Source organism: Photobacterium halotolerans DSM 18316, from assembly GCF_000425165.1.
In the GTDB taxonomy this organism is placed as follows: domain Bacteria; phylum Pseudomonadota; class Gammaproteobacteria; order Enterobacterales; family Vibrionaceae; genus Photobacterium; species Photobacterium halotolerans.
The window spans coordinates 115,343-170,317 of record NZ_AULG01000012.1; the positions used below are offsets into that span (position 1 = coordinate 115,343).

The window sequence follows — 54,975 nt, forward strand, 5'->3', positions numbered from 1 at the left end:
AATGAAGCGTCGGGGGTTAACCAAGAAGATGCTCTGCGAGCGAACGGGGTTTGATCATAAAACGGTAAATAAGGTATTTGCTGGCGATCCTGGTGTAGCTATAGGTACTTACTTGAAAATTATGGCTGTGCTGGGAATGGAGAATAACTTTTCTGAAATGGCTGCCCATGACGAACTAGGCATTAAGTTGCAAAACATCAAACTACTGGAAGGTTCAAAATGAGCCGTGAATTGGTAGAGGTTTATGCGAATTGGCACCCCATTGATCAGCCATTATTAATTGGCCATTTGGCTTACAGTGACTCAAGTCGTGGTGGTGTGTTTAGCTTTGCTTATGACAAGGCATTCCTAAAATCATCGTATCGTTTGCAAATTGATCCTATGCTGACACTGCATGCGGGTGAATTATACAATGACGAAGCGGATAAAAACTTCCGTGCTTTTTTAGATTCATCCCCAGATCGTTGGGGACGTATTTTGATGCAGCGCCGGGCAGCGATCGAATATCGAAAGGGTATTAGGTCGAGTAGTCGACTTACTGAACTTGATTATTTGCTTGGTGTACATGACTCCTACCGAATGGGTGGTATTCGTTTTAAGCGATCCGGCTTAGCTGATTTTCTTGACCGTGATTTTTTAGACAATAATGCTGAATTTGCAGCTCCTCCCATGGCATCGCTGCGTGAGTTAGAGCATGCCGCCATCCAAATTGAAAAAGACGACAACATCGACAGTGACGAATATTATCGCTGGTTGAAAATGTTGATTTCACCTGGTTCATCATTAGGTGGTGCAAGGCCAAAGGCCTGTGTTACTGATGAGTCTAACCACTTGTGGATAGCTAAGTTTCCCAATTTAAATGACACCTATGATGTCGGTGCATGGGAGATGGTGTGTTATGAGCTGGCTTTAGCGGCGGGTGTTGACATGTTTCCGAGTGAAATCCGAAAATTCTCGACACAGCACCATACCTTTTTAACCAAGCGCTTTGACCGAGAGGGAAACAAACGTCTGCATTTTTCATCGGCAATGACGCAGCTCCAGTACTATGATGGTGAGCATTCGCACGGTGCCAGTTACCTGGAGATTGCCGAATTTCTCTCGAATCAGGGGGCACAAACTAAAGCCGATCTGGCGCAGTTATGGCGACGGATCGTGTTTAATATCGCTGTGTCTAACACCGACGATCACCTGAGAAACCACGGTTTCCTGCTAACCAATAAAGGTTGGAAATTATCACCGGCTTATGACTTAAACCCGATTGTTGGCAAGCATGGGCTTCATCTGAATATTACCGACACAGACAACGCGCTCAACTACCAACTGGCTTTTGACGTGAAAGATTTTTTCAGGCTCTCGCAGAGCGAGGCAACGCAAATTTATGATGAAGTGCTAAACGCAGTTAAGCAGTGGCAACAAGTTGCGCAGCGATTGGGGATCAGCCGAGCAGAGCAAGCCGTAAAGCAAGTAGCGTTTAATGTTTAAGCCACGGGTCAATGCCGTCTCTTATTTTTTATGAGACAGGTTGAAAACGTTCTGGCGTCCGCAAGGGACATTAAATGGAAACTGCCCACCACTTTGCCCATCACTTAATCAGCAACTGGCAACGGACAACTGCAAACCTGTGAGGACGGGAAAAATAAAAAAGCCCTGTATTTACAATGCTCTTAACAAGGGAATACAGGGCTTCTGAGACGTGCTTGGATGGGTGAAGAACTTACTCTATATTCTGGATCTGTTCGCGCATCTGCTCAATCAGCACTTTGAGTTCGACAGCAGCAGCGGTGATCTCTGTGTTGATGGATTTGGAGGCGAGGGTGTTCGATTCGCGGTTAAATTCCTGCATCATGAAGTCCAGACGTCGGCCACAGGCGCCGCCTTTTTTCAGGATTTTGTGGGTTTCTTTAACGTGGGAATCCAGGCGATCCAGCTCTTCGGCGACATCACTTTTCTGCGCCAGCATGATCAGTTCCTGCTCGATGCGGTTGGCATCCAGCTCGACTTTGGCTTCTTCCAGGCGATTGAGAATGCGATCGCGTTGCCATTGCATGACTTCAGGCATCAGGGCGCGCACCTTGCCGGCTTCTTCTGAGATAGCGGCCAGGCGCTGATCAATCAGATCTTTCATATTGGCCCCTTCGCTGGCGCGTGCCGCCAGGAAGTCGTCCACCGCGCCGTCAAATGCCGTCAGCAGTTCCTGGTTGATGGTGTCCATGTCCTGCTCAGGCGTTTCCATCACGCCGGGCCAGTTCAGTACCTGAAACGGGCCGATATTGCCTTCACCTGCGGCTTCTTTTACCCAGCTTGCTGCCTTGATCACCTGCTTGGCCAGCTGCTCGTTGATACGCAGTTCGCTGCTGGAAGCAGGATTGGCTTCAAAGCGCAGGCTGCACTCGACTTTGCCCCGGGCCAGACGTTGGCGGAAGCGCTCGCGCAGGACAGGTTCCAGGCTGCGGAACTGTTCTGGCAGGCGCAGGTAAGTTTCCAGGTATCGCTGGTTTACCGAGCGGATTTCCCAAACGGCGCTGCCCCAGTCGCCTTTTACTTCGCGACGGGCATAGGCGGTCATACTGTGAATCATTGGCTATCGGCCCTTAAGAAATGATGGCTTGATTATACGCGCCGGTACGAATAATGGAAATCTCTCCTGGGCGGGAGCATGCGGACAGGCGTGCACTGCGACGCAGATCTGGCTATAATCGCCGGTTAATGTCTGCCGGCCGTACAGCGGCTTTGTTTTCAGCACTCAATATCAGCCAAGGTGAAACCCGATGCGTCCAAGTGGAAGAAGTGCCAGTCAAGTTCGTCCTATTACTATCACCCGTCATTTCACCGCCCATGCCGAAGGGTCGGTATTGGTTGAGTTTGGCGATACCAAGGTCATATGTACCGCCAGTGTTGAAGAAAACGTGCCGCGCTGGCTGAAAGGCAAAGGCCAGGGCTGGGTGACGGCGGAATACGGCATGCTGCCACGCGCGACCCATTCCCGTAACCGTCGTGAGGCGGCTAACGGTAAGCAGGGCGGCCGGACACTGGAAATTCAGCGCCTGATTGCCCGCAGCCTGCGCGCGGCGGTGGATCTGGAAGTGCTGGGCGAGCAGATGATCACGGTCGACTGTGATGTGATTCAGGCCGACGGCGGTACGCGCACCGCCTCTATCACAGGGGCCATGGTGGCGCTGACTGATGCGATCAATCTGATGATGGAAAAAGGCCAGCTGAAGAAAAACCCGCTGAAAACCACTATCGCTGCCGTGTCTGTGGGCATCTATCAGGGGACGCCAGTGTGCGATCTGGATTACGCGGAAGACTCTAATGCCGAGACCGATATGAATGTCATCATGAACAGTGACGGCAAGATTATTGAGATTCAGGGGACGGCTGAAGGGGATGCCTTCAGTACGGAAGAATTAATGGAGATGCTGTCGTTAGCCAAAGACGGCATTGCCGAGATCATCACTATCCAGCAGGCGTCGCTGGAAAGTTAATGTTTTTGGAGCGGTTCCTGTGGAGCCGCTTTTTTTTGCCCGCGGCACGGTAAGGCTGCGGGGATTGACCGGCCAGCGCTCGTGTCTGGCTGAAGCATGCGACCAATCGCTCGAGGAGAAACAATGAAAGCATATCAGCGTCAGTTCATCGAATTTGCTTTGGAAAAAGGCGTATTGAAGTTTGGTGAGTTCACCCTGAAGTCTGGCCGTCAGAGCCCGTATTTCTTTAATGCCGGCCTGTTTAATACCGGTCGCGATCTGGCGCGTCTGGGCCGCTTTTATGCCGCGGCACTGGCAGATTCCGGCATTGAATTTGATGTACTGTTTGGTCCTGCTTACAAAGGCATTCCGATCGCCACTACGACTGCGGTCGCACTGGCCGATCACCATGATGTGGACACGCCTTACTGCTTTAACCGCAAAGAAGCCAAAAACCACGGTGAAGGCGGCAATCTGGTGGGCAGCCCGCTGGAAGGCCGCATTATGCTGGTTGATGATGTGATTACGGCCGGCACGGCAATCCGCGAGTCGATGGCAATCATCCAGGCCAACGGGGCAGATCTGGCCGGTGTGCTGGTGGCGATTGACCGTCAGGAAAAAGGCAAAGGCGAACTCTCCGCGATTCAGGAAGTGGAGCGCGACTTCGGTTGTGCGGTGATTTCTATTGTCTCGCTGGGCGATGTGGTGAGCTATCTGGAAGAGCAGGATGGCATGGACGCGCACCTGGAAGCGGTGAAAGCGTATCGCGCTCAGTACGGTATCTGATTCTGCTTGTTGCAGGGCAGAACATGGAATGAAAAAGAAAAAGGGTTGGCAATGTGCCAACCCTTTTTTGTGTTCTGAATATCACTGTGTTCTCGATACTGATGTGTGCTGAGCCCGATACAAGAAGGGATGAAAAAGGTTAGCTCAGCTGACCGGTCAGCAGTTCCCAGTAAGCATCGAAATTGTCATTCGGCTTGTGACGGAAGCTGGAGCGCACAAAGCGGTTATAACTGCCTTCTACCTGGCCCAGCAGCTGGGCGGATAACAGGTTTTCATCAATGGGGAAACCACGGCCTTCGCGCAGTTTGCGCTCACGCAGGATCTGACGCAGCTGGGTTTCAATGCGCTCGAACAGCTGGTTGATACGCGACTGTAACCTGTCTTGCTCAAACATCAGGGCATGGCCTGTCATGATGCGGGTGAGCCCGGGATTGCGCTCGGCAAAGACCAGCAATAACTGCAGCACCATACGCAGGCGGGTCATGGTGTCTTTTTCGTCATCCAGGATACGGTTAATACGTGTAGTGATCGAGTCTTCAATAAATTCGATCAAGCCTTCAAACATACGGGCTTTGCTGGGAAAGTGGCGATACAGTGCCGCTTCGGAAACGCCCACCTGGGCAGCCAGTTTAGCGGTAGTAATGCGCTGGCTCCCCTGGTTGGATTCCAGCATTTCAGCCAGCGCTTGTAAGATTTCTTCGCGGCGGTTGTTTTTTTTATTGCCAGCCATGAATAACCGTTCCTTTTCGATATAAGACTGTGTCCGGACAGAAAAAGCCTGACTATCTTAGCCATGCGCACAGGGCATGGAAAGTGTCTGGATCAGGCAGTGTTATCTGTATCGACAGCCAGAGTGTAAGCTTGAGAGCTGGCTGCCAAAAATGAATGAACCGCTGAGTATTTTGCCTGTTTCGCTGAGAGTTCAACGAAATAGGCTTAGTCTTGTGCTTTGTAGCGGTCGATGATCTCAGTAATTAATTGTCGCCCCAGTGATGCTTTGTCTGTCAGGGGCAGTGCCTTGTCACCGTTCTTCCAATACAGGTGGAGGGCATTGGTATCACTGTTAAATCCTTGTCCCTGCTGCGCGACATCATTGGCACAAATCAGGTCGAGGTTTTTACGCTGCAGCTTGTCCTGCGCATAGCGCGCGACATCTTGTGTTTCGGCGGCAAAGCCTACAGTAAACGGACGTTGGTCAGTCAGGGCGGCGACGCTGGCGATAATATCCGGATTTTTCACCAGTTTCAGTACCAGCTCGTCCTGTCCTTGCTGCTTTTTCATTTTTTGTGACGCCATTTCCGCCGGGCGGAAATCAGCCACTGCCGCGCAGCCAATAAAAATATCATGCGCCTTTGCCTGCTCAGTGGCGGCCTGGTGCATGTCTACAGCACTTTCTACGTCGATACGGTTAACGCCGGCCGGGGTAGCAAGGTTGACCGGGCCACTGATCAGCGTGACGCTGGCACCGCGTTGTGCTGCTGCCTGCGCAATGGCGAAGCCCATTTTGCCTGAGCTGTGATTGGTGAGGTAGCGCACCGGATCCAGGGCTTCCCGGGTCGGGCCGGCAGTAATGGCAATACGGACACCGGTCAGATCTTGTGGCTGGCATGCGTTTTCTATCTTATTCACCAGTGCCATAGGTTCCAGCATCCGGCCCGGACCGACATCGCCACAGGCTTGCTCGCCGCTGGCAGGGCCCCAGATTTTATGTCCCCAGCTTGCCAGCACCGACAAGTTGTCCTGGGTGGCAGGCTGGCGATACATTTGCTGGTTCATGGCGGGCGCGACAGCAATCGGCGCGCTGGTGGCCAGACATAAGGTCGTCAGCAGGTCGTTGCCCATACCGGCACGGAGGCGGGCAATCAGATCGGCGGAGGCGGGTGCCAGCAGCACTAAATCTGCCCATTTTGCCAGTTCAATATGGCCCATGGAGGCTTCGGCGGCGGGGTCGAGCAGGCTGTCGGCCACCGGATGACCGGAAACGGTCTGCATGGTGAGCGGGGTAATGAATTCCTTGGCGGCCGGGGTCATGACGACGCGAATCTCTGCGCCTCGTTCAATCAGACGCCGTGTCAGCTCCGCGCATTTGTATGCTGCGATGCCGCCGCTGATCCCCAGAAGTATTTTCTTTCCTGCCAGTGTTTTCATTCGCTTGCCTGTGTCGTGAAAAAACTGGCAACAAGATATCACCAAAGCGATGAGGTTTCATCGCTTTAGTCGTGAGAAAAATGCCGTCGGGCTGTGATGGAGGGCAGAGACCGGGTCACCGCTCGACACAGTAAGGCCGGCATGCTGTAACAAGACACCAGAGCTGCGTCAGCCGCCGCATTTTCAAGTATCGGGCTTTGTATCGGGCGCAACATGTGCGTTTCTTTGCCACAGACACAGTAAAAGGGTTGAAGCGCCATGGTATTGAAACATCTGCCTGCGGAATCGCGTCCCAGGGAAAAATTGCTGCAGCGCGGGGCCAATGCGCTGTCAGATGCAGAGCTGCTGGCCATCTTTTTACGCACTGGCCTGCCGGGCATGAATGTGATTGAGCTGGCCGGCCAGTTGCTGGAAGAATTCGGTTCTCTGCGCGCGTTACTGGCGGCTGACTGCAAATCGTTTTGTCAGCACAAAGGGTTGGGACCGGCTAAATATGTTCAGCTGCAGGCGGTGCTGGAGATGAGCCTGCGTTATTTATCAGAGAAACTGGCGAAAGGCGATGCCCTCAGCAGCCCGGAATATACGCGGCAATATTTAAGCCAGATGCTGCGTGATCGCCATCGCGAGGCCTTTTATGTGTTGTTTCTGGATAACCAGCACAGGGTGATTAGCGGTGAGGTGATGTTTGAAGGAACGATCGATGCTGCCAGCGTTTATCCGCGAGAAGTGGTAAAAAGATCGCTGGAACTTAATGCAGCGGCGTTGATTTTAGCGCATAATCACCCCTCAGGCGTGGCGGAGCCAAGTCAGGCCGATCGGCGAATTACTCAGAGGATCAGCGATGCGCTGGCCTTGGTAGATATTCGGATCCTCGATCATTTTGTCGTCGGAGACGGGGAAGTGATTTCTTTTGCTGAAAGAGGATGGCTGTAACTATCAAGCTGATTATTGTGCAGCTTGATGTCACACTAGGCCGAAATTGATCAAAAAGACGAGAAAGGATCTGCTCGGGACTTGAGCAACTGGTTTTGACTTAGTATAATGCGCGACCTTTGATAGCTTCGGTTAGGTGGAATGCTTTTTGCGTTCGGTTAATCGCGGTTGATATCGAGCTGAAACGATTTGGAGAAGACAGTAATGTCCCGAGTATGCCAAGTAACTGGTAAACGTCCTGTAACGGGTAACAACCGTTCACACGCACGTAATGCCACCAAGCGTCGTTTTCTGCCGAACCTGCAAACTCATCGTTTCTGGGTAGAAAGCGAAAAACGCTTCGTTAAACTACGTCTTTCTGCGAAAGGCATGCGTATCATTGACAAGAAAGGTATTGATACCGTTCTGTCTGAAATGCGTGCTCGCGGCGAGAACGTTTAAGAGGATTTGAAGAATGGCTAAAGGCATTCGTGAGAAGATCCGTCTGGTATCATCTGCCGGCACTGGACACTTCTACACTACCGACAAAAACAAACGTAACATGCCAGGCAAATTTGAGATCAAGAAATTTGATCCAGTTGTTCGCCAGCACGTTTTGTACAAAGAAGCAAAAATCAAGTAATTGGTTTCTTCTGCTTTTTGATAAAAACCCAGCCAAGGCTGGGTTTTTTTATGGCTGTCGGTCAGGAAGCGGATTATGATCACTGACTCATACTTAGTGCTGGAGAGACGATGAAACTGTCGCGTAAGGGATGGAACAACATCATCATCATTGGGGTGTTGCTGTTTTTAGCTATGATTCAGCTACCGGAATTGATTCAGCAGCGGATGATGCAGGCCACCCCGGCCGAGCAAGCGTCCGCCGGACTAGTGCGCTTACTTCCTGCTGACGGCAGCATTGAAAAGCTGGTGCTGCCCAATATTATTTTCAGCCGCCATCAGCAAGACTGGCAGTCCGAGCCCGTTATAGCCGGCGATCCCTCGGCCATAGTGGCAAACTGGCAGGATGTCGCCGGTACTAAAATCGACTCAGAAACCTTGGCCCAGCTCAATGATAAGCTGGCCTCGCCACGTAGCGTGGAAGTGTGGCTGGACAATCATGAAGAACCTTACCGCCTGACTGTGTATCAGCTTCCCCAGTTCTGGCTATTGCAAAACTGGCAGGGAGAATGGCTGGCGATTACTGTCGAGGCCAGCTACCTGTTCCCTGAAATCTGATATCCTTCGCTCACCTGTTACTAAAGATTAGCCAGAGAGAAGATGCCTGAATTACCTGAAGTTGAAGTCAGCCGCATGGGGATCACGCCTCATGTGGTGGGTCAGACCGTCATCAGTGTGACGGTTCGCAATGCCAGCCTGCGTTGGCCCGTCCCCGGTGAATTACAGCTATTGCAGGGGCAGACCATTCGTGGTGTGACGCGCAGAGCCAAATACCTGCTGCTGGAAACCGATGCCGGCTTTGCCATTATTCACTTGGGGATGTCAGGCAGCTTGCGTATTTTGCCCGCCGAAGTGCCGCCGGTGAAACACGATCATGTTGATGTGCTGCTCGCCAGCGGTGAAGTGCTGCGCTATAACGACCCCCGCCGGTTCGGTGCCTGGCTGTGGCAGGAACGTGACAGCGAACATCCTGTGCTGAGTAAGCTCGGACCGGAGCCTTTGGCTGAGGGCTTTGATGCCAAGTACCTGGCGGAAAGGGCCAAAGGTAAGCGCACTGTGATTAAACAGTTCATCATGGATAACCAGGTGGTTGTCGGGGTGGGGAACATTTATGCTAACGAATCCCTGTTTGCGGCGCGAATCCATCCGCAGACCCCGGCAGGGCAACTGACGGCGGAGCGGCTGGCTGCTCTGGTGGATGAAATCAAGCGGGTGCTGAGTAAGGCGATTGCCCAGGGCGGCACAACACTGAAAGATTTCAGGCAAAGTGACGGTAAGCCGGGCTATTTTGCCCAAGAGTTGCAAGTGTACGGAAAAGCGGGGAAACCCTGTCCGAACTGCGGACATATCCTGAATGAGGTCAAAATCGGCCAGCGTGCTACAGTCTATTGTAGTGAGTGCCAACGATAATAAGTTTGTCAGAGAGATAGGCCCTCATATCTGTCTTTAGGGAAGAGAAGGAGGGCAGCAACACGCCTTCTTCGGGGGTGTGCATGCGCTTTTTGGTAACAGGAGTGGCCGGTTTCATTGGCAGTGCAGTGGCTCAGCGTTTGTGCCATATGGGCCATCAAGTGGTGGGCATTGATAACTTCAACAGCTACTACGATGTGAAGCTGAAGCAGGCCAGAGTCAGGCATATTGCCCACCCGGCGCTCTTGGTGCTGGATGGCGATATCGCAGACAGGGAAACCATTGCCCGTCTGTTTCTCACCCACAGATTTGAGAGAGTGATTCATCTGGCCGCGCAGGCCGGGGTTCGCTATTCGCTGGATAACCCTATGACCTACGCCGACAGTAACCTGACTGGCCATCTGACCATTCTGGAAGGCTGCCGCCGCCATCAGGTCGAGCATCTGGTGTACGCCTCTTCCAGCTCGGTGTACGGCCTCAATCGCAAGCAGCCTTTCTCGACATCTGACAGCGTCGATCACCCGGTATCTCTGTATGCCGCGACCAAAAAAGCCAATGAACTGATGGCACACACTTATTCCCATCTCTATGGCCTGCCTACCACGGGTTTGCGCTTTTTTACTGTCTACGGACCGTGGGGCAGACCCGACATGGCATTATTTCGTTTTGCCGAGGCGATCATGGCCGGTCAGCCTATCGAGGTCTATAACCACGGCGATATGCGGCGCGATTTCACCTACATTGATGATATTGTCGAAGGCGTGGTCAGAATTCAGGATATTGTTCCTGCCTCTCAGCCCGACTGGAGCACCGAAGAGGGCTCGGCGGCCAGCAGTTCAGCGCCGTACCGTGTGTACAATATCGGCCATGGCCAGCCGGTTAAGCTGATGGACTTTATTGCCGCGCTGGAAAAGGCACTGGGCAGAGAAGCCCGCAAAGACTACCTGCCGATGCAGCCGGGCGACGTATACGCCACCTTTGCCGATACCGACGATTTATTTGAGGCCACGGGGTTCAGACCACAGGTGGGTATTGAACAGGGGGTGCAGCAATTTGTGGACTGGTATCTGGGGTATTACGGGCAACCAGCGCAGGCAAACACAGCGGCACGCTGAATGGCGAGCCGCGGTATCTGTGTATTTGGATTTGCGTGTTATTTGGCCAGCTTGGCCTTCAGTGCCTGTGCCACAGTCGGGTGCACAAACTGATCTACCTGCCCTTTGTGCAGCGCCACTTCTTTGACTATGGTGGAGGAGATAAAGGAGTTTTCCTCGGCCGGGGTCAGGAAAACCGTTTCCAGCTCCGGCATCAGGCGGCGGTTCATGTTCGCCAGCTGAAACTCATATTCAAAGTCTGACACCGCGCGCAGGCCACGAACCAGAATCGTTGCTTGCTGCTCACGGGCAAAATCGACCAGCAGACCAGAAAACCCCACCACTTCAACATTACTGAGATGACTGGTGATGGCTTTGGCGAGATTCACCCGCTCCTGCAGGTCAAACAACGGTTTTTTGCTCGGGCTGAAAGCGATACCGACCACCACCTGATCGAACATGGCGGCAGCGCGCTCAATCAAATCCTGATGGCCGTTGGTGATAGGGTCAAAAGTGCCGGGGTAAATGACTCGGGTTGTCATGATTTTTCATCCAGAAATTTATCAATGCCGTTTTCGCAACGTGTCAGCTTCTGACGGACGGTATTTTCCAGTATCTCATCGTTTTTGGCTAATGATGCTCTTGAGCTCTCATCATGGTAAAGATGGTAACCTACACCGGCAAATTTGAGATACAGCCTTTTTTTACCACTATTGAGCATGCGGTGAACAAATTCACTGTCTTCACGGCCCCAGCCGACAAAGTCTTCATTAAAGCCGTTGACCTCGATCAGATCGTCTCGCCAGAAAGCCATATTACAGCCGCGCGTTGAGGCATCGTTATTGCGCTCGTACGAGCACAATTTGCTGAGCCAGGTGCTGCTGATGCAGTTGTGGCGGTTTTTAATGCCCGGCGAAAACAGGGTGGGTACCACATGCTGATGCATGATCTGCTGGCTGATGTTATCGTTCGCCAGCACGCGTCCCCCCTGAACGAAATAACCGATCTTTGCCGCCCGCTTATGAGAACGAATAAAATCCGGAGACATGACAATATCGCCATCAATCATAATGATATAGTCCGCCTGCGATTTAGCCATAGCACGGTTACGGCTCATGGCGAGCTGGAAACCGTCATCGGGTTGCCAGGAATGTATCAGGGGGCAGGGGAACTGTGTTTGGTAGGATTGAATCAGTTCAGCGGTATCTGCTCGGGAGCCATCATCAGCAATGATCACTTCATCAGGTAACTCAGATTGGCGCTTCACGCTGTCCAATACAGCCTGTAAGGCTTCTTTCCAGTTGTAAGTCGTAATAATGAGAGCGACTTTCATTGATTTCTCTCTTTTTGATAATCCCGTAGCCAGAGATCAATATATTTTACGAAGGTCGAGTGCATGCTGAGCCACGCCAGAATAAAACCATGTCGGCCATCAAGAAAACCGAGCTTGAGAATGTACATTTTCAGAAAACTGGCAAGGGCATGCAGCAGAGCGGTACCCAGTCCGGCTTTTTTCCGGCCTTCCCGTTCATCCGTCCAGGCTTTGAGGTATTGGGTGGTTTTGCCTATGTAATGGTGCAGGTTGTCATAGGTAAAATGCAGTAACCGGCCTTTCAGAGCCCGGATCTCCAGGCCGTCAGTCAGCACTTTTTCATGTACCAGCGCATCGTTATAGTGGGTTTCGTCGCGGCGGTAAAGCCGTATCACCCAATCCGGTGACCAGCCAGAATGGTGAATGGTTTTGCCAAAGGCGTCGCTCAGCCGGTTTATCTTAAAGGCAACGCCGGTCGGGTTGCCGGTTAGCGCAGACTGTATGGCCGCTTTCAGCTCAGGAGTGACCCTTTCATCGGCATCCAGTACCAAGACCCAATTTGTGGTTGCATGTTGCTGGGCGCGCTGGCGCTGCGGGCCAAAGCCGGGCCAGTCGTCATAGCGGAAGAATTTATCTGTGTAGCGACGGGCAATGTGTTCTGAATCATCTGTACTGCCTGAGTCAATAATCACGATTTCGTCGACCCAGTCTTTCACGGTATCCAGGCAGGCAGCCAGATGGTTGGCTTCGTTCTTGATGATCATCAGCACACCCAAAGTGGTGTGGCAGGTGTTAGGCGCCATTAGGTGTCCAGTTTTCAGGTAGATGAGTAGTGACTGTCAATGCAGTGATATGCCAACGATTATGCCGACCGGGGTGGTGAATGTAAAACCCCGGCCTTGATTCAGGGATCAATCTATCGCTTTCATTTCGTTTGAAATGCATACGATCACAGTTCAGAGGTGATTTTGTCGAACATCGTGATGACGCGCTCTGCCGTGATGCGTTTCATTGCCTCGTCATCTTTAACCCGACTGCGCCAGGGCAGCTGTTCAGGGGCCTTGCCCGTTTCAGCCGCAATGCATTCATCATATACACTCACCACATACTGCTGTGACAGGTAAGGGCCGGTACGTTTGGGGTTATGGTGGGCATACAAGCCAAGCACCGGGGTACCGACAGCCACTGCCATGTGGGCCGGGCCGGTATCCGGCGCACACACCAGTGCCGCCTTCTGTAGCAGGGCCAGCAGTTGTTTCAGGCTGCTCTGGCCAATCAGGTTGGTGATCGGGAAATTGAGCTTTTCTTCAATGGCATTACCCAGATCAACCTCAATTTTTGCCGGACTGCCGGCCAGAATGATCTCATAGCCCTGTCGGTGGGCATGGCGGGCTAGCTCGGCATACCCTTCCGGCGTCCAGTTTTTATAGCCTTTACTGGCCGCGGGTGTGATGACCAATGTCGCGTCCTGATGGATTTGCTGATCGGCCCAGCGGTGGTCATCTTCGGATAAAGGGATGTCCCACTCAGGCGTCAGATCGCTGACACCCAGAGTGGCGGCAAACTGCATGAAGCCATCCAATACATGCGGGGAATCGGGCGACGGGACTTTCACATTGGTGAACAGCTGCTGAAGGTCGCTGCTGCGGGCGGCATCAAATCCCAGCTTGTATCTGGCTTTGATGCCGAGACTGACGATACTGGCACGAATGGCGGTTTGCATATGCAAAAGCGCATCAAAACGTTCACCTCTGAGGGCCTGCCAGACGGCTTTGTAACCCTGCCAGCCCTGCTTTTTATCGAAGATGATCACCCGGATGCCCGGTAAATCTTTCAGCAGCCGGGCCTCTGCTTTGCCGCAGATCCAGGTCAGGCGTGTTTGAGGCCATTGCCGCTGGATAGCCTGTGCCATGGCAATACTGTTGCAGACATCACCAATCGCCGACAGGCGCAGGATGCACAAAGACTGGGGAGCGGAGTGGAATAATGTCATGACACCTGCTTTCAACGGAATAGATGTGATTGTGTGTTGGCAATTATATACATATAGCATGCCGGAATCAGCGTGATTGCGCGAACACTGTGCAAAGATTCTGTCTATGCCATGACGGGCACGGACAAACCTGTATAAAATAGATCTTTTCAGTAGTTTGGGATACCGCGCGATGGAAATACGGGAGCAAGATAACTGTCAGGTCATGTTTGACCCTGCTTTGCTGGCAGAAGATCCCTGGCAGTGCTTTGAGCCGGATTTCTGGCAGCGTCAGCAGGCTGTGCTGGGCAGTGCCAAAGGGCGGGGAACCACCTGGTTTGTGCGCGGCGAACGGATCGAGATGGCATTGCGGCATTACTTCCGTGGCGGGCTGTTCGGTAAGCTGGTGAAAGATCAGTATTGGTTCAACACCTGGTCAGCTTGCCGCAGCATGGCTGAGTTTTCCCTGCTGCAACATCTGGTCGAGCAGGGTGTCAGGGTACCGAGACCAGTGGCGGCACGGGTTTGCAAATCCGGGCCTTACTATCGGGCTGATCTGCTGACGGAAAAAGTGCCGCAGGCCACTGATCTGGTGGCGCGTTTGCAGCAGGGTGCGTTGTCGTCAGAACAATGGCAGGCGGTGGGTGAGATGATTCGCCGTATGCATGACTGCCGGGTCAATCACACAGATCTGAATGCGCACAATATTTTGCTGGATGACCAGGAGCAGATCTGGCTGATCGATTTTGACAAATGCAGTATTCATCGTGGCGATGATGGCTGGCAGGAGGACAATTTGTCCCGGCTGCACCGCTCTTTTGTCAAAGAAGTCGATAAAGCCGGTATTCACTGGCAGGAAAGCGACTGGCAGCAACTGTTGTCGGGTTACCGCCGATCGCCTTCCGATTAATCGAGGCTGGCAGAGAGTGCGTGCAAGGTGCGCGCAATGGCCCCCTGATTGGCTTTTACCACGGCAAGGGCGGCCTGACCCGTCTTGGTCTGCACTGTGTTATCTGCCATCAGGCGTGATACGGCGCGCGCTAATTCCTCGCTGTTGCCGACGATTTCTGCGCCACCCGCGTTTAACAGCTGAGTGGTGATGTCGGTAAAGTTGTAATAGCTCGGGCCACTCAGAACAGGTTTTGCCAGTGCGGCGGGCTCAAGTAAGTTGTGACCGCCGACTTTGTCGCCCAGCAGGCTGCCGCCGACAAATGCGAGATCGCAGGCGCCGAGCAGCAGCATCATTTCACCCATGGTGTCGGCCAGATAGACCTGTTTACCGGCCAGCGGCTCACTGGCCTGAGTGCGGCGGGCGGCGGCAAAGCCCTGTTGCACAATCAGTGTGTAGACAGCGTCGAATCGCTCCGGGTGTCTGGGCACCAGAATCAGCAGCGCGTCAGGATGGCGGCGCAATACTTGCCTGTGTGCTTCAAGCACCTGCTCATCTTCGCCCTGATGGGTGCTGGCGGCAATCCACACCGGACGCTGGCTGCCCAGCTCATCTCTCAGTATCTCGCTGGCCTGTTCCAGTCCTTCGGGTAACGCAAGGTCAAACTTGACAGAGCCGGTGATCTGCACCGCTTCCGGCGCAACCCCTAAGCGGATGAAGCGCTCGGCATCATCCTGGTGCTGGCACAAGACCAGATCCAGATTATGCGCCAGCAGGTTAAACAGGGGTTGTACTTTGGCATAGCGCTGGCAGGAGCGCTCAGATAAGCGGGCGTTAAAAATGGTGACCGGCAGGCCGGCACGTTTGGCTTCGGCCAGCGTATTGGGCCAGAGCTCGGTCTCCATGATGCAAAGCGCACGTGGTTGCTGCGTGCGGATGAAGCGGCGCAGTGCCCAGGGAAAATCGAGCGGCATATAGCGGTGTTCAACCAGTGCTCCGAGGCGTGCGGCCTGCTCTGCTCCCGTGGCTGTCGTGGTCGTCAGCAGTATCGCTAAATCGGGATATTGGGCTTTCAGCGCTTTGATCAGCGGTGTGACAGCCAGGGTCTCTCCGACGGACACGGCATGTATCCATAGCGGGCGCTGGCCCTTCACCTGAGGACTGATCCCGAAATGCTCTTTCCAGCGCTGACCAACAGGCGGGACACCCGGCCGCTTTTTATAGAGTGACACCAGCAGCAACGGGGCCGCCACAGCGAGCAGGCAGGTGTAGAGAAAGCGCAGCATCAGTTATTGGCTTCCTGCTGCCATTGGCCGGACAGTTCGAAATATTTCTTCAGTACCAGCAGACCTATCAGCTTCTCCTGCCGCGGATGACAGAACTGTTGGACGTGTTCATGGGCATTGGCAATGATAGCTTCAGCCGCTTCAGGGTGCTGGCTGTAGTAGCGGATTTTTTCTTCAATATCAGAAAAGTCATCCTGCAGTTCGACATAATGGACACCGGCTTTGAGCGTGCCTTCCATAAACCATGTCTCGTATTTAGGCTTGGGCATCATACACAGAGAGTTCGATGACATCGCCCACTTAAGGTTAGTGGCGACATCGTTGCCTTCGATACAGAGAATGAATTTATAACCGAGCTGATCAGCAATCGACATGAAGCCTTTATCCCACGGCTGCGGGGTATCGCTGGGATTGGTCTGGCCGATATCGCAAAGGGGATGGTTGTAGTATTGCCTGACGAAGCTGGCACGATGGGGCTGGTAGGCAGCTCCGCGCCAGACGGCCTTGTCTGTTTTCTCACGAAAGCTCAGCGAATCTTCAATGAAATTGAAGTGGCGGACTTTATTGAGCTTAAATAAAACGGCGTTGGCATTATCACCGGCAATAGGCCGGGCTTTGACCAGGAACGGGTAAGGCTCCAGGTGGGTGTCATCGCCAAAGCGGTAGGTCACTTTGAAGTGACGATCAAAGTAGTGCAGGTACTCTTTCAGATCGTAATAGTAGGCACTCTGGCCTTTCTTGCGATAACGCTTAATGGATACGGCTTTATCGTCGGGCAACGTAAACGCGTCATTGTGCCTGAGGTAATAATTGACCCTGGAGGCAATGTAATGCCTGTCGTATTTATCCAGTGTATTGAGGAGATACTGTAATCTGCGATGGTAGATTACCTTGGGCGTCAGAGAGCGCAGTATGTTACGACTGTAGAAAGCGACTTTGTTATTTTTATGTCGATGTATCAATGTCATCATAGATCTGTTTTGGGAATCGTTAGGCCGTCAATGGCTTGAATGACACGCTCTGCCGGTAAATCTTTCAGGCACTTAAGGTGCCCGTACGGGCATTCTCGTTTAAAGCACGGACGGCACTCAATATCTGTATATACGATGGCGACCTGTTCTGCCAGCGGCGGGGTATAGTCTGGTGACGTCGAGCCATAAATGGCGACCACTTTACAGCCAACCGCCGCGGAGACGTGCATCAGACCCGAATCGTTACTGACAACCGTATGACAGGCAGCGAGCAGGTCAACCGCTTCAATCAGGCTGGTTTGCCCGGCTAAATCGTGGCAGAAAGCTTGTAAATCAGCGGGAAGCGCTTGTCTGATGGCGGTGGTGACAGGCTGATCTTTTACTGAGCCGAACAGCCAGACTTGCTTACCCTGCTCAATCATTCTCTGCGCAACCTGAGCAAAATAGGCGTCTGGCCAGCGTTTGGCCGGACCAAATTCTGCCCCAGGACAAAGGCCAATCACAGGGCGATCATGATTGAGCGCCAGGCGCTTCATCGCACTGGCCTGATTATGACTGTCAACTGTCAGTGCCGGTTTGGGCAATGATGGCAGCGCTGCACTGCCGGTCATGTCCGCTTTGGGATAAGCCAGTGCGCAGTAGCGCTCTATCATCAGACCGAAATCACGCTTGTTGCCACGCAGATCAGTGAGCAGACCGTAGCGGCTTTCCCCTTTCCAGCCGGTACGGACCGGAATGCGGGCAAAAAACGGGATCAGCGCAGATTTCGCTGAATTGGGCAGGATATACGCCTGATCATAACCATGCTCACGCAGAGTGCGTCCAATCCGGTAGCGACCTTTGAGGTTAAATTCACCGTGGCCGATTGGCATCTCAAGCGCACGGTGTACCTCGGGCATACGCTCCAGAATAGGCCGGCACCAGGCCGGTGCCAGTACATCAATCTCAGCCTGCGGATACTGCTGCTTCAGACTGGTATACAGGCATTGCGACATCACCATATCGCCAACCCAGGAAGGACCGATAATAAGAATTTTCATATGACGCTGCTCACTCACTTCTGTAGGGGTTGCTGCCATCAGGACGTGTTTTCAGCAACTGCAGATTCCACATGTACTGCTCAGGATAGGGGGCGACCATTTTTTCCAGTGCGTTTGCCAGCAGGTCAGCATCATGTTGGGCATCCGGCCCCGGAAGCGGCTTCAGTGCCGGTGAGATATGAATCTCAAATTTACCGTTTGTGGTATTGTAAACAGGGATCATAGGGACAACGGAGGCACCTGTCAGCCTGGCAATTTTGCCCAGACCGGAAAATGTCGCTTTTTGGGTCGCAAAGAAATCAGTGAACTGACTCTGTTCTGGTCCGAAATCCTCATCAGGCAGGTAATAACCCAAAAAGCCCGCCTTGATAGCGCGAATATATGGCTTTAACCCACCTTCCCGCGCATAACAAACTCCGCCGTATTGTAGTCGCTGGCAACTGATTAACCAGTCAAACACAGGTTGACGATGCTGGGGCTGCATCAACGCAGCAACAGGCAGACCCAGTGATGCCCAGTAGATGGCCGGAAAGTCAATGGCCCAGCAGTGAGGGACTAAAATAATAACAGGATTGCCTGCTTCAACTTCTTTATCAATATGCTCCTGACCAAAAACCTCAGTGCGTTGCTGGAGATGCTGCCGGCTTCTGAACAACAATTCGCCCATGGCCAGAACCACTTTGGCGGCGATTGTGAACATGGCGTCGATTTTCTCTTCGCGTGCTTGAGCTGTCAGTTCCGGGAAGCACAGTGTTAAGTTAACTCTGGCACGGTGTCGTGCTTTCTTGACTTTTCGGCCTATATGCAATCCCAGGAAACCGGCGATGGGGTCGCGGATTTTCCAGGGCAGCAATGCCAGCAGGCTTAACAGCAGAATACTGATCCAGGTTCCCCAGTGGCGGGGATGTAAAAAAGACCACTGGAAGGACGGACGATAGCCTGGTGCCAGTTCATCCTGTGATACGGAGGTTCGGACTGTAGTCAAAAGATGCTCTCTCTTTTAGCTGTAAACTCTAATCAACCGGTTGGCAACAGGTCCGGTAGGATTAGGTACGGAAAAAATACTTCTGCCAGACATAAAATTTCCCCATTAGCCCCATGTGCTTGGATTTTAAAAACACCAGCCCTTTCGATTTTTTCCAGCTGTGCTGGAACCAGTGTGTCAGATAAGCATTGGCGGGCTTTTCAAAATGCAAGGGTTCACCCTGATAGTTATAAAAATAGGCTGCCGGGTAAAGTTGGCAGTTTTCAGTGCTGCTGAGCGCTTTGTCTATCAGGAAGTGAGTCATGATCTCTGGACCCATATAAAGCGGGGACTGATAAATGTCATTCTCATAAAAACGAATGAGTTGATTCAGAATCGTCGAGTGTGGCTCTGCATAGATAGCAGCCGTTCCCAGCATATCTTCTGTTTCGTAACCTGCTGAAAAAAGACAATTATCAAATAACGGGAAAGGATCCTGTTGGACAGTGACATCCACATCCAGATACAGGCCACCTTCATGTTGCAGAATTTTCAAGCGCAGGTAGTCAGTGACGAAGGCCAGCAGGCCTTTGTCGTAGCACTCTTTTGCAAACCGGCATTCGCTGATCCATTGCTGAATCAGTGGATTGTTTTCCGTCCAAAGGGTGTAATCAAAACCTTGTTTCTTCCAGTCATCAATACAGACGAAGGCTAATGGTGGCATTTTATTGCCAAGCCAGATGGCGTGGATTCTTTTAATCATGAGCTCGCTTGTTCTGAAGGCGATAAACGGTTCAGTTTATACGTGAGGTAGAAGGTATAACAACTGCCTAACATCACGTTATGGATCCACTGACCATTATTGGAAAAGAAGAATGATTCGAACAGGTTTACCGTCAGCCAGTAGACAGTAAAGAGTAAAGAAATCAGCAGAACCTCGTTGATACCGCGTTTTTCAGGGGCAAATTTGGTACTTCTAATGACCCATCCGAAGACAAAGTACATCAACACCAGGCCAATGATACCGTAAGAAGCCAACAGCTCAATGTGCGAATTGTGCAGGTGGTTGAAATATTTATGGATATTGGGCGGAAAATGCGTTGCCTGTTTAATGACCGTCTCACGGGTGTTGTAGCCGCTGCCCAGCAGTGGCCTTTCTTTAATCCATTTGATGGATTCGTACCACAAATGCAGACGTGTACCGGCACTGTTGAACGGTATTTTAGACATGTCACCATTGGTCACTATGCTGGTGGCAGTTCCCATTTCTTTTTGGACTCTGTCATGGATTAAAGGCATGCTGGCGTAGGTATAGAAGGCAAAGCCCAACAGAGACAATGAACCGGCCAGAATGATCTTGTTCAGTTTTTCTTTATGCAATATGGCATAAAGCACTGTGCTTATTACATAGGCTGCCAGCAAGCCCACCCAAACCTGACGGGACTGGGTAGTGATTACCACGAAAACAAAAGCGGTAAACAGCAGCAGTGCAGAGAGGAAAAGGGCAATGTATTGAGCCTTTCTGGTCCGGATACTGAGGCACAGGTATTTCACCAGGAAGAAGGAGGAGAGCAGAAAGCCAACTCCGCTGTACATAGCCGGATACTGGGCATTAATGATATTGAAATCGATGCGAACACCCTGGAGGCCCAGTTGCACCTGCTGAACAATGTCGGAATGGCTGTAAAAAGCCAGCAGAAAACCCAGGCACATAGCCCACCAAGTCAGGTACACATTGTTAAGTGAGCCTTTCAGCCAATACGCAACAAAAATAAAGACAAACAGATCGGCTAATACACCAACATGCGGGCTGGAATAGGCGAGATCCGGTATGTCTATCAGGGAGTTGATCCAACTGAGTACCTGAACGACGACAGCAAACAAAAGCGCCCATAACATTTTATCTTTGGCAAACTGCTTTCTGTCGACAAACAACGCTGCCACGGACGCCAGCAAAAAGACGGACTGAAAGATATCGCCTATTTCGCGGTAAGATCGTTTGAACAGTGCATAGCCAATGATGCAGCACAGCATGGCAAGACAGACACTGTTGTTGTTTAGGAGTCGCTTTAATTTTGCTTCAAAGTGCATTACGAAGTGCTCGGTAAATATTGAGATAATTTCAGGCAAACATTAGCTTGGTGCTGACAGCTTACGCATCACAGACTCATACGCTCTGTAGCCTTCGATATACATTTTTTGGCTAAAACTGACTGGCTGCTTTTGCTTTCGAGTTGAGCCAATCGTTGTTGCTAATTGTGATCGCTCTATCACGGAAGGATAAATATGGTACACAGTTACGCCATGCCGCCATGTCTTTTCGATATAGTCGTCTACAGGTTCAATAAAGATCGTGGCGTTCTTCAGCAACTTATGAGCCGCTTTTGGCGAAACAATATACGCCGTGGTGCCGCAAGTGCCTTTGCGGTAAACCCCAATCGAGTGTGACTCAGAAATGACTGTCTTGGCTTTGTACCGGTTAGGATGAGTGGCTGAAAGTTTGATGAATTGATATTTATCAATGTAGTCAGCTAACGTATCCAAGATGCTGTGAAGGTCCGAACAAAATTCAATGTTGTCTTCCAGAATAAGGATTGGCACATTTAATGCCACGCATTTTTCCCACAAGGCATAGTGACTGGCGAAGCAGGCGATTTCTGCTGGAACAAGATGATAACCTTTCCGTTTGAAAGTCAGTTTAGGTGCTGCTTTGTCGCTGTGTAAGAATTGCTCTGAGGCAGTGCCATCAATAGCATCAAAGAACTCAAACGGGATCCCGGCATGCTGCAGAAGGGACTGCATATGCTCACGGCGCTCATTTGAGCGTGCTAAGCTGACAACGAAAGTTGGTATAGTCATCAAATCAATCTTTTTATACAAGTCAGCGACACCCTGAGCGAATCAGGGTGTCGCTGAAAGGTTTATTAGTATTAATCGTTTAGAATCGCCATATACTCAGCAACGCCTTCGGCAACGGTTTTAAACGCTTCGTGATAACCGGCGGCGCGGACTTTGGTCAGATCTGCCTGAGTATAGGCCTGATAACGCCCTTTCAGGTGCTCAGGAAACGGGACAGATTCTACCTGACCTTTGCCGTGATACTTAATAACCGCATCGGCTACGGCCTGGAAACTTTCTGCCCGGCCAGTGCCGCAGTTGAAAATACCGGAGACGCCATTTTGCCAGAACCACAGGTTCACTTTGCAGACATCACCTACATAGATGAAGTCGCGTTTAAAGGTATCAGAGCCTTCGAACAATTTAGGGTTGTCACCTTTGGATAACTGTTCATTCAGGTGGAACGCCACCGAGGCCATGCTGCCTTTGTGCTGCTCGCGCGGGCCGTAGACGTTGAAATAACGGAAACCGGTAATTTGCGACAGCGTTTCGCCGTGCGCTTCGGCATCTTGCCACAGGCGGCGGACGTAGTTGTCAAACAGCTGCTTGGAGTAACCGTAAACGTTGAGTGCACCTTCGTAGGCTTTTTCTTCAATGAAATCACGGTCACGGCCGCCGTAGGTCGCGGCGGAAGAGGCATACAGGAACGGGATCTCGCGCTCCAGGCAGAAGTGCAGCAACTCTTTGGAATACTCGTAATTATTGAGCATCATATATTTGCCGTCCCACTCTGTGGTAGCCGAGCAGGCACCTTCGTGGAAGACGGCTTCAATCGGACCAAAGTCATCTCCCGCCATGATTTGGGTGATGAAATCTTCTTTGTCCATATAATCGGCGATATCTAAATCGACCAGATTAGCGAACTTGGTACCGTCTTTGAGGTTGTCGACGACCAGAATGTCGCTATAACCTTGTTCATTGAGCGCTTTTACAATGTTGCTGCCGATCATGCCGGCGCCACCAGTCACTATAATCATGGCACTTCCAGTTTTGTCAGATGGACCCGGTGGTAAGAGGCCTGAAGCGTAGCAGAAGAACTGCACCACCGCGTCAAAATTTAGTCAGTAGTTATGATAACATCATCAGGGTTTGTTGATCTTGGTTTTGACCCACATAAGATAACAAACCGAGACTGCCCAGGGCGACGCAAGTGAGAGGCTTATGAAAACCCGCGATAAAATCATCCATGCTGCATTGGAGTTGTTTAATGACGGAGGGGAACCCAACGTCACCACTAACCATATTGCAGCACATATGGGCATCAGCCCAGGCAACCTGTATTACCATTTTCGTAATAAAGAAGAGATTATACACAGTATTTTTGATGAATACGCTCAGGATTTGCGGGTTCGCTTCCAGCCGCGGGAAGAGGCGGTGTTGTCGGCTGACAGCCTGCTGCAATACCTGGATGCGGTCTTTATGCTGATGTGGCGCTACCGGTTTTTTTACGCCAATCTGCCCGACATTCTCAGCCGGGATCCGGTGTTACAGCATAAGTATCTGGAAGCACAGGAAAACCTCCATCAGGATATCATGGTGGTGATGCGTCATTTCCGTACCTTAGGGCTGGTCACCCTGAACGATGACGATTTGCTCAGCCTGGCAACCACGCTCAAGCTGGTGGCAACCAGCTGGATCAGCTATCAGACGGCGCAGGCACCCAAGGCGAAAATTACCAAAGCCGTCATCTATCAGGGGGTGTTGCAGATGCTCTCTGTGATAAGACCTCTGACCAGTACGGAGGGGCGGGATGTCGTTCTTCAACTTGAATCACATTATTGTGATCAAGTGGAGCGGGATGTTTCATAGTTGTCGACTGAGTAGAGTTTAGCTCTTAGAATCCGGCAAACTTTGTAACATTGTGGCGAATGATTGCTAATTTAATAGTAGGTTGTTCGCTAAAAGTGGCAAATACGCCTTTACATGTTTGGAGAGCAAGATGTCAGCTGCCTTTTATCAACAGATCGCCGATCAGATTCAGGAAGTGAAAGCAGAAGGATTATACAAAAGTGAGCGTGTAATCACTTCAGCTCAGGAAGCCAATATTGCGATTGCCAGTGGCGATCAGGTATTGAATTTCTGTGCCAACAACTACCTGGGTCTGGCTAACCACCCGGCGTTGATTGAGGCTGCCAAACAAGGCATGGATGAGCACGGTTTTGGTATGGCTTCAGTGCGTTTTATCTGCGGTACGCAGGACGCACATAAAGAGCTGGAGAGTAAGCTGTCGGCCTTCTTAGGCATGGAAGACACTATCCTTTACTCTTCGTGTTTTGATGCAAATGCAGGTCTGTTTGAGACCATTCTTGGCCCTGAAGATGCCATTATTTCAGATGCGCTGAACCACGCTTCGATCATCGACGGTGTGCGTCTGTGTAAGGCAAAACGCTTCCGCTACGCCAACAATGATATGGCTGAGCTGGAGCAGCAGCTGATCGCCGCCAATGACGCCGGTGCGCGTCACAAGCTGATTGTGACCGACGGTGTCTTCTCAATGGATGGCGTGGTGGCAAACCTGCCGGCTATCTGTGATCTGGCGGACAAGTATGATGCGCTGGTAATGGTTGATGATTCCCACGCTGTTGGCTTTATGGGTGACAATGGCCGTGGTACCCATGAATACCACGACGTGATTGATCGTATCGATATCATCACAGGTACGCTGGGTAAAGCCCTGGGCGGCGCGTCAGGCGGTTATACCGCAGGTAAGAAAGAAGTGATCGACTGGCTGCGTCAGCGCTCTCGTCCGTACCTGTTCTCTAACTCGCTGGCCCCGGCGATCGTCTCTGCCTCTATCCGCGTGCTGGATCTGCTGGCAGAAAGCAGCGATCTGCGTGCTACGCTGTGGAAAAATGCTGAGCAGTTCCGCACCCGTATGTCTGAGGCCGGTTTCACGCTGGCAGGTGCTGATCATGCCATCATCCCGATTATGCTGGGTGATGCCAAAGTCGCCGCCGAGTTTGCTGAGCGTGCACTGAAAGAAGGCATTTACGTGGTGGGCTTCTCTTACCCTGTGGTGCCGAAAGGCCAGGCACGTATCCGTACTCAGATGTCTGCCGCGCACAGCGCAGAACAGCTGGATAATACTATCGATGCGTTTATTCGCATTGGTAAAGAGATGGGCATCATCTGATAATCACCGACTTTGCTGCAGGAGCGGTGTGATACCGCTTCTGAGCCACTTGTGGAAAGCATCATGAAAATTAAAGCATTAGCAAAACTGAAACCGGAAGAAGGCATCTGGATGACAGAGGTCGACAAGCCGGAACTGGGCCATAACGACCTGCTGATCAAGATTAAGAAAACCGCTATCTGCGGTACTGACGTCCATATCTATAACTGGGACGAATGGTCACAAAATACGATTCCAGTCCCTATGGTGGTGGGTCACGAATACGTGGGTGAAGTGGTCGCGATTGGTCAGGAAGTCCGTGGTTTTGACATTGGTGACCGTGTTTCCGGTGAAGGCCATATCACTTGTGGTCACTGCCGCAACTGCCGTGGCGGCCGCACCCATCTGTGCCGCAACACTATCGGTGTGGGTGTTAACCGCGAAGGGGCCTTTGCTGAGTATCTGGTGATCCCGGCGTTCAACGCCTTCAAGATCCCGGACAACATTTCTGACGATCTGGCGTCGATTTTCGACCCGTTCGGCAATGCTGTGCACACTGCGCTGTCTTTCGACCTGGTGGGCGAAGATGTGCTGATCACCGGTGCCGGCCCTATCGGTATCATGGCGGCGGCGGTTGCCAAGCACGTAGGTGCCCGTCATGTCGTGATTACTGACGTGAACGAATACCGTCTGGATCTGGCCCGCAAGATGGGCGTGACCCGCGCGGTTAACGTGGCAGAGCAAAAGCTGGAAGACGTGATGGCGGAGCTGGGCATGACAGAAGGCTTTGATGTCGGTCTGGAAATGTCGGGTGTGCCTGCTGCGTTTAACAGCATGCTGTCGAGCATGAACCACGGCGGTAAGGTGGCTATGCTGGGCATTCCGCCATCGAGCATGGGTATCGACTGGACTCAGGTGATTTTCAAAGGCCTGGTGATCAAAGGTATCTATGGCCGTGAAATGTTCGAAACCTGGTACAAGATGGCGAGCCTGATTCAGTCTGGTCTGGATCTGAGCCCAATCATTACCCACCACTATAATGTGGACGACTTCCAGCAGGGTTTTGATGTGATGCGCTCCGGCCAGTCCGGTAAAGTCATTTTGAGCTGGGACTGATTTCCCCCTCAGATGCAAGCAAACGGAACGGTGTGCCTCGGCACACCGTTTTTTTTTGGTCAGCTGCCGGCGGGAAACAGCTCAGACAGACGCACCAGGGTGACTTGCTGCTGAATCTCGGGCAGCATGGCAGTGAGTGTTGACAGTGTGATTGGATGCGGGTGGCCTATCGCGATCACAGTGCCTTGTTTTTTCGCCTGCAAGACGGCCTGTTTCAGCTGGCGGCGGATGAAGGTTTCGGTCGGGACATGATCCAGGAAAACATGGCGGCGCAGGGCGGGAATGTGTGCCGCCTGAGCTTGCGACTGCGCGACGGATCTGGCGGTGGTGCGACTGTCGAGAAAGGCCAGATGCTCTTGTTTGAGCACTTCCATCACCCAGCCCATAGCGGTCGGATTCTGGGTCAGGGCGCTGCCCATATGATTATTGACCGCCACCGCGCCCGGCACGCGTGTCAGCGCAAAGCGGAGCTTGCTCTGAAGCTCTTCCTTGCTCATGGCCTCGGTCAGGGTGGTCATTTCAAGCGGTGCCGTCCTGCTCGGCTGCATCGGCATGTGGAGCAGTACGTCTCTGAATTCCTGCCGGGCCTGGTGGGCGGTCAGCTGGTCATAAGGGGTCTCGGGCAGGATTGAGACACTGATTTGCGGCGGAAGTGCTGATAACGGGGAGGGCATATGCTGATAACCCAGATCATCAATCACAATCGCCAGTCTGGCCGCTTGTGCCGGCGATGCCAAGAGCCACAGCCAGACCAGACCTACACTGAATAACCCCTTCATTCGAACCATCCTTGTTCTGCTACCGGGTGCTGCGTGTCATAAAATGTGGTTAACGGGTCAGCCAGGGCTGAGGGTTGGTTGGTGTGCCTTTACGGCGGATTTCAAAATACAGTCCCGGCGATTCTTGTCCGCCGCTGTCGCCAACCAAGGCAATGGCTTCGTTACGCTGTACGGTATCGCCCACTTTTTTCAGCACAGTCTGGTTATAACCGTAGAACGTCATATCGCCCTGGCCGTGATCCACAGCGACCATCAGGCCGTAGCCGCGCAACCAGTCGGCAAAGACCACTTTTCCGCCATGCACAGCTTTCACTTCACTGCCCACGGCCTGACTGATCACCATGCCTTTCCAGCGTAACTCACCCTGAAGCGGACTACCGTAGGCGTGGCGGATACGGCCCGAGACCGGCCAGGGCAATTTGCCTTTGTATTTGCCCAGTCCATCCATATTGACTATGGCCTGACGCGCCGCGTCCTCAGCGGCTTTGCGGGCTTTGGCAATTTCGGCGATCAGGCGTGATTCATTGCTTTTCAGTTCGGTTAAGTAGCGTTTATCCGCGTTCAGCTGGCCCTGTAATTTTCTGACCGTGCTTTGACGCGCCTGCTGGCTGCCCAGCAGTAACGCCCGGTCTTTTTTCAGCTGGCTAAGCAGGCTTTGCTGCTCGTTACGCTGCTCGCTTAACTGATGTTTTTTGAGCTGCAGTTCGGTATCCGTGGCGGCCAGCTCATCCAGCGCATGGCTGCGTGCCTGGCTGAGGTGCGAGGCGTAGATGGCCATTCGGTCTAACCGGGCAGGATCGCTTTCGCCCAGCAAGTTGGCAAGCGGTGAGGATTTGCCCATTTTGTACTGGCTGGTGAGCAGTTCTTTCAGCAGCTCACGCTGGCCAATCTGGCGTTGTAGCAGTGCCTGCTGTTCTTTTTCCAGCTGGCTGATAGAAAGTGTCAGGGTGTCGACTTTTTGCTCGGCGGCGTGAATATTACCGGCCGCCCTGGCGATAGCCAGCTCCTGTTGTTTCAGGGTTTTCTGGACATCGTTGAGCTGCTGTTTTTTATCGCTCAGCTGTTTTTGCTGCCGTGCGATTTCCTGCTTCATGCCATCAAGCTGATTCTGGCCGTCAGCATACACGGGCGCACCGAACGCCAGACATAACAAAGCGCCAGTGCCTAAGGCACTGGCGCGGAGTGTACAGATTGCACTATAAAATAATTCCCGCATGTCCGGGATTATTTCAGATCGTACAGCACCTGACCAGTCATCTCTGACGGGATTTCGAGCCCGGTCAATGACAGCATGGTTGGCGCCAGATCAGACAGCTTACCGCCGTCTTTCAGGCTGATCTGCTTGTCGCCGACATAAATCAGCGGCACAGGCAGGTTAGTGTGTGCGGTATGAATGCCCCCGGTTTCCGGGTTCACCATCATTTCAGCGTTACCGTGGTCGGCGGTGATCAGCAGCTGTCCGCCCGCTTCTTTGATGGCTTCAACCACGCGGCCGATACTTTCATCAATCGCTTCACAGGCTTTCACCGCAGCATCGTACACACCGGTGTGGCCGACCATGTCGCCGTTCGGGTAGTTACAGATGATCATATCGAACTCGCCGCCTTTGATGGCCGCGACCAGTTTGTCGGTCAGCTCAGGGGCGCTCATTTCAGGCTGCAGATCATAAGTGGCGACCTTAGGTGATGCCACCAGCGCGCGGGACTCGCCTTCAAACTCGGTTTCGACACCGCCGTTGAAGAAGAAGGTCACGTGAGCATATTTCTCGGTTTCAGAAATGCGCAGCTGGGTCTTGCCTTGTTTAGACAGCCATTCGCCTAAGGTGTTGGTCAGGCTTTCCGGCGGGAACGCGGATGGCAAATCGATATCGGCGGCGTATTGCGTCAGGGTCACAAAGTGCAATGCCGGGAACTGCTTGCGTTCGAAGCCGCTGAAATCAGGCAGGAAAGCGCGTGAAATCTGACGGGCCCGATCGGCACGGAAGTTCATGAAGATAACCGCATCACCGTCCTGCATGGCGGCATCAGGCTGACCGTCGGCACGCAGCACTGTGGCTTTGACGAATTCGTCGTTTTCTTCGCGGGCATACGCAGCCTGCAGGCCTTCAACGGCAGAAGCCGCGGTGAAATCCCCTTTGCCAGCGGTCAGCAGATCATAGGCAGACTCGACACGCTCCCAGTTGTTATCTCTGTCCATGGCGTAGTAACGGCCAACCAGAGAGGCGGTGCGGCCTTTGCCCAGCTGGGCAAACAGCGCATCGAAACGTTCCAGGGAGGTTTGCGCGCTGCGCGGTGGCGTGTCGCGGCCATCCAGGAAACAGTGCAGGTAAATATGCTCGGCACCGCGTTCTGCCGCCATTTTCACGGCCGCTTCAATGTGATCTTCGTGGCTGTGAACACCGCCCGGTGACATCAGGCCCATGATGTGAACGGCTTTCCCTGCTGAGATAGCGCTGTCCATGGCTTTCACCAGCGTAGGGTTATGCTGGAATTCACCGTCGGAGATGGATTTGGCAATGCGGGTCAGATCCTGATACACCACGCGGCCGGCACCGATATTGGTATGGCCCACTTCTGAGTTACCCATCTGGCCATCAGGCAGGCCCACGTCCAGACCGGAGGCCTGGATCAGGGTGTTGGCTTCATTTGCCATCAGGTTATCCAGTACCGGGGTGTTGGCGTTGGCAATCGCGTTATTTGCGGTATCTTCGCGGTATCCCCAACCGTCCAGAATTACCAGAGCCAGTGGTTTCTTAGCAGACATAAGCTGTCCTCTCCATAAATGTGAACAATCTGAAAATGTAGACCAATTACCTCAACATCCGGCGCTAAAGTCGCTTCAAGGCGCTCAGGTAAGTAGTCAGGTCGGTAATTTTACTACAAAACTACCGCTGCTTTGTAGTTCAGATCAAACATTGCTGTAAATGGTTTGTTATCTTTACACCCTAGAATATATTCATTTCCACTGTGTAACGTAAGATCTGAGAATGCGTTTTTTTCTATTGTAGTTATAGGCGGCGCCTTGTGATATGTGGTTTATTGCTCGGAAAGCAGTGAGCCGTGACGCGTAAATGTGGCGGGTGGCTGTACATCATTCCGGCCACAGGTATACTCAGTTTCCTTAATTTTGGTTGAATCTTACCCCTGTGCGGGAATCCGGCAGGCAGTAAAGGTTAATAGAGCGAAAATCATGCAGCAATTCATAGAGTTTGTTACGAGTAATCCCATTTTGTCACTGGTCTGGGTTGGCCTGGTTCTGGCCCTGATAGCTTCCATGGTGAAGCAAAAAACCGCGGGTTATGCCGTTGTCACCCCTAATCAGGCGACAATACTGGTCAATCGTGAAGACGGCGTTTTTGTTGATATTCGCAGCAAAGATGAGTTCCAGCGTGGCCACATTGCAGGCGCACTTCACATTTTACCAAGCGAAATTAAAGCCGAGAACTTTGGACTGCTTGAAAAGTATAAGTCAGCCCCCATCATTGTGGTATGCAAAACAGGTCAGACGGCGCAGGAAAGTGCCAGCCTGCTGCACAAAGCGGGTTACGCGAAAGTTAGCCTGCTGAAGGACGGATTGATTTCCTGGAATGAGGCCAATTTGCCTCTGGTGCAGGGAAAGAAATAAGTTCTTGAACTCTCAGGTGGCTGACAGCGTCAGCTGCCCTTTATTTCAGGCCGGAAGCTTCCGGTAAAAATGACAGATTTCGTAACGGAATCATCAAAAAAGGACAATAACATGGCTGAAGCAGCGACCAACGAAGCGCAACAGAACTTCCAAATCCAACGCATTTTCCTGAAAGACGTGTCTTTCGAGGCGCCAAGTTCGCCGGAAATGTTCCAGAAAGAGTGGAACCCGGAAGTGAAATTGGATCTGGATACGCAGAGTCGTGAGCTGGCGGAAGGCGTATACGAAGTCGTACTGCGTCTGACAGTCACAGTGAACAATGCGTCAGAAGCGGCGTTCCTGTGTGAAGTTCAGCAGGGTGGTATTTTCTCTGTAGCCGGTATGGAAGCGCCACAACTGGCCCATTGCCTGGGTGCATTCTGCCCGAACATCTTGTTCCCGTACGCACGTGAAACTATCTCCAGCCTGGTTGTCAAAGGTACTTTCCCGCAACTGAACCTGGCGCCGGTTAATTTTGACGCCCTGTTCATGAACTACCTGCAAAGTCAGGCGGAAGGTAACCAGGAAAGCACTCAAGCCTGATTGGCGACACAGCATGACCTCAATCACTGATAACGCAATAACGATGACAGTGCTGGGTGCCGGTTCTTACGGCACCTCGCTGGCCATCTCGCTGGCCCGTAATGGCGCTAATGTCATTTTATGGGGCCATAATCCTGCGCATATGGCGCAGTTGGAAACAGATCGGGCCAACGAGGCATTTCTGCCTGGCGTGGCCTTTCCGGACTCGCTGATCCTGAGTGTGGATCTGGAAGCCGCGGTCAAAGCCAGCCGGGATCTACTGCTGGTGGTGCCCAGCCATGCTTTTGCCGATGTGCTGAAACAGATGAAACCTTTCCTGCGTGATGATTCGCGGATCTGCTGGGCCACCAAAGGGCTGGAGCCGGAAACCGGACGTCTGTTGCAGGATGTCGCTCATGAAATCCTGGGTGAGGAGGTGCCTCTGGCTGTCCTCTCCGGGCCGACGTTCGCGAAAGAGCTGGCCGCCGGTTTGCCCACCGCGATAGCGGTGTCGTCACCGGATGCCGGGTTTGTTAAAGATCTGCAGGATAAAATTCACTGCGATAAAAGCTTCCGGGTCTACAGCAATAACGATTTTATCGGCATGCAGCTGGGTGGCGCGGTGAAGAACGTGATTGCTATCGGTGCCGGTATGTCGGACGGTATTGGTTATGGTGCCAATGCCCGCACCGCCCTGATCACCCGCGGACTGGCCGAGATGTGCCGTCTGGGGGCGGCGCTGGGTGCGCAGCCGGAAACCTTTATGGGTATGGCCGGGCTGGGCGATCTGGTGCTGACCTGTACCGACAACCAGTCGCGCAACCGCCGTTTTGGCTTGGCGCTGGGGCAGGGCAAACAGGTTGATGAAGCGCAGCACAGTATCGGCCAGGTGGTTGAAGGTTATCGCAATACCAAGGAAGTCTGGGTGCTTGCCCAGCGCTTTGGGGTGGATATGCCGATCACCGAGCAGATTTACCAGGTGCTTTATCAGGGTAAGGATGCGCGTGAGGCTGCCAGAGATCTGCTGGCGCGGGCCAAGAAAGACGAGTGATCGGCTGGAAAAGGTGCCTTACCGGAATGACACAGCGCGGGCAAAAAAGCCCGCGTTGTTTTTTTTGCTGAGAAGTTTAAAGTTATAACCATTATCAGCAGTCGATACTCATCAGGTGAGTAGGGTGCAGGCTATGGTGCAAACACATAAAGGATATACAGGGGACGACGTGAGGGAGTGTCAACAGCAAGCCGTCTGGGAGACGATTAAGCAAGAGGCCAAGGTGCTGACTGAGCAGGAGCCCATGCTGGCCAGTTTTTACCATGCTACCATCATCAAGCACGATAATCTGGGTGCCGCGCTCAGTTATATACTGGCGAACAAGCTGGCCACCCCTTCCATGCCCGCAATGGCAGTACGGGAAGTGGTGGAAGAGGCTTATATCGCAGACAGTATGCTGACGGAATCGGCAGCGTGCGATATTCGCGCCGTCGTTGACCGTGACCCTGCTATCAACAAATTTTCTGTGCCGCTTCTGTATCTGAAGGGCTTTCACGCTTTGCAGGGCTATCGGGTTGCCAACTGGTTGTGGAAACAAAAACGCGAAGCACTGGCCATTTATCTGCAAAATCAAATCTCAGTCACCTGTCAGGTGGATGTGCACCCGGCGGCCCGCATCGGCCAGGGCATCATGTTTGACCACGCCACCGGCATTGTGATTGGCGAGACGGCAATTATCGAAAACGATGTGTCTATCTTGCAGGATGTGACGCTGGGCGGGACAGGCAAAGAGTGCGGCGACCGTCACCCTAAAATCCGTGAAGGGGTGATGATAGGCGCCGGTGCCAAAGTGCTGGGTAATATTGAAGTGGGTGAAGGGGCCAAGATTGGTTCGGGCTCTGTGGTACTGGCACCTGTGCCGCCTCATACCACAGTGGCCGGTGTCCCGGCGAAAATTGTCGGCCGTCCGAGCAGCGACAAGCCTTCCATGGATATGGATCAGCAGTTTAATGGTATTTATCAGACCTTTATTGCCGGTGACGGTATCTGAGTGCCAATCGTCTTCAATCTCTCATCGTGTAAAAGGGGTCGGCAGACCCCTTTTTTGTCTTTCTGGCCGGGCTATCTGGCGCCGGCAAAATCAAACTGTCGCCAGGCCTCATAGGCAATGATGGCGGCTGCGTTGGAGAGATTCAGGCTGCGGCTGTCCGGATGCATAGGAATGCGCAGCCGTTGCGCCTGGGGCAGGCTCTCTATGATAGCTGCCGGCAGGCCGCGGGTTTCCGGGCCGAACAGCAGTATGTCGCCGTCCTGAAACCGGGCCTGAGTGTGGTACTGGGTGGCTTTGGTGGTGCAGGCAAACAGGCGGCGACCGGCAGTGGCGGCCAGGAAGGCCTCAAAGTTGACGTGACGATGGACATGGGCCAGATCGTGGTAATCCAGACCGGCACGGCGTAATTTTTTCTCTTCCAGATCAAACCCTAACGGCTCAATCAGATGCAGATGTGCGCCACAATTGGCGCACAGGCGAATAATGTTGCCCGTATTGGGCGCAATTTCAGGTTCGTACAGGGCGATATCAAACATGGTCAGGCTACAACAGCGGCAAAAACACTATTGTAGCCTGCATTCATCGCCAGGAACCAGTGCTGAGCGCTGTCCTGGAAAACAATGTGTGGGTCAGCAGAATCAGCCCGGCGGCCAGCCAGACACCAAACACCCGCCTGCGGAGCGGCCCAGATAGCCCCGGCAGCAGTGATTAACATTCGCTGCGTCATCAAATCCTTTTAGGCTGTTCACGAGCGGATGAAACGGGTGAGGTGAGGGCTGCGTGGCGGTTATCCAGGCGATGCCAGCAATAACACAGTCCCATGCCACTGAACAGATGCCAGATCCCCCAGCCTGCGGCAATAATGGCCATACCGCTCAGATCGCCGAAAAAGGTGAAAATGATGCCCAGCCCCAGGCCGGAGTTCTGCAGCCCGACTTCCAGTGTGATCGCCCGGCGATCGGCAACCGGCAGTCTCATGACCCAGGCACAGAGCCAGCCGATAGCCAGCGCCAGCGCATTGTGGAAGATAACAGCCAGCAGGAAGACACTGGCGCCGGCGATAAAGCGCGGCCAGTTAGTGATCAGCGCGATGGCCACAAAAGCGAACAGGGTGAGCAGCGAGAGGATGCGGAAAAAGGGTTCGCTCCGTCTGGCAAAGCCGGGGGCCATCTGGCTGCAGATCAGTCCGAGCGCCAGCGGCAACGCCAGTACCAGTGCCACCACAGTAAACAGGCTTTCCGGCGGCACGGCAATTTGCTTCAGTAGCTGGGCGGTGTGAGGGTTCATGCTGGCATAGAACATGAAATTAAAGGGGGTCATGAAGGCCGCGGCCACACTGGCGATTCCAGTCATACTGATGGACATAGCCGTGTTGCCTTTGGCCAGATAGGTGACGATATTGGAAAAGCTGCCGCCGGGGCAGCTGGCGACCAGGATTAATCCCAGCGCCACTTCGGCGGGCATGGGCACCAGCAGGGTGAGCAGCCCGGTCAGCGCCGGCATCAGCACAAACTGGGCGGCCAGCCCGGTCAGAGGGCCTTTGGGCTGACGGACGACCTGGCGGAAGTCGGCCGGTGTGAGGCTCAGGGCGATGCCAAACATCATCATCGCCAGAATCAGATTCAGTAACAGCAGGCTAGTGCTCGACATTCAGATATCCTATCGCAGTGGTCGGATGTTGGCTGTGCGGATGACAGTGCCTTTACCAAGGCGTTCAAACGCTGGACCGGCATGGGGATCCGGGATTACCGGGCTTCCGGCTGCGACAACGAGTGACGCTGGCTTTTCTGTGCCAGCGGCAGCATCAGGGTCACTCTCAGTCCACCCAGCGGGCTGTGGCTGGCGGTGATGCTGCCATTGTGCTGGCGAATGGCATTCTCTGTGATGGCCAGCCCCAGTCCCGTGCCGCCGCTGTGGCGATCCCGGGCGGTTGAGACCCGGTAGAAAGGCCGGAAAATGTCTTTCAACTGATCATCGGGCACCCCTTCGCCGTTATCGTCTATGGTTACAGTCAGCGAGTGGTCATTGGCGCTGAACTGGACTTCGATGCGATCTTTGCTGTAGTAGATGGCATTGCGGACCACATTTTCCAGGGCACTGATCAGCAATTCTGTATTGCCCGCCAGCGGCCAGGGCAATAGCGGGCTGCAGGCCAGCGATTTCTTATGCTGGCTGGCCTCGAATTCGGCATCATCCAGCATATCCTGCCACAGACTGACTGCATCGCTGTATTCGCGGGTTTCCTGGCCGTGTATCTGCATCCGCGACAGTTCCAGCAGTTTGGCAATCATGGCTTCCAGCCGTTCTGCTTCGGTATCGATACGCTCCAGCTCTGCGCTGTTGCCCTGCTTGCGCTGGGCTAGGGCGGTCGCCATGCGAAGCCGGGTCAGGGGAGAGCGCAGTTCGTGAGAGATATCCGACAGCAGCCGCTGTTGTCCGCCTATCATCTGATTAACCGAGCTGACCATCTGGTTGAAGCTGGCACCGGCCTGGCGAAATTCGCGCGGACCGGAGGATTCGAGCGTCGGATCCTGAGTAAATTGTCCGCTCGCCACCCGTTGAGCCGCTTCCTGCAGTTTGCGCGCCGGGCGGCTTAATGCCCAGGCCAGCCATAACAGCAGCGGCGTACTGACCAGCATGGTCAGCAGCAGCAGGTGAAAAGGCTGATCGAGAATGCGCAGGAAGAAAGGCGGTGGCCGGTGTGACACCCTGCCGATGTACATCAGCGCGCTTTGCTGCTGATCCTTGACCAGAAAAGGCCCGGCCACCATCCAGCGGCCGTAGAGCTTCTGGCGCGGTGCATCCGGGCTGTCGGCACTGGTAATGAAATTGCGTAACGCTTTGGTGCGCTGATGCGGCGTGAGCAACTCGCCGTCGTCATTGGTGAAGTACAGCTGCATGCCTTTGTGGCGCTCGGGATCGGCCAGCGGCAGCAGTTTTTCCTGCAGAGTGCCGGGCTGGCTGCTTAACCGTTCAGAGATACGTGCTGCGGCATCCTGGTAGCGATCCAGCTCCGGCTGCGGAATCGTGTGCTGCGAGCGCGGGTCAAGATGCGGCAGCAGCAGGAGCACCACCACAACCAGCATCAGGGTCAGCCAGAAAATGGCAAAGATGCGGCTGGAAAGCCGGTTGAAAAGGGGCTGGTTAAACAGGGGCCGCTTCATCCCGCCTCCACAAACAGATAGCCTTTGCCGCGCAGGGTTTTGATTCTGGGCTTACCGTCTTCGCGCGCGGGCAGTTTTTTACGCAGGTTGGAGACATGCATGTCAATGGCCCGGTCAAACGGCGCCAGGCGTTTGCCCAGCACTTCCAGGCTGAGATCCTGTTTGGTCACCACAGTGCCGGGGTGGCGGATCAGGTGGCTGAGCAGGGCCAGCTCAGTGGCTGTCATTTCTACCAGTTCGCCGTTACAGGTGACTTCCTGCCGGCCGGGATAAATGGTCAGATCCAGATAGCTCACGCAGTCTGGCTCGTTCTGGCTGTCTTGCACCATGCGGGAGCGGCGTAAAATAGCACGCATGCGGGCCAGCAGTTCCCTGTCGCTGAAAGGCTTGGGTAAATAGTCGTCCGCGCCCAGCTCCAGTCCCAGCACTCTGTCTATTTCTTCGCCTTTGGCGGTCAGCATCAGCACCGGCGTACTGCTGGTCTCGCGGAGCTTGCGCAGCATATTAATGCCATTCATCACCGGCATCATGACGTCCAGCAAAATCAGATCTGTGTCTTCATCGACCATTAACAGCCCCTGCTCGCCATTGTGCGCGACGCGCACTGTGAAACCCTCCAGCTGAAGGATGTCATTGAGCAGTGCTGTCAGTTCATTATCGTCATCGACCAGAAGAATATTTGCCATACTGATTCCATACCCTCTAAATGATTCAGGTTAAGTATCCCCTATGCCCGAAAGCAGGCCAAGCCGGATAACAGTGCTTTACCCAGCTTTACGTTTTCACGACAACAGTTTACCTGCCAGCGGGTAGTATTTGCTTATCGGACACCAACAGAGCGAGAACAGGATATGAATAAGACGATGACCAGAAAAATGAAAGCCACAGCCGCCATGGTACTGGCGGTACCTATGCTGCTGGGCTCCGTTTCGGCACTGGCTGAAGGGGGTAAGTCTTACGGTAAAGGTCATTATGGTGACTGTGTTGGCCCTCGTGCCGAGCGCGGTATTATGCAGTCTCTGGATCTGACCGACGCACAAAAAGAGCAGATGCGCAGCCTGCGCGAGAGCAATAAAGCGGAGATGCGAGAAAGCATGGCGCAGGGGCGTGAAGCCATGAAGGCGCATCACGACAAAATGCAAGATTTGCTGCTAGCCGACAACTTTGATGAAAATGCAGTGCGTGAGCTGGCCAAGCAAATGTCTGAGCAACAAATTGAACGTCGTGTCAGCATGATGAAAAAACGTCATGACATGCTCAATATTCTGACTCCGGAGCAGAAGGCACAGTACAAGACATTAAAAGCCGAGAAGCAGGCAGAGTGCATGGCGAAATGGCAAGAAAAACACAGTGAATAATGCTGTATTTGTCTGAAAACACCGAAGCCACAACGAAATGTTGTGGCTTTTTTTGTTGTTACCATGAGCTTAACTTGTCAATTTTGTTATTAAATTTCATCACAAAACCGCTATACTGCGAATAATATTCAGCTGTCCATGTGGCCGGAAACCCGACTGAGTGTCAGGGTTAGGAAGAATTCGCCGGCGAGGCAGCCGACATTGCCAACTAAGCATATACTTAGTGGCATATAGCCTGGCGGCACCCTGGGGTACAAAACCCACTCGGGGTTCCAGTATGCCAACAAGGCTGCCGACACAGGGCAAGTTTACGTGATATGAATCAATACATCGTTTTTCTAAATTGTAATACTCCTACATTAGTAGGAAAGTTACAGTTTACGCGAGTCGCCACCGTGAGGAAGGCGAGGCGGAGGGCCAGCTCGCAAAGGAAAGGATTTTCATTTCCCAAAGTCAGAGGGTAACCATGATTAAAAAGATTGGTGTTTTGACCAGTGGCGGTGACGCCCCAGGTATGAACGCGGCGATTCGCGGTGTTGTTCGCGCAGGTTTATCAGAAGGCCTGGAAGTTTACGGTGTATATGATGGCTATCAGGGCCTGCATCAGAACCGTATTCAGAAGCTTGACCGCTCCAGTGTCTCTGACGTGATCAACCGGGGCGGCACGTTTCTTGGCTCTGCCCGTTTTCCTGAATTCCGTGATGAGAAAGTCCGCGCTCAGGCGATCGAAAACCTGAAAATTCACGGTATCGACGCGCTGGTGGTGATCGGCGGCGATGGCTCTTACATGGGGGCGAAGAAGCTGACCGAGATGGGCTATCCGTGTATCGGTCTGCCCGGCACCATCGACAATGACGTGGCCGGTACCGATTATACGATCGGCTTTATGACAGCGCTGAATACCGTGATTGATGCGATTGACCGCCTGCGGGATACCTCATCGTCACACCAGCGTATTTCGATTGTGGAAGTCATGGGGCGCCATTGCGGCGATCTGACCCTGATGGCATCGATTGCCGGTGGCTGTGAGTACATCATCACCCCGGAAACCGGCCTGCACAAAGAGCAGTTGCTGGCCAAAATCAAAGAAGGCATTTACAAAGGTAAGAAGCACGCGATTGTGGCGATTACCGAGCTGATGACAGACGTCAACCAGCTGGCTAAGTATATCGAGACGGAAACCGGCCGCGAAACCCGCGCCACCGTGCTGGGCCATATTCAGCGTGGCGGACAGCCAACGGCCTTTGACCGTATTCTGGCCTCTCGCATGGGGGCCTACGCGGTTGATTTGCTGATGCAGGGCGAAGGCGGCCGTTGCGTGGGGGTGCAGAATGAAAAAATGGTCCACCACGACATCATTGATGCCATCGAGAATATGAAACGCCCGGTGCGCACCGATTTGTACAAGGTCGCCGATAAGCTGTTCTGAGTCGACTGACTTGCTCTGGGCAACAAGAAGCGCCCTCCGGTTTCTCCGGAGGGCGCTTTTTTTATCAGCTGAGATAGCGCCTGAACAGAAAGTTCAGCTGAGCAGTCCCTGAATCCAGCCGGCCAGCATAAAGCCTGTCACCAGCCACAGAATCGGCAGTTTCCATTGTTTCAGCAGTAAGAGCCCCGCCACGACCAGTGCGGCATCCAGACCGTTGAGGACAGCGCCGGTGAAGACGGGTTGATAGAGCGCCGACAGCAGGAGCCCGACCACGGCGGCGTTGATCCCCTGCAGTGCGCCGGCAACCCGCGGATAGGCTGCCAGTGTCTGCCAGTGGGTCAGTACAGTCAGCAGGAGCAGAAAGCCGGGCAGAAATACGGCCAGGGTGGCCAGCAATGCCCCAAGAATCGGTGATGCTGGCAGCAGAGCATAGCCAAGGTAAGTGGCAAAGGTAAACATCGGGCCGGGAACGGCCTGAGCGGCGGCATAGCCGGTCAGAAAGGTATTGTCGGTCAGTTGATCTCCGATCAGGGATTGCAGCAGCGGCAGCACCACATGGCCGCCGCCGAAGACCAGACTGCCGGCCTGAAAGAAATCGCTGAACAGCGACGCCGCAGGGAGCGGATCAGGTCCTGTGCTGAGGAGCAGGGGGAGGCCGATGAACAGCAGCAGGAAAAGCAGCAGTGGCCACAGTGTGGGCCGGAAAGCCGGTCTGGTGTCAGCCACATCCGCGGTTTTCAGCCAGTGCGCGCCGATGAGCATCGCCAGGATCAGCATGGTCATTTGCGTTGCGATGCCCGGTGCGATCATCAGCGCCATGGCGGTGATCGCACAAAGACATACTGTCAGCCTGCGTTGACAGAAATTGCGGAACATGCCCCAGGTCGCATCAATCACCACTACCACGGCCAGCAGCTTCAGGCCGTGAACCACAGACTCAAACCAGCTGAGTTCGGTCAGGCGGCTGCTCAGCATGGCCAGTGCGAGCATGATCAGCACGGAGGGGAGCGTGAATCCCAGGAATGCCATACAGGCACCCGGTAATCCGCCGCGGCGGTAGCCCAGGGCAAAACCAACCTGGCTGGAACCCGGCCCCGGCAGAAACTGGCTGAGGGCCACGATATGGGCGTATTCGCTGTCACTCAGCCACTGGCGCTTTTCAACAAAAGTTTGCCGGAAGTAACCGATGTGAGCGGCCGGTCCGCCGAAGCTGAACCAGCCGAGCGTGAAAAATGTCATGAAGATCGCGAACATCTGCTTTGCTACTCATCCAATGAATAAAATCGCCACCACTGTAGTGAATGACATACAATGACTCAAATTGATGTTTCTCATTTAAAGTATGAATCAGATGAATTTAACGCCACTGACAGACGTACGCTGGAAAAGTGTCGATTTGAACCTGCTGGTAGTATTTGCCTATTTGTATGAATACCGCAGTGTCAGTATGGTGGCGGAAAAGAGTTTCGTCAGCCAATCAGCGGTCAGCCATAGCCTGTCGCGGCTGAGAAAGCTGTTGGGCGATCCGCTGTTTGAACGCAAAGCTCATCGGATGGAGCCAACCGATTATGCGCATAGCGTGGCGCCTGTCGTGATGCGCCTGCTGGATTCCGTGTCGCGGGAGTTGCTGGTCAAGCCGGTGTTTGAGCCGCAGACCTTCGCAGGCGTGTGCCGGATTGGCCTTACTGACTATGCTGAGTTCTTGTTTGCGCCTCAACTGTATGATGCGGTACTGGCTTCGGCTCCGCAGACCCAGGTCAGTTTTGTGCATGTGAACCGCCACAACTATCAGGCCGTCACTGAGCAGGATAAGCTGGATCTGGTGATTGGCAGCATACCCGGTCATACGAATCAGTTTGTTTCGCAGCGGCTTTATCGCGAGCAGCATGTCTGTCTGTTTGATCCGCTTCAGATCAGTGCGGCGGAAATCCGTGATGTGGCACAATTTGCCTCGGTGGAGCAGGCGCTGGTCAGTCCGGATGGGGCGCTGGAATCGACGGTAGATCGTTTGCTGGCCGAGCGGGGCTTAACCCGGCGGGTAACAGTGGCCTCTCGTCACTTTATGACCATCCGACGGTTACTGTCCCGGCGTCGTCTGGTGGCGATTGTTCCCAAACTGATGGCAGAAGCGGACACGGGTCAGGATGTGCTGGCGATGACGACGCCACCTGTGCCGGTGCCGGATTTTGAGATCATGATGCTGTGGCCGTCTGCGAAGACGCATGATGAAAAGAGCCTGTGGCTGCGGCAACTGATCAGGCAGGCCTTACCGCAGGACGGGTAAATCGGGCGGAGGAATGACTGCCAGCCCGGATGGCCGGCAGTCAGAAGAGACGAACTTCTTACTTCTTGGCTTCTGCTGCCGCTTTAGCGATAGCGGCAAAGCCTTCTGCGTCCAGCGCAGCACCGCCCACCAGGGCGCCGTCGATGTCTGGCATCGCAAACAGCTCAGCGGCATTGCCGGCTTTAACCGAACCGCCGTACTGGATCACCACGTTTTTCGCGACTTCTGCGCTGAACGACGCGATGTGGGCACGGATAGCGGCGTGAATGTCCTGTGCCTGCTCGGCCGTCGCGGCTTTACCGGTACCGATGGCCCAGATAGGTTCATAGGCGATGATGGCACCGTTCAGGGCTTCAACACCTTGTGTTTTGATCACAGCGTCCAGCTGACGGGCACAAACGGCAACCGTTTCGCCGGCTTCGTTCTGTGCTTCAGATTCACCGATGCACAGTACAGGCGTCAGGCCGTGTTCTTTCAGGAAGGCAAACTTCTGAGCCACAAACTCGTCCGACTCGTGATGGTATTCACGACGCTCTGAGTGGCCGATGATGATGTGGCTGGCGCCGAAATCTTTCAGCATCTCTGGTGAGATATCACCTGTGTAAGCACCGCTGGCGTTTACATCAACGTTCTGGGCACCCAGAATGATCTTGCTCTTGCCCTGGCTGATCAGACGCTGAGCCAGATCCAGGTACATCACAGGTGGCGCGACTGCCACATCAACGCCCTCAACGCCAGCCAGCGCGGCATCCAGACCTGTCAGCAGGTTGGTGACCATTTCTTTGCTGCCGTTTAGTTTCCAGTTACCCATAACTACAGGATGACGCATAAGATTTTCTCCATATCTATGTGATGTCTAAAGTCAGACTAAACTGAGTACACCGCTGTCAGGCAGTAGTGTGTTCAGTGCAGCCTGCCTGATAATGCAGGTTTAAACGTCCGACAGTATACGCCCGATAGACGTAAACTTCCTTAATCTCGAACAAATCCATGCCCGGTTGTACCTGTTTCAACGGCAAAAGTGAACTCTGAGCTGTAATAAATTTTCACTTTCGGCTCAGGGCGGTTAGCCACATTGAGGGTGAAAAGTGATCAACAGGGAATTTCTGCATGCCCGTGTCGCTGTTGTCAGTAAAATCGGCTAAGTTAGGCGCCTGTTAATGGAATATCGGGTCGCCCCTGACCAACAAGGAGAGTTGTATGCCACACCTGAAGCTGGAATTTGCCGATCCCGTTGCTGAGCGCGTTAACGTTGCCGCCTTACTGGAAGAGCTCCATCAGTCATTGCTGACCTGCGGGGTGTTTGAGCCCGCCTCTGTCAAATCTCGCGCTTACCCTTGCCATCAGTGGCAGGTGGGAGAGGGCGGTGATGCCCACAATTTTATTCACCTGGAACTGGCTTTGTTGTCGGGGCGTGACAATGACTGTAAGCGCGGACTGGCCGAGCGTCTGATGCAGCTGCTGGAGCAGTACGCCGCGACGATTGACAGCCTGACGATTGAAATTCGGGATATGGAAAGTGAAACCTATCTGAAGTCAAAAAGATAGCTGAAGCTGACAAGACGATAGCGGTCGATAACAAAGTGAAGCGGGCAGCGAAATTGCAGTCTTTCACTCAGACCACAACAACGGGCCAGCCTATAGGCTGGCCCCTGGGATTCGTATCGCTGGCATTATGCCTGACGGCGAAACGGCATTACTGTCGCTTCATGCTCTGTCAGGGTTTCCGGCGCGGTCAGTGAGCGGGCAAAGCGCTGTAATTGTTGTTGTAATTCAGCCCGCAGCAGCATATTGGTATGGTTCGGGTTTTTACCCCGTGCAATGACCTGGTTGATGTGGCTCATCTGCGCGCGCAAGCGTGGTTGCATAGCCGGGCTGGCGTTCTCAATGATTTCCTCGCTCATCCGCAGCCGCAAGGCTTCCAGCTCGTCAGGTGCCGTTTCGGCCAGTTTTTTGAGTTCATCAAAGGATGGTAACGTCTGCATAACTCATTCCCCCAAGCGTCAAATCTGTGACTTACTTAACACTAGATGCCAGAGGACTAAAAAAGCGTCTCATTGATGAGACGCTCAATAAAAGTGACCTGAGTGTACAGAGAGTAAGGCTGACCGTGGCTTTCGGGCCTGCTATCAGCCCGGTTACCAATAGTGCTCGACGGTGATCTGGCCGGGTTTACGGCGCAGGTTTTTCACAAATCCGCGCGTTTCCAGTACTGCCCTGGTGTCTTTCACCATCGCCGGGTTACCGCACAGCATCAGTTGTGCGGTTTTCGGATCGAGCGTCAGACCAACGTGCCGTTCAAGCAGGCCGTCTGAAATGGCCTGAGGAATACGGCCGGTGAGCGCCAGCGGTGCCGGCTCCCGGCTGACAAACGGCTGGACGATCAGCTGTTCGGGATGGGCCGCTTTGAGCGCGTTGATTTCGGCCTGATAGCTGAGATCGGCAGCAAAGCGGACGGCATGCACCAGTACGATTTTACGAAACCGCTGCCAGGCAGTGGCTTCACGCAAAATGGAGAGATAAGGCCCGATAGCCGTCCCGGTTGACAACAGCCACAGGCTATCCCCGTCAGGCACTTCATCCAAGGTAAAGAAGCCGTTAGCCCGGGCGGTGATGAAGACCTCGTCTTCGGCTTGCAGGGCGTGCAGACGGGGGGACAGCAAACCGTCGGCCACTCTGGTGGCGTAGATTTCAATCTGATGGCTGCTGGGCGGGTTAACAAAGGAGTAGGCGCGTTGGATCATTTTGCCGTCGCATTCCAGCGCCAGCTTAGTAAATTGCCCGGCTTTAAAGGGCTCAATATTCGCCTCCAGCGTTAAACTGAACAGTTCGCTGTTCCAGTGACGATTACTGATAACCTTGGCAGGGATCCAGTCAGCCATTGTTGCTCTCCTTTTACATTGTCAGAATTACCTAGTCAGATTCTCAGGACGGATTAATGCGGTAGCTGCATCGGCGCTGACCGGCAATAATGTGTTCGTTGCGCTCTATGGTCACACCGTCCCCCAGCAGACGCTGGAAGACCGCCAGTTCAGAACGGCAAAGAGAGGGGCAGCGCTTCGCGGCATGGCAGATAGGACAATGATTCTCAATCAGAATGAAGCCGTCTTCATCGGACTCCAGCTGTGCCATGTATCCTTCCTTTTCCCTCAGTGTAGTCAGAATCTGAAGTTTTTCTTTTAAATCTGTGGCCTTTGCAATGGCCTGCTGATACTGGTTCAGCGTGCTTTCCTCGCGCTGCAGCAAAATCTTCTGCAACCCTTGCTGGCCGAACAGGTTTTCCACTGAATCCAGCATCTGAATGATCAGATCGCCGTGACGATCGGCAAACTGCTCGTGGCCTTTGGCCGTCAGGTGCCAGTGGCGGGTTGGCCGGCCGACTTTGGCTTTGATGTCTTCAAACCCCACCAGGCCGTCGTCCTCCAGCCCCTGCAAGTGCTGGCGCACGCCCATAGTTGTCAGGCTCAGCTCCTCTGACAGGGTTTTGGCAGTGACCGGGCCGTCTTGCTTCATTCTGTGGAGAATTTTATCTATGGTTTTCATCGTCGTATTACTTGTATTCATGCGCCTATTATGTGGCCAGCCAAGTATATAAAGCAATGGCTTTACTAAATAGCATAGCCCAGCTTGATAAAAAAAGCAGTGAAAGTCTTATTATGATCAGGCGGTTATCCCGATACTTGTGATGCACCGGGAAGGCAGAGTGCTGTCAGAGAATATGAGGCAGGATTGCAGGATCTTTTCTGTCCAGATAATGAATCGATTTGATTCGGCGGATCGTGCGGCATTTACCGCGGATTAGCAGGGTTTCTGTGGTGGCGATATTGCCATTGCGGGTGATGCCGTCCAGCAAATCGCCTTTGGTGATGCCCGTACCGGCAAAGATCACATTGTCGCTTTTCGCCATTTGCTCCAGCAGCAGAACCTGATTAGGTTCAATGCCCATTTCGCGGCAGCGGTCCATTTCCTGCTGACCCATGCGGTAGTTGTCATCACTGCCGCCTTTGACCAGAAAACGTGGCAGCAGACGCCCCTGCATATCACCGCCTAATGCCCGGATAGCTGCTGCCGAGACCACGCCTTCCGGTGCGCCGCCGATGCAGTACATCACGTCGACTTCGCTGTCCGGCATGCAAGTGAGAATGGAAGCGGCCACATCACCGTCCGGCACGGCATAGACACGGATGCCCATGGCCTGCATTTGGGCAATAATGTCGTCATGGCGCGGTTTCGCCAGTGTGGTGACCACCAGGTTCTCCAGCGGCTTACCCAGCGCGGCGGCGATATTGACCAGGTTGTCTTCCAGCGGCAGATTGAGATCTATTTGTCCCTTGGCCTGCGGGCCGACCACCAGCTTTTCCATGTACATGTCAGGTGCGTTGAGAAACGCCCCTTTTTCACCGGCCGCCAGCACCGCCAGCGCATTGTTCTGGCCCATGGCGGTCATCCGGGTGCCTTCGATCGGATCGACCGCGATATCGACTGCATCGCCACCAGCACCGACCTGTTCGCCGATATACAGCATAGGGGCATCGTCAATTTCCCCTTCACCGATGACAATCTCACCGGTGATCTCGGTTTGGTTTAGCAGGGTGCGCATGACTTCGACAGCGGCGCCGTCAGCGGCATTTTTGTCGCCACGGCCGAGCCATTTATAACCTGCCAGCGCGGCACCTTCAGTGACACGGGAAAAAGCCATTGCCAAATCGCGTTTCATGGGAACTCCAGAACTACTCAGTAAAAGGTATCAGGTCTGTAAAAAATATCAGGGTGTCGATTCTCTGCGCGAATTGTAACACAGACCCCAGCGCTGCGTTTCCTGCCGTAGCGGGCAGATAAAAAAACAAGCCCGCCGTTAAGGGCAGGCTTGTGGTCAGTGTTACACTACTCAGCGTGAAAACACACTGGTCGGCAGGGATTATTCGTCCTCGTCGATGGCCCAGCCTTTGGCGCATTCCACGGCGCGCTTCCAGCCTTTATAGCGTCGGGCGCGCTTGCTGTCATCCGGGCATGGGGTGAAGCAGCGGTCCAGTACGGCCTTGTTTTTCAGCTCATCAATGCTGTCCCAGAAGCCCACCGCCAGACCGGCCAGATAACCGGCGCCCAGTGCGGTGACTTCAGTCACTACAGGGCGGTGTACTTCGGTGTTCAGCAGATCAGACTGGAACTGCATCAGGAAATTGTTGGACACCGCACCGCCGTCCACTTTCAGCGCGGCCAGATGGATCCCTGAATCGGCCTGCATGGCATCCAGGACATCGCGGGTCTGGTAAGCGATGCTTTCCAGTGTGGCGCGGATCAGGTGGTTGTTGTTGACGCCCCGGGTCAGGCCGACAATGGCGCCGCGCGCATACGGGTCCCAGTAGGGAGCGCCTAAGCCGGTGAAGGCCGGTACCACATACACACCGTTGGCACTGCCTACTTTTTCTGCAAAGTACTCAGAATCTTTGGCATCACCGAGCAGTTTCAGCTCATCACGCAGCCACTGAATAGAGGCACCGGCCATGAAGACCGCCCCTTCCAGTGCGTACGCCGGCTCGCCTTTCGGGCCGCAGGCCAGGGTGGTCAGCAGGCCGTTCTGCGAGTTCACTTTCTCTTTGCCTGTGTTCATCAGCAGGAAGCAGCCGGTACCGTAGGTATTTTTGGCCTGACCGGGCTCCACACACATCTGACCGAACAGCGCGGCCTGCTGGTCACCGGCAATGCCCGCGATAGGCACCCGGGTGCCGCCTTTGCCGCCAATGTTGGTCTGGCCGTAGATTTCGGACGAGGCTTTCACTTCCGGCATCATAGACAGCGGGATATCCATGGCTTTGAGCAGTTTTTCATCCCACTGCAGCGAGTTGATGTTAAACAGCATGGTCCGGGAGGCGTTGGTGTAGTCGGTGACATGCACGCGGCCCTGGGTCAGTTTCCAGATCAGCCAGGTATCGACGGTACCGAACAGCAGGTTACCCGCTTCGGCCTGCTCACGGGCGCCTTCGACGTTGTCCAGAATCCACTTGATTTTGGTGCCGGAGAAATACGGGTCGACCACCAGGCCTGTGTTGTCACGGATGTAGTCTTCCAGACCCGGCTGTTGTTTCAGTTGCTGGCAGATGTCGGCGGTACGGCGGCACTGCCAGACAATGGCGTTGTAGACAGGTTTGCCTGTGTTCTTGTCCCAGACAATGGTGGTTTCGCGCTGGTTGGTGATACCGATACCGGCAATCTGATCGGTGCGGATACCGGCTTTGGCCAGGGCTTCCACCATAGTGGAGCTCTGGCTGGCCCAGATTTCCATCGGGTCGTGCTCAACCCAGCCCGCTTTGGGGTAGATTTGAGTGAATTCGCGCTGCGCAGTGCAGACTATGTTGGCGTCATGATCCATGATCACGGCGCGTGAACTGGTGGTTCCCTGATCGAGTGCGACGATGTACTTTTGTTCTGTGGTCATCTGAGTGTCCTCTTCTCTCTGTATTAATTATAGATAGCGCTGCAATCAGGCTTGCGCGACTTCTTTTTCATTGTCTGATTCACATTGGTTCGGCAGGGTACAGCGGTTACCCGGCAGATAGACGCCAATGGCTTTCGGGTACAGCCAGGCACCGAAGCCGGCACCGGCAATCGGCGCCAGAATAGGGATGATAAAGTAAGGAATATCTTTACCGCCAGTCAGCGCCATCTCGCCCCAGCCTGCCAGGTAAGCAAAAAACTTGGGGCCGAAGTCCCGGGCCGGGTTCATGGCAAAACCGGTCAGCGGACCGAGTGAACCGCCGATCACGGCAATCAGGATACCTATCAGTACCGGACCCAGCGCGCCGCGGGGGGCGCCGTTTTTCTCATCACCTATGGCCAGAATGGCAAACATCAGCACGGCGGTGATGACAAACTCGACGGCAAAGGCACCGCTCAGTGACAGGGCAGGATTCGGGTAGGTAGAAAAGATCCCTGCCGTAGCCAGGCTTTCTGCACTGCCGCGAAGAATGCCCTGCGCGCTTTCGAACTCGGTGAACAGGTTGCTGTACAAACCGTATACCAGAGCGGCTGAGCAGAAGGCACCAGCCAGCTGGGACAGGATGTAAGGGAGTACTTTGGTTTTATCAAAGCCGTGAAAAAGGGCTAATGCAATAGTGACGGCCGGGTTGATGTGCGCGCCGGAAACACCCGCCGTGCAATAAATCGCGATGGTGACGCCAAGGCCCCACATAATGCTGATTTCCCACTGACCGAAGTCAGCACCGGCTAACACCAGGGCGGCGACACAGCCCACACCAAAGAAGATGAGCAGTCCGGTGCCGATGAATTCTGCCAGGCATTCGCCGAGCAGCGTAGGGGGTTGTCGTTTTGTCATGTGCCAATCCTTATGTCGGGTGATAGGTAATAGAGTTGTTATCGTTATGTGACCAAAAAATACTCGAATGGTGATTTCACCGAAAGGGCTGTGAATCAAAAATGTGCGTTCGAGCATATAATTTGTTTCATTGGTCGATTTCGAAAGGAAAGCGAAAGAGGATGGAATAGAGTTAATGCTCTATTTTTGTTTTGCGAGGCGCGAACACTAGCATGTCAGCCACAGCGGTTCAAAACGCGCGGACGAAAACTGAGTGTTCGCTAACAGTTCAGCATGGCGGGCCGTCCGCGCAGGCGTTCGGAAGGTAAAATTTTATGGAAGTTTGGATAATTTTTATCCGATTGTGACAAAGCGTGGTATTAGTAGATGCCAGACGAATAAGGCCTAGTTAGAATAGGGGCTACATTGGAATTGTAATTTGCCTGGTAGGCGTAGCTTAAGCTGCGGTCTTGCGCAGGTGCTGATAGGGTGAAAACTATGTCTTTAGAGATGCTGGAACAGCTGGAAGCCAAGGTGCAAATGGCTGTCGACACCATTTCCCTGCTGCAGATGGAAGTGGAAGAACTGAAAGAGAAGAACGATAACCTGGTAAACCTTGCTCAGGAACTGCGTGCCGATCGTGAGTCGCTGGCTCAGGATAACGAGAAGCTGCGCAATGATCATCAGGCGTGGCAGGAGCGTGTCCGTACGCTGCTGGGTAAAATGGAGACAGTGGAGTAATGTCCACTGCCGCCATCGGCAAGAAAAAGCAGAGCCGGTTGGCTCTGTTTTTCTTTCAGATGCTCAGAGAGTCTGTGTGATCTCAGTCGATATCCAGCGGTTCCGGCGACAGAATCACCCCGGTATTGTCGGCATAGAGATGATCTTCCGGCAGGAAAGTGACTCCGCCGAAATTCACAGCAACATCGACTTCGCCCGTCCCTTGCTTGTCAGCACCGACTGGAATGGACGCCATGGCCTGAATGCCGATATCCAGCTCATCTAATTCATCGACATGGCGCACACAGCCATACACGATGATCCCTTCCCACTCATTCTGTACCGCCAATTGCGCCAGTTCGGCATCAATCAGTGCGCGACGAAGCGAACCGCCACCATCAATTAACAGGACTCGCCCGGCACCCGGTTCTGCCAGCACAGTCTGAAGCAGACCATTGTCTTCAAAGCATTTTACTGTGGTGATCTGGCCTCCGAATGAGCTTCGGCCACCGTAAGAGCTGAACATTGGCTCAACCACATCAACCAGGTCGAGATAAATATCACAGAGTTCAGAGGTATTGTATTCCATAAGCTCGCTTCTTTATTGGCAGTAATATGTAAGCAGGACAGGAAGCAGAAAGCGCCTATTCACTAACTTGCTGAAAGTATAACCAGCTCAGGCTGCATTGCAATCTCGACGCCATGCTTTAGCGGTCTGCCAGCAATCCGATGGCAAACAGCAGGTTAGTCATCAGTGCTATTTTAGCCAGTAAGGCCAGCATAGGAGCCAATGACTGCGCTTTTTGCGCGGCCAGCACGTTAGCGGCATGTGCCAGCAACCAAGGGGCGGCCAGCAGAAATAACCAGCCCCACGCCGAACGGGCCGTCAGCAGGGCATAGGCCGTAAAGCCGAGCAGGCTGGCAACCATGAGCAGCAGGTGATACCAGCGGCCGGTTGTCGGGCCGAGTCTTGCCGCCAGGGTGAGTTTCCCGCAGGCCCTGTCGTTATCGATATCCCGCAGGTTGTTGAGGTTCAGCACCCCGACCGCCAGCAGTCCGCTGGCCGTCGCCGGCAGTAAGATGGCCCATTGAAATTGATGGCTCTGCAGGTAATAGCTGCCGCCGACGGCAACCCAGCCAAAGAAGATCAGCACCGCAGGATCGCCCAGTCCGCGATAACCATAAGGTTTTGCACCTAAGGTGTAGGCCAGTGCCGCCAGCACAGAGACGACGCCCAGGGCCATAAAGCTGAGCAAGACGGTGAGGGACGGCCGGGCCAGCCAGAGCAGGGCGATGCCGCTCAGGGTGGTCAGCGTCAGGGTCACGCCTATGGCTGCACGCATGGCGGTGAGGGAAATCCGGCCCTGCTGCAGCCCGCGCTGCGGCCCCAGCCGGTGGCGGTTATCCGTGCCTTTACGCACGTCGCCATAATCGTTGGCGAGGTTAGACAGTATCTGGAGCAGCAACGCCGTCAGCAGTGCCAGCAGGGCGACCGCCGGTGAAAAGTGCCCCTGGGCAGCAGCCAGGCTGTTACCGCACAGCAAAGCGGCCACGGCCAGCAGCAGGGTTTTGGGCCGGGTCGCATCCAGCCAGACGGAAAGAGAGGACAAAGCCATGATCCCAAGGTAAAGACAGCATAGGGTGTGAGTATGGCCCGATTACAGAAAAGAATGTTGTTCTGGCGCAACAAGAAGATAAAAAACGGGATGCCTGTCGATAATCAGGCATCCCGCTGGAGACAGTTCACCGAATGGTTAGGCTAACCACTCTAGTGACAGGTCGGGTTACAAGATAAAGCGGCTGAGATCTTCGTCTTCCACCAGCTCGCCCAGATGGGCATGCACATAGGCTTTGTCGATGATCTGCTCTTTACCGCCCTGTTCGGAGGCATCATAAGACAGCTCTTCCATCAGGCGCTCCAGCACAGTGTGCAGACGGCGGGCACCGATATTTTCGGTGCGCTCGTTGACCTGCCAGGCCGCATCGGCAATCTGGGCAATGCCATCTTCGGTAAAGCTGATGGTGACATTTTCCGTGGCCATCAGGGCGCGGTACTGCTCGGTCAGTGACGCGTTCGGCTCGGTCAGGATACGCTTGAAGTCTTCGCTGGTCAGGGCTTCGAGTTCAACCCGGATTGGCAGACGGCCCTGCAGCTCAGGGATCAGATCAGACGGACGTGCCACCTGGAAGGCGCCGGATGCGATGAACAGGATATGATCGGTTCTGACCATGCCATGCTTGGTCGAGACCGTCGAGCCTTCCACCAGCGGCAGCAGGTCACGCTGAACCCCTTCGCGGGACACATCCGGGCCTGAGCTTTCGCCACGCTTACAGATTTTGTCGATTTCATCAATGAAGACGATACCGTTGTTCTCGACCGCGTGGATAGCCTGCTCTTTCAGCTCTTCCTGATTGACCAGCTTGGCGGCCTCATCTTCGGTCACCGCTTTGAGCGCATCTTTGATTTTTATCTTGCGCTTTTTGGTGGTGTTGCCCGCCAGATTCTGGAACATGCCCTGCAGCTGATTGGTCATTTCTTCCATGCCCGGAGGAGCCATGATCTCAACGCCCATTTGCGGCGCGGCCACGTCAATTTCGATTTCCTTGTCATCCAGCTTGCCTTCGCGCAGCTTTTTGCGAAATGACTGACGGGTGGCTGAATTGGTGTCGCTTTCTTCGTTCTTGCCCCAGGCATCACGCGGTGGCGGGAGCAGTACATCCAGGATGCGGTCTTCGGCCAGCTCTTCAGCGCGGAAGCGGACTTTCTCGGTGGCCTGCTGATGGGTCATTTTGACCGCAACGTCAGTCAGATCGCGGATAATGGTTTCCACTTCTTTGCCGACATAACCGACTTCGGTGAATTTGGTGGCTTCCACTTTGATGAAAGGGGCGTTGGCCAGTTTGGCCAGACGGCGGGCGATCTCGGTTTTACCGACACCGGTCGGCCCTATCATCAGGATATTTTTCGGGGTCACTTCAACGCGCAGCTCTTCCGGCAGCTGCATGCGACGCCAGCGGTTACGCAGCGCGATAGCCACGGCACGCTTGGCCTTGTCCTGGCCGATAATATGGCGGTTCAGTTCATGAACAATTTCGCGGGGAGTCATTTCAGACATGGGGAATCCTTACTGGGTATCGAGTTCTTCAACAGTCTGGAAGTCATTGGTGTAAACGCAGATATCACCAGCAATGGTCAGCGACTTCTCAGCTATGGTGCGAGCATCCAGCTCGGTGTTTTCCAGCAGCGCCCGGGCTGCGGATAACGCAAAATTACCGCCTGAGCCGATGGCAATCAGGTCGTTTTCCGGCTGAACCACATCACCGTTACCTGTGATGATCAGCGAGGCGGTGGCATCCGCAACGGCCAGCAAGGCTTCCAGGCGGCGCAGGCTGCGGTCGGTTCGCCAGTCTTTTGCCAGCTCGACCGCGGCTTTCATCAGGTGCCCCTGGTGCATTTCCAGCTTGCGTTCGAAGCGCTCGAACAGAGTGAAGGCATCGGCGGTACCGCCGGCGAATCCTGCCAGTACCTGATTGTTGTATAAACGGCGGACTTTGCGGGCATTGCCCTTCATGACGGTATTGCCCAGTGAGACCTGGCCATCACCGGCGATGACGACTTTTCCATTGCGACGTACAGAGACTATGGTTGTCACGGTATTACCTCTTAGCATCAGTCCGGCTCGTGGGCCGGTATGGGTATAGCCGCAGATCTGGGGATGGCGCTGTCCGATTTCAAGGCAAACAAAATAATCTGCGCGGTGAAGGCCATAAAAAAAGGATGCCTTGGCAGTGTTTTGTCTGCTTCAGCATCCTTGATCAGTGTAGTTAGCCGTTATCAGGTCAGCAAACGACTCAGGCGTCCCAGTACCAGATGGCGCAAGGTTCAATCCCGGCCCGTCGCAGCATATTGCGATCACTTTCGGCTTTGCGTTTCTGCGGGTACGGGCCGAGTACCACGCGATACCAGCTGCCTTTTTCACCCTGAGACACTTTGATCTGGCTGGTGAGCCCCTGAAAAGCAATCATGGCTTTGCGCTCTTCCGCCTGACCAGGCGAGCGGTAAGCACCGCACTGCATCAGATAAGGGCGACCCGGCTTATCCGGCACTTTTTTCGCTTCCACCTGCACTTCTTTATTTTCCAGCTCTTCGATGTAGCGCCATTTTTCTGCCGGTTTAGGCGGTAATTTTTCCTGTTGCTTCGGTGCCGTCACAGGCTTGGTGTCGACTTTGGTGCTGGTTTCCTGCTTGGGTTTGGCGGCGGGTGCCGGCGGCGTTTTGTCTTTGACTGTGACCGGCGCCGGCTTAGCCGGGGTTGCCGCAGGCTTGGGTGACGAAGACAGAAAATATAAGCCGTAGCCGAGGGCAATCACCAGGCACAGGGCGATCAGTGCCCATTTTACCGGGAACTGGCCATTGGGTTTGCTGCTGCGGGAAGGCGTTCTTCTGGCGGGCTTTTTCGCGGCCCGGCCGCGCTTGACGTAATCTTTGGTTGCCACAATGTTTTGATGATTGCTGGACTAATGGTCAGACATGGTACAAAGAAGTGCCCACACTGGCTAGTGTCGGGAAGCCTGTACCTGCCGAAGAGGCAGAGCTTCCCGATCATTCTGTGACCTTTTGCTCAAAGTGATGATTTTTTCAGCTCAGCTCGCGCTGGCTATTGCGGATTGCCTGGCGGTGGCGCGGCACTTTCCCGGATAACCAGTTTGGCATCCAGCAGGCGCGAACCGGCAGCGATGTCCTTACCTTGTAAGATGTCCAGCAGCATCAGCATCGACTGACGGCCAATTTCATAGCGGGGCTGCGACACTGTGGTCAGCGGTGGATCGCAGTATTCGGCGAACTGAATATCATCAAACCCGACGATAGACAGATCCTGAGGGACATTGATCCCGAGCCGCTTGGCTTGCTGCATGGCGCCGATGGCCATGACGTCGTTATGGCACAACAGGGCGGTCGGCGGCTCTGGCAGTGATAACAGAGTGGTCACGGCGCGGGCACCACCGGCAAAGGTGAAGTCACTTTTTACCGTGTAGGCCGGATTCAGTTCTGTGCCGGCGCGGCGCAGGGCCTGCTGATAACCCTGGGAGCGGAACTGGCAGAGCATGGCGCTGTCGGGACCTGTGATCTGGGCTATGTGCTTGTGACCCATCTGGGTCAGGTAGTTCACGGCTTCAAACGCGGCGGTCAGGTTATCAATGTGGACAGTCGGCAGCTCCAGCTCAGGGGCAAACTCACAGGCCATTACCATAGGAGGCAGGTTTTTCTGCTCCGGTTTGCTGATATCAAAGGGTAAATCCGTGCCCAGCAGTAACATGCCGTCCGCCTGCTTGGTGAACACCAGATTCACGAATGAGTTCTCCCGGCTTTTCTGCTGGCCGCTGTCGCCCAGCAGCACCAGATAGCCATATTCCATCGCCGCTTCTTCGATGCCCCGGATAATTTCCGTGAAATAGGGATCGCAGATGTCAGGGACGATAGCGACAATGGTTTTGGATTCATTGCGCCTAAGGTTACGAGCCAGGGAGTTGGGGGAATAGCCAGCATCCATGACAGCCTGTTCGACTTTTTTACGGGTCGAGGCTGACACTTTTTCCGGGTTCATCAGCGCGCGCGACACGGTCGCGGTAGAGACTCCGGCTA

The 54,975-nt window shown here is 53.8% G+C and carries 60 protein-coding genes (2 of these 60 only partly in view); 23 read left to right on the forward strand and 37 right to left on the reverse strand.

Annotation, left to right across the window (positions count from 1 at the left end; genetic code table 11):
• A protein-coding gene (locus H511_RS0100575; protein ID WP_027250557.1) for a helix-turn-helix domain-containing protein crosses the window boundary here: on the forward strand, positions 1-223 show its 3' portion. The gene continues 83 nt to the left of window position 1, outside the view; 223 of the gene's 306 nt are visible here — the last part of the coding sequence; the start codon falls outside the window, past its left edge; it ends in the stop codon at positions 221-223.
• Entirely contained in the window at positions 220-1,485 is a 1,266-nt protein-coding gene (locus tag H511_RS0100580) for a type II toxin-antitoxin system HipA family toxin (RefSeq protein ID WP_027250558.1), read from the forward strand. Before H511_RS0100575 ends, H511_RS0100580 begins: the two co-directional genes overlap by 4 nt.
• A gap of 232 nt (positions 1,486-1,717) precedes the next feature.
• Here the strand turns inward: H511_RS0100580 and H511_RS0100585 are convergent, their stop codons facing one another.
• Positions 1,718-2,581 carry a YicC/YloC family endoribonuclease gene (locus H511_RS0100585; RefSeq protein WP_027250559.1) on the reverse strand — a complete coding sequence of 288 codons (864 nt, stop codon included), beginning with the start codon at positions 2,579-2,581 and terminating at the stop codon, positions 1,718-1,720.
• A gap of 190 nt (positions 2,582-2,771) precedes the next feature.
• Between H511_RS0100585 and rph the strand changes: the two genes are divergently transcribed.
• Together rph and pyrE are read left to right on the forward strand one after the other, a co-directional pair.
• On the forward strand, positions 2,772-3,488 hold the full coding sequence (rph, locus tag H511_RS0100590; protein ID WP_027250560.1) for a ribonuclease PH: 717 nt from the start codon (positions 2,772-2,774) through the stop codon (positions 3,486-3,488).
• A gap of 123 nt (positions 3,489-3,611) precedes the next feature.
• Positions 3,612-4,253, forward strand: a complete 642-nt coding sequence (gene pyrE / locus H511_RS0100595) for an orotate phosphoribosyltransferase (RefSeq protein ID WP_027250561.1) — start codon at positions 3,612-3,614, stop codon at positions 4,251-4,253.
• Positions 4,254-4,392: 139 nt separating this feature from the next.
• Here pyrE and slmA read toward each other — a convergent pair whose 3' ends face one another.
• Positions 4,393-4,983, reverse strand: coding sequence for a nucleoid occlusion factor SlmA (gene slmA, locus H511_RS0100600; RefSeq protein WP_027250562.1), 591 nt, complete (start codon positions 4,981-4,983; stop codon positions 4,393-4,395).
• A gap of 206 nt (positions 4,984-5,189) precedes the next feature.
• On the reverse strand, positions 5,190-6,401 hold the full coding sequence (gene coaBC, locus H511_RS0100605) for a bifunctional phosphopantothenoylcysteine decarboxylase/phosphopantothenate--cysteine ligase CoaBC (RefSeq protein ID WP_027250563.1): 1,212 nt from the start codon (positions 6,399-6,401) through the stop codon (positions 5,190-5,192).
• A gap of 258 nt (positions 6,402-6,659) precedes the next feature.
• Between coaBC and radC the strand changes: the two genes are divergently transcribed.
• From radC to H511_RS0100635, 6 genes are all read left to right on the forward strand, one after another.
• Complete coding sequence (gene radC / locus H511_RS0100610) at positions 6,660-7,334, forward strand: RadC family protein (RefSeq protein ID WP_027250564.1); 675 nt, start codon at positions 6,660-6,662, stop codon at positions 7,332-7,334.
• A gap of 204 nt (positions 7,335-7,538) precedes the next feature.
• On the forward strand, positions 7,539-7,775 hold the full coding sequence (gene rpmB / locus H511_RS0100615) for a 50S ribosomal protein L28 (RefSeq protein WP_027250565.1): 237 nt from the start codon (positions 7,539-7,541) through the stop codon (positions 7,773-7,775).
• A 13-nt stretch (positions 7,776-7,788) separates the two neighbouring features.
• Positions 7,789-7,956 carry a 50S ribosomal protein L33 gene (gene rpmG, locus H511_RS0100620; RefSeq protein WP_005371942.1) on the forward strand — a complete coding sequence of 56 codons (168 nt, stop codon included), beginning with the start codon at positions 7,789-7,791 and terminating at the stop codon, positions 7,954-7,956.
• Between the two features lie 110 nt (positions 7,957-8,066).
• Positions 8,067-8,552: a hypothetical protein gene (locus H511_RS0100625; protein ID WP_027250566.1), complete on the forward strand. Its 486-nt coding sequence runs from the start codon at positions 8,067-8,069 to the stop codon at positions 8,550-8,552.
• A gap of 42 nt (positions 8,553-8,594) precedes the next feature.
• Positions 8,595-9,404 (forward strand): bifunctional DNA-formamidopyrimidine glycosylase/DNA-(apurinic or apyrimidinic site) lyase, encoded by an 810-nt coding sequence (mutM, locus tag H511_RS0100630; protein WP_027250567.1) that lies wholly within the window; start codon positions 8,595-8,597, stop codon positions 9,402-9,404.
• An 83-nt stretch (positions 9,405-9,487) separates the two neighbouring features.
• A complete protein-coding gene (locus H511_RS0100635) occupies positions 9,488-10,519 on the forward strand; it encodes an NAD-dependent epimerase (protein WP_027250568.1) in 1,032 nt (343 codons plus the stop codon).
• A 38-nt stretch (positions 10,520-10,557) separates the two neighbouring features.
• On the opposite strand, the gene coaD is transcribed toward H511_RS0100635, so the two are convergent.
• From coaD to H511_RS0100655, 4 genes are all read right to left on the reverse strand, one after another.
• Positions 10,558-11,040: a pantetheine-phosphate adenylyltransferase gene (coaD, locus tag H511_RS0100640; RefSeq protein WP_027250569.1), complete on the reverse strand. Its 483-nt coding sequence runs from the start codon at positions 11,038-11,040 to the stop codon at positions 10,558-10,560.
• A complete protein-coding gene (locus H511_RS0100645) occupies positions 11,037-11,831 on the reverse strand; it encodes a glycosyltransferase family 2 protein (protein WP_027250570.1) in 795 nt (264 codons plus the stop codon). The genes coaD and H511_RS0100645 overlap by 4 nt, the downstream gene beginning before the upstream one ends.
• Positions 11,828-12,613 carry a glycosyltransferase family 2 protein gene (locus tag H511_RS0100650; protein ID WP_027250571.1) on the reverse strand — a complete coding sequence of 262 codons (786 nt, stop codon included), beginning with the start codon at positions 12,611-12,613 and terminating at the stop codon, positions 11,828-11,830. The genes H511_RS0100645 and H511_RS0100650 overlap by 4 nt, the downstream gene beginning before the upstream one ends.
• 146 nt (positions 12,614-12,759) lie before the next feature.
• Positions 12,760-13,803 carry a glycosyltransferase family 9 protein gene (locus H511_RS0100655; RefSeq protein WP_027250572.1) on the reverse strand — a complete coding sequence of 348 codons (1,044 nt, stop codon included), beginning with the start codon at positions 13,801-13,803 and terminating at the stop codon, positions 12,760-12,762.
• A gap of 172 nt (positions 13,804-13,975) precedes the next feature.
• Here H511_RS0100655 and H511_RS0100660 point away from each other — a divergent pair, with 172 nt between their 5' ends.
• The gene (locus H511_RS0100660) at positions 13,976-14,692 is read left to right on the forward strand and encodes a 3-deoxy-D-manno-octulosonic acid kinase (protein ID WP_027250573.1); all 717 of its coding nucleotides are present in this window, start codon (positions 13,976-13,978) and stop codon (positions 14,690-14,692) included.
• On the opposite strand, the gene waaA is transcribed toward H511_RS0100660, so the two are convergent.
• From waaA to rfaD, 8 genes are all read right to left on the reverse strand, one after another.
• Positions 14,689-15,960 carry a lipid IV(A) 3-deoxy-D-manno-octulosonic acid transferase gene (gene waaA, locus H511_RS0100665; protein WP_027250574.1) on the reverse strand — a complete coding sequence of 424 codons (1,272 nt, stop codon included), beginning with the start codon at positions 15,958-15,960 and terminating at the stop codon, positions 14,689-14,691. The two genes, H511_RS0100660 and waaA, sit on opposite strands and share 4 nt — an antisense overlap.
• Entirely contained in the window at positions 15,957-16,928 is a 972-nt protein-coding gene (locus H511_RS0100670) for a glycosyltransferase family 90 protein (RefSeq protein ID WP_237582827.1), read from the reverse strand. The genes waaA and H511_RS0100670 overlap by 4 nt, the downstream gene beginning before the upstream one ends.
• A complete protein-coding gene (gene waaF, locus H511_RS0100675) occupies positions 16,925-17,968 on the reverse strand; it encodes a lipopolysaccharide heptosyltransferase II (RefSeq protein WP_027250576.1) in 1,044 nt (347 codons plus the stop codon). Before waaF ends, H511_RS0100670 begins: the two co-directional genes overlap by 4 nt.
• Positions 17,969-17,978: 10 nt before the next feature.
• Entirely contained in the window at positions 17,979-18,953 is a 975-nt protein-coding gene (gene lpxM / locus H511_RS0100680; RefSeq protein ID WP_237582826.1) for a lauroyl-Kdo(2)-lipid IV(A) myristoyltransferase, read from the reverse strand.
• Between the two features lie 61 nt (positions 18,954-19,014).
• Positions 19,015-19,695 (reverse strand): glycosyltransferase family 32 protein, encoded by a 681-nt coding sequence (locus tag H511_RS0100685; protein ID WP_027250578.1) that lies wholly within the window; start codon positions 19,693-19,695, stop codon positions 19,015-19,017.
• Positions 19,692-21,023, reverse strand: coding sequence for an O-antigen ligase family protein (locus H511_RS22085; protein ID WP_081669128.1), 1,332 nt, complete (start codon positions 21,021-21,023; stop codon positions 19,692-19,694). Before H511_RS22085 ends, H511_RS0100685 begins: the two co-directional genes overlap by 4 nt.
• 42 nt (positions 21,024-21,065) lie before the next feature.
• Positions 21,066-21,812, reverse strand: a complete 747-nt coding sequence (locus H511_RS0100695; protein ID WP_237582825.1) for a glycosyltransferase family 25 protein — start codon at positions 21,810-21,812, stop codon at positions 21,066-21,068.
• A 50-nt stretch (positions 21,813-21,862) separates the two neighbouring features.
• Complete coding sequence (rfaD, locus tag H511_RS0100700) at positions 21,863-22,807, reverse strand: ADP-glyceromanno-heptose 6-epimerase (protein ID WP_027250580.1); 945 nt, start codon at positions 22,805-22,807, stop codon at positions 21,863-21,865.
• 184 nt (positions 22,808-22,991) lie between these two features.
• Between rfaD and H511_RS0100705 the strand changes: the two genes are divergently transcribed.
• The 3 genes from H511_RS0100705 to tdh all read left to right on the forward strand — a co-directional run bounded on the left by H511_RS0100705 (position 22,992) and on the right by tdh (position 26,058).
• On the forward strand, positions 22,992-23,639 hold the full coding sequence (locus tag H511_RS0100705; RefSeq protein ID WP_027250581.1) for a TetR/AcrR family transcriptional regulator: 648 nt from the start codon (positions 22,992-22,994) through the stop codon (positions 23,637-23,639).
• 130 nt (positions 23,640-23,769) lie between these two features.
• Positions 23,770-24,963, forward strand: a complete 1,194-nt coding sequence (locus H511_RS0100710) for a glycine C-acetyltransferase (RefSeq protein ID WP_027250582.1) — start codon at positions 23,770-23,772, stop codon at positions 24,961-24,963.
• 63 nt (positions 24,964-25,026) lie between these two features.
• Complete coding sequence (gene tdh / locus H511_RS0100715; protein ID WP_027250583.1) at positions 25,027-26,058, forward strand: L-threonine 3-dehydrogenase; 1,032 nt, start codon at positions 25,027-25,029, stop codon at positions 26,056-26,058.
• A gap of 59 nt (positions 26,059-26,117) precedes the next feature.
• Here tdh and H511_RS0100720 read toward each other — a convergent pair whose 3' ends face one another.
• From H511_RS0100720 to gpmM, 3 genes are read right to left on the reverse strand one after another with little or no spacing between them, the layout of a single operon-like run.
• Complete coding sequence (locus tag H511_RS0100720) at positions 26,118-26,837, reverse strand: divergent polysaccharide deacetylase family protein (RefSeq protein ID WP_027250584.1); 720 nt, start codon at positions 26,835-26,837, stop codon at positions 26,118-26,120.
• 49 nt (positions 26,838-26,886) lie between these two features.
• Entirely contained in the window at positions 26,887-28,053 is a 1,167-nt protein-coding gene (locus H511_RS0100725; RefSeq protein WP_051287648.1) for a peptidoglycan DD-metalloendopeptidase family protein, read from the reverse strand.
• A gap of 8 nt (positions 28,054-28,061) precedes the next feature.
• Positions 28,062-29,600, reverse strand: a complete 1,539-nt coding sequence (gpmM, locus tag H511_RS0100730) for a 2,3-bisphosphoglycerate-independent phosphoglycerate mutase (protein ID WP_036758304.1) — start codon at positions 29,598-29,600, stop codon at positions 28,062-28,064.
• A 426-nt stretch (positions 29,601-30,026) separates the two neighbouring features.
• Here gpmM and H511_RS0100735 point away from each other — a divergent pair, with 426 nt between their 5' ends.
• The 4 genes from H511_RS0100735 (at position 30,027) to cysE (ending at position 33,064) form a co-directional block, all read left to right on the forward strand.
• Positions 30,027-30,461, forward strand: a complete 435-nt coding sequence (locus H511_RS0100735) for a rhodanese-like domain-containing protein (RefSeq protein ID WP_027250587.1) — start codon at positions 30,027-30,029, stop codon at positions 30,459-30,461.
• A 111-nt stretch (positions 30,462-30,572) separates the two neighbouring features.
• The gene (gene secB, locus H511_RS0100740; RefSeq protein ID WP_027250588.1) at positions 30,573-31,043 is read left to right on the forward strand and encodes a protein-export chaperone SecB; all 471 of its coding nucleotides are present in this window, start codon (positions 30,573-30,575) and stop codon (positions 31,041-31,043) included.
• Between the two features lie 13 nt (positions 31,044-31,056).
• Positions 31,057-32,073, forward strand: coding sequence for an NAD(P)H-dependent glycerol-3-phosphate dehydrogenase (gpsA, locus tag H511_RS0100745; protein ID WP_027250589.1), 1,017 nt, complete (start codon positions 31,057-31,059; stop codon positions 32,071-32,073).
• A 133-nt stretch (positions 32,074-32,206) separates the two neighbouring features.
• Positions 32,207-33,064 carry a serine O-acetyltransferase gene (cysE, locus tag H511_RS0100750; protein WP_202602057.1) on the forward strand — a complete coding sequence of 286 codons (858 nt, stop codon included), beginning with the start codon at positions 32,207-32,209 and terminating at the stop codon, positions 33,062-33,064.
• 71 nt (positions 33,065-33,135) lie between these two features.
• Here cysE and trmL read toward each other — a convergent pair whose 3' ends face one another.
• The 5 genes from trmL to H511_RS0100775 form a co-directional block, all read right to left on the reverse strand.
• Entirely contained in the window at positions 33,136-33,600 is a 465-nt protein-coding gene (gene trmL / locus H511_RS0100755) for a tRNA (uridine(34)/cytosine(34)/5-carboxymethylaminomethyluridine(34)-2'-O)-methyltransferase TrmL (RefSeq protein ID WP_027250591.1), read from the reverse strand.
• Between the two features lie 2 nt (positions 33,601-33,602).
• On the reverse strand, positions 33,603-33,791 hold the full coding sequence (locus H511_RS0100760) for a hypothetical protein (RefSeq protein ID WP_027250592.1): 189 nt from the start codon (positions 33,789-33,791) through the stop codon (positions 33,603-33,605).
• A complete protein-coding gene (locus tag H511_RS0100765; RefSeq protein ID WP_027250593.1) occupies positions 33,791-34,714 on the reverse strand; it encodes a bile acid:sodium symporter family protein in 924 nt (307 codons plus the stop codon). The genes H511_RS0100760 and H511_RS0100765 overlap by 1 nt, the downstream gene beginning before the upstream one ends.
• Positions 34,715-34,809: 95 nt before the next feature.
• Positions 34,810-36,228 carry an envelope stress sensor histidine kinase CpxA gene (cpxA, locus tag H511_RS22090; protein WP_051287650.1) on the reverse strand — a complete coding sequence of 473 codons (1,419 nt, stop codon included), beginning with the start codon at positions 36,226-36,228 and terminating at the stop codon, positions 34,810-34,812.
• The gene (locus H511_RS0100775) at positions 36,225-36,914 is read right to left on the reverse strand and encodes a response regulator (RefSeq protein ID WP_027250594.1); all 690 of its coding nucleotides are present in this window, start codon (positions 36,912-36,914) and stop codon (positions 36,225-36,227) included. Before H511_RS0100775 ends, cpxA begins: the two co-directional genes overlap by 4 nt.
• A gap of 189 nt (positions 36,915-37,103) precedes the next feature.
• Between H511_RS0100775 and H511_RS0100780 the strand changes: the two genes are divergently transcribed.
• Together H511_RS0100780 and pfkA are read left to right on the forward strand one after the other, a co-directional pair.
• Entirely contained in the window at positions 37,104-37,586 is a 483-nt protein-coding gene (locus H511_RS0100780; RefSeq protein ID WP_027250595.1) for a CpxP family protein, read from the forward strand.
• 466 nt (positions 37,587-38,052) lie between these two features.
• Entirely contained in the window at positions 38,053-39,015 is a 963-nt protein-coding gene (pfkA, locus tag H511_RS0100785; RefSeq protein ID WP_027250596.1) for a 6-phosphofructokinase, read from the forward strand.
• Positions 39,016-39,108: 93 nt separating this feature from the next.
• Here pfkA and chrA read toward each other — a convergent pair whose 3' ends face one another.
• Positions 39,109-40,269, reverse strand: a complete 1,161-nt coding sequence (chrA, locus tag H511_RS0100790; protein ID WP_027250597.1) for a chromate efflux transporter — start codon at positions 40,267-40,269, stop codon at positions 39,109-39,111.
• A 97-nt stretch (positions 40,270-40,366) separates the two neighbouring features.
• Between chrA and H511_RS0100795 the strand changes: the two genes are divergently transcribed.
• On the forward strand, positions 40,367-41,299 hold the full coding sequence (locus H511_RS0100795; RefSeq protein WP_211225161.1) for a LysR family transcriptional regulator: 933 nt from the start codon (positions 40,367-40,369) through the stop codon (positions 41,297-41,299).
• A gap of 58 nt (positions 41,300-41,357) precedes the next feature.
• Here the strand turns inward: H511_RS0100795 and tpiA are convergent, their stop codons facing one another.
• Positions 41,358-42,128: a triose-phosphate isomerase gene (gene tpiA / locus H511_RS0100800; RefSeq protein ID WP_027250599.1), complete on the reverse strand. Its 771-nt coding sequence runs from the start codon at positions 42,126-42,128 to the stop codon at positions 41,358-41,360.
• 371 nt (positions 42,129-42,499) lie between these two features.
• Here tpiA and H511_RS0100805 point away from each other — a divergent pair, with 371 nt between their 5' ends.
• Positions 42,500-42,847, forward strand: coding sequence for a 5-carboxymethyl-2-hydroxymuconate Delta-isomerase (locus tag H511_RS0100805; protein WP_027250600.1), 348 nt, complete (start codon positions 42,500-42,502; stop codon positions 42,845-42,847).
• A gap of 125 nt (positions 42,848-42,972) precedes the next feature.
• On the opposite strand, the gene H511_RS0100810 is transcribed toward H511_RS0100805, so the two are convergent.
• The 6 genes from H511_RS0100810 to H511_RS0100835 form a co-directional block, all read right to left on the reverse strand.
• Positions 42,973-43,284 carry a DUF3135 domain-containing protein gene (locus H511_RS0100810; protein WP_027250601.1) on the reverse strand — a complete coding sequence of 104 codons (312 nt, stop codon included), beginning with the start codon at positions 43,282-43,284 and terminating at the stop codon, positions 42,973-42,975.
• A 153-nt stretch (positions 43,285-43,437) separates the two neighbouring features.
• The gene (locus H511_RS0100815; RefSeq protein WP_027250602.1) at positions 43,438-44,181 is read right to left on the reverse strand and encodes a ferredoxin--NADP reductase; all 744 of its coding nucleotides are present in this window, start codon (positions 44,179-44,181) and stop codon (positions 43,438-43,440) included.
• Positions 44,182-44,224: 43 nt separating this feature from the next.
• Positions 44,225-44,842 (reverse strand): helix-turn-helix transcriptional regulator, encoded by a 618-nt coding sequence (locus H511_RS0100820; RefSeq protein ID WP_027250603.1) that lies wholly within the window; start codon positions 44,840-44,842, stop codon positions 44,225-44,227.
• A 166-nt stretch (positions 44,843-45,008) separates the two neighbouring features.
• Positions 45,009-46,016 carry a class II fructose-bisphosphatase gene (glpX, locus tag H511_RS0100825; protein WP_027250604.1) on the reverse strand — a complete coding sequence of 336 codons (1,008 nt, stop codon included), beginning with the start codon at positions 46,014-46,016 and terminating at the stop codon, positions 45,009-45,011.
• 201 nt (positions 46,017-46,217) lie between these two features.
• Positions 46,218-47,735 carry a glycerol kinase GlpK gene (gene glpK / locus H511_RS0100830; RefSeq protein ID WP_027250605.1) on the reverse strand — a complete coding sequence of 506 codons (1,518 nt, stop codon included), beginning with the start codon at positions 47,733-47,735 and terminating at the stop codon, positions 46,218-46,220.
• A gap of 45 nt (positions 47,736-47,780) precedes the next feature.
• Entirely contained in the window at positions 47,781-48,632 is an 852-nt protein-coding gene (locus H511_RS0100835) for an MIP/aquaporin family protein (protein ID WP_027250606.1), read from the reverse strand.
• Positions 48,633-49,109: 477 nt separating this feature from the next.
• On the opposite strand from H511_RS0100835, the gene zapB reads away from it, so the two are divergent.
• The gene (gene zapB, locus H511_RS0100840; RefSeq protein WP_027250607.1) at positions 49,110-49,352 is read left to right on the forward strand and encodes a cell division protein ZapB; all 243 of its coding nucleotides are present in this window, start codon (positions 49,110-49,112) and stop codon (positions 49,350-49,352) included.
• A gap of 82 nt (positions 49,353-49,434) precedes the next feature.
• Here zapB and rraA read toward each other — a convergent pair whose 3' ends face one another.
• The 6 genes from rraA to cytR form a co-directional block, all read right to left on the reverse strand.
• Positions 49,435-49,920: a ribonuclease E activity regulator RraA gene (gene rraA / locus H511_RS0100850; RefSeq protein WP_027250608.1), complete on the reverse strand. Its 486-nt coding sequence runs from the start codon at positions 49,918-49,920 to the stop codon at positions 49,435-49,437.
• A 118-nt stretch (positions 49,921-50,038) separates the two neighbouring features.
• Positions 50,039-50,947, reverse strand: coding sequence for a 1,4-dihydroxy-2-naphthoate polyprenyltransferase (locus H511_RS0100855; RefSeq protein ID WP_027250609.1), 909 nt, complete (start codon positions 50,945-50,947; stop codon positions 50,039-50,041).
• 168 nt (positions 50,948-51,115) lie between these two features.
• Positions 51,116-52,447, reverse strand: a complete 1,332-nt coding sequence (hslU, locus tag H511_RS0100860; protein ID WP_027250610.1) for an HslU--HslV peptidase ATPase subunit — start codon at positions 52,445-52,447, stop codon at positions 51,116-51,118.
• Positions 52,448-52,456: 9 nt separating this feature from the next.
• The gene (hslV, locus tag H511_RS0100865) at positions 52,457-52,984 is read right to left on the reverse strand and encodes an ATP-dependent protease subunit HslV (protein WP_027250611.1); all 528 of its coding nucleotides are present in this window, start codon (positions 52,982-52,984) and stop codon (positions 52,457-52,459) included.
• Positions 52,985-53,183: 199 nt separating this feature from the next.
• On the reverse strand, positions 53,184-53,828 hold the full coding sequence (locus H511_RS0100875; RefSeq protein ID WP_027250612.1) for an SPOR domain-containing protein: 645 nt from the start codon (positions 53,826-53,828) through the stop codon (positions 53,184-53,186).
• A gap of 161 nt (positions 53,829-53,989) precedes the next feature.
• Positions 53,990-54,975, reverse strand: partial view of a DNA-binding transcriptional regulator CytR gene (gene cytR / locus H511_RS0100880; RefSeq protein WP_027250613.1) — the 3' portion only. 28 nt of this gene lie beyond the right edge of the window; only the last 986 of its 1,014 coding nucleotides appear in the window; the start codon falls outside the window, past its right edge — the gene reads right to left on this strand; the stop codon is at positions 53,990-53,992.

Excerpts from the sequence above, each read along its gene's own strand:
- coaBC (WP_027250563.1), bottom strand. The coding sequence starts at position 6,401 with ATGAAAACACTGGCAGGAAAGAAAATACTTCTGGGGATCAGCGGCGGC.
- H511_RS0100720 (WP_027250584.1), bottom strand. The coding sequence starts at position 26,837 with ATGAAGGGGTTATTCAGTGTAGGTCTGGTCTGGCTGTGGCTCTTGGCA.
- chrA (WP_027250597.1), bottom strand. The coding sequence starts at position 40,269 with ATGTTCGCGATCTTCATGACATTTTTCACGCTCGGCTGGTTCAGCTTC.
- H511_RS0100585 (WP_027250559.1), bottom strand. The coding sequence starts at position 2,581 with ATGATTCACAGTATGACCGCCTATGCCCGTCGCGAAGTAAAAGGCGAC.
- H511_RS0100705 (WP_027250581.1), top strand. The coding sequence starts at position 22,992 with ATGAAAACCCGCGATAAAATCATCCATGCTGCATTGGAGTTGTTTAAT.
- pfkA (WP_027250596.1), top strand. The coding sequence starts at position 38,053 with ATGATTAAAAAGATTGGTGTTTTGACCAGTGGCGGTGACGCCCCAGGT.
- H511_RS0100760 (WP_027250592.1), bottom strand. The coding sequence starts at position 33,791 with ATGACGCAGCGAATGTTAATCACTGCTGCCGGGGCTATCTGGGCCGCT.
- zapB (WP_027250607.1), top strand. The coding sequence starts at position 49,110 with ATGTCTTTAGAGATGCTGGAACAGCTGGAAGCCAAGGTGCAAATGGCT.
- gpsA (WP_027250589.1), top strand. The coding sequence starts at position 31,057 with ATGACCTCAATCACTGATAACGCAATAACGATGACAGTGCTGGGTGCC.
- trmL (WP_027250591.1), bottom strand. The coding sequence starts at position 33,600 with ATGTTTGATATCGCCCTGTACGAACCTGAAATTGCGCCCAATACGGGC.
- hslU (WP_027250610.1), bottom strand. The coding sequence starts at position 52,447 with ATGTCTGAAATGACTCCCCGCGAAATTGTTCATGAACTGAACCGCCAT.
- H511_RS22085 (WP_081669128.1), bottom strand. The coding sequence starts at position 21,023 with ATGCACTTTGAAGCAAAATTAAAGCGACTCCTAAACAACAACAGTGTC.
- mutM (WP_027250567.1), top strand. The coding sequence starts at position 8,595 with ATGCCTGAATTACCTGAAGTTGAAGTCAGCCGCATGGGGATCACGCCT.
- tdh (WP_027250583.1), top strand. The coding sequence starts at position 25,027 with ATGAAAATTAAAGCATTAGCAAAACTGAAACCGGAAGAAGGCATCTGG.
- H511_RS0100580 (WP_027250558.1), top strand. The coding sequence starts at position 220 with ATGAGCCGTGAATTGGTAGAGGTTTATGCGAATTGGCACCCCATTGAT.
- pyrE (WP_027250561.1), top strand. The coding sequence starts at position 3,612 with ATGAAAGCATATCAGCGTCAGTTCATCGAATTTGCTTTGGAAAAAGGC.
- H511_RS0100780 (WP_027250595.1), top strand. The coding sequence starts at position 37,104 with ATGAAAGCCACAGCCGCCATGGTACTGGCGGTACCTATGCTGCTGGGC.
- coaD (WP_027250569.1), bottom strand. The coding sequence starts at position 11,040 with ATGACAACCCGAGTCATTTACCCCGGCACTTTTGACCCTATCACCAAC.
- H511_RS0100645 (WP_027250570.1), bottom strand. The coding sequence starts at position 11,831 with ATGAAAGTCGCTCTCATTATTACGACTTACAACTGGAAAGAAGCCTTA.
- H511_RS0100765 (WP_027250593.1), bottom strand. The coding sequence starts at position 34,714 with ATGTCGAGCACTAGCCTGCTGTTACTGAATCTGATTCTGGCGATGATG.
- rfaD (WP_027250580.1), bottom strand. The coding sequence starts at position 22,807 with ATGATTATAGTGACTGGTGGCGCCGGCATGATCGGCAGCAACATTGTA.
- H511_RS0100655 (WP_027250572.1), bottom strand. The coding sequence starts at position 13,803 with ATGACATTATTCCACTCCGCTCCCCAGTCTTTGTGCATCCTGCGCCTG.
- glpK (WP_027250605.1), bottom strand. The coding sequence starts at position 47,735 with ATGACCACAGAACAAAAGTACATCGTCGCACTCGATCAGGGAACCACC.
- H511_RS0100815 (WP_027250602.1), bottom strand. The coding sequence starts at position 44,181 with ATGGCTGACTGGATCCCTGCCAAGGTTATCAGTAATCGTCACTGGAAC.
- cpxA (WP_051287650.1), bottom strand. The coding sequence starts at position 36,228 with ATGAAGCGGCCCCTGTTTAACCAGCCCCTTTTCAACCGGCTTTCCAGC.
- H511_RS0100660 (WP_027250573.1), top strand. The coding sequence starts at position 13,976 with ATGGAAATACGGGAGCAAGATAACTGTCAGGTCATGTTTGACCCTGCT.
- rpmG (WP_005371942.1), top strand. The coding sequence starts at position 7,789 with ATGGCTAAAGGCATTCGTGAGAAGATCCGTCTGGTATCATCTGCCGGC.
- rpmB (WP_027250565.1), top strand. The coding sequence starts at position 7,539 with ATGTCCCGAGTATGCCAAGTAACTGGTAAACGTCCTGTAACGGGTAAC.
- waaF (WP_027250576.1), bottom strand. The coding sequence starts at position 17,968 with ATGAAAATTCTTATTATCGGTCCTTCCTGGGTTGGCGATATGGTGATG.
- glpX (WP_027250604.1), bottom strand. The coding sequence starts at position 46,016 with ATGAAACGCGATTTGGCAATGGCTTTTTCCCGTGTCACTGAAGGTGCC.
- rraA (WP_027250608.1), bottom strand. The coding sequence starts at position 49,920 with ATGGAATACAATACCTCTGAACTCTGTGATATTTATCTCGACCTGGTT.
- gpmM (WP_036758304.1), bottom strand. The coding sequence starts at position 29,600 with ATGTCTGCTAAGAAACCACTGGCTCTGGTAATTCTGGACGGTTGGGGA.
- H511_RS0100725 (WP_051287648.1), bottom strand. The coding sequence starts at position 28,053 with ATGCGGGAATTATTTTATAGTGCAATCTGTACACTCCGCGCCAGTGCC.
- H511_RS0100735 (WP_027250587.1), top strand. The coding sequence starts at position 30,027 with ATGCAGCAATTCATAGAGTTTGTTACGAGTAATCCCATTTTGTCACTG.
- H511_RS0100685 (WP_027250578.1), bottom strand. The coding sequence starts at position 19,695 with ATGATTAAAAGAATCCACGCCATCTGGCTTGGCAATAAAATGCCACCA.
- H511_RS0100635 (WP_027250568.1), top strand. The coding sequence starts at position 9,488 with ATGCGCTTTTTGGTAACAGGAGTGGCCGGTTTCATTGGCAGTGCAGTG.
- tpiA (WP_027250599.1), bottom strand. The coding sequence starts at position 42,128 with ATGCGTCATCCTGTAGTTATGGGTAACTGGAAACTAAACGGCAGCAAA.
- secB (WP_027250588.1), top strand. The coding sequence starts at position 30,573 with ATGGCTGAAGCAGCGACCAACGAAGCGCAACAGAACTTCCAAATCCAA.
- H511_RS0100775 (WP_027250594.1), bottom strand. The coding sequence starts at position 36,914 with ATGGCAAATATTCTTCTGGTCGATGACGATAATGAACTGACAGCACTG.
- H511_RS0100835 (WP_027250606.1), bottom strand. The coding sequence starts at position 48,632 with ATGACAAAACGACAACCCCCTACGCTGCTCGGCGAATGCCTGGCAGAA.
- H511_RS0100820 (WP_027250603.1), bottom strand. The coding sequence starts at position 44,842 with ATGAAAACCATAGATAAAATTCTCCACAGAATGAAGCAAGACGGCCCG.
- slmA (WP_027250562.1), bottom strand. The coding sequence starts at position 4,983 with ATGGCTGGCAATAAAAAAAACAACCGCCGCGAAGAAATCTTACAAGCG.
- H511_RS0100855 (WP_027250609.1), bottom strand. The coding sequence starts at position 50,947 with ATGGCTTTGTCCTCTCTTTCCGTCTGGCTGGATGCGACCCGGCCCAAA.
- H511_RS0100810 (WP_027250601.1), bottom strand. The coding sequence starts at position 43,284 with ATGCAGACGTTACCATCCTTTGATGAACTCAAAAAACTGGCCGAAACG.
- H511_RS0100650 (WP_027250571.1), bottom strand. The coding sequence starts at position 12,613 with ATGGCGCCTAACACCTGCCACACCACTTTGGGTGTGCTGATGATCATC.
- H511_RS0100710 (WP_027250582.1), top strand. The coding sequence starts at position 23,770 with ATGTCAGCTGCCTTTTATCAACAGATCGCCGATCAGATTCAGGAAGTG.
- cysE (WP_202602057.1), top strand. The coding sequence starts at position 32,207 with ATGGTGCAAACACATAAAGGATATACAGGGGACGACGTGAGGGAGTGT.
- H511_RS0100805 (WP_027250600.1), top strand. The coding sequence starts at position 42,500 with ATGCCACACCTGAAGCTGGAATTTGCCGATCCCGTTGCTGAGCGCGTT.
- rph (WP_027250560.1), top strand. The coding sequence starts at position 2,772 with ATGCGTCCAAGTGGAAGAAGTGCCAGTCAAGTTCGTCCTATTACTATC.
- radC (WP_027250564.1), top strand. The coding sequence starts at position 6,660 with ATGGTATTGAAACATCTGCCTGCGGAATCGCGTCCCAGGGAAAAATTG.
- H511_RS0100795 (WP_211225161.1), top strand. The coding sequence starts at position 40,367 with ATGAATTTAACGCCACTGACAGACGTACGCTGGAAAAGTGTCGATTTG.
- H511_RS0100625 (WP_027250566.1), top strand. The coding sequence starts at position 8,067 with ATGAAACTGTCGCGTAAGGGATGGAACAACATCATCATCATTGGGGTG.
- H511_RS0100670 (WP_237582827.1), bottom strand. The coding sequence starts at position 16,928 with ATGATGACATTGATACATCGACATAAAAATAACAAAGTCGCTTTCTAC.